Annotated in this window: 57 protein-coding genes, 1 pseudogene and 1 riboswitch (1 of these 59 only partly in view); of the genes and pseudogenes, 10 read left to right on the plus strand and 48 right to left on the minus strand. The window is 71.6% G+C overall.

The features are described from left to right. Position 1: 1 nt before the first annotated feature. On the minus strand, positions 2-1,168 hold the full coding sequence (gene argJ, locus Van01_RS16805) for a bifunctional glutamate N-acetyltransferase/amino-acid acetyltransferase ArgJ (RefSeq protein ID WP_204008037.1): 1,167 nt from the start codon (positions 1,166-1,168) through the stop codon (positions 2-4). After that, complete coding sequence (gene argC, locus Van01_RS16810) at positions 1,165-2,166, minus strand: N-acetyl-gamma-glutamyl-phosphate reductase (protein ID WP_204008039.1); 1,002 nt, start codon at positions 2,164-2,166, stop codon at positions 1,165-1,167. The genes argJ and argC overlap by 4 nt, the downstream gene beginning before the upstream one ends. Before the next feature lie 261 nt (positions 2,167-2,427). On the opposite strand from argC, the gene Van01_RS16815 reads away from it, so the two are divergent. The 4 genes and pseudogenes from Van01_RS16815 (at position 2,428) to Van01_RS16835 (ending at position 5,462) form a co-directional block, all read left to right on the plus strand. After that, positions 2,428-2,640, plus strand: coding sequence for a hypothetical protein (locus Van01_RS16815; protein ID WP_204008041.1), 213 nt, complete (start codon positions 2,428-2,430; stop codon positions 2,638-2,640). 663 nt (positions 2,641-3,303) lie between these two features. After that, positions 3,304-4,500 carry a helix-turn-helix domain-containing protein gene (locus Van01_RS16820; RefSeq protein ID WP_204008043.1) on the plus strand — a complete coding sequence of 399 codons (1,197 nt, stop codon included), beginning with the start codon at positions 3,304-3,306 and terminating at the stop codon, positions 4,498-4,500. 309 nt (positions 4,501-4,809) lie between these two features. Continuing rightward, a pseudogene (locus tag Van01_RS33650) lies at positions 4,810-5,169 on the plus strand (hypothetical protein); the annotation flags it as partial. Continuing rightward, entirely contained in the window at positions 5,166-5,462 is a 297-nt protein-coding gene (locus Van01_RS16835) for a hypothetical protein (RefSeq protein WP_204008048.1), read from the plus strand. The pseudogene Van01_RS33650 and the gene Van01_RS16835, both read left to right, overlap by 4 nt. A 44-nt stretch (positions 5,463-5,506) precedes the next feature. Here the strand turns inward: Van01_RS16835 and Van01_RS16840 are convergent, their stop codons facing one another. From Van01_RS16840 to Van01_RS16900, 13 genes are all read right to left on the minus strand, one after another. Next, complete coding sequence (locus Van01_RS16840) at positions 5,507-6,532, minus strand: NAD-dependent epimerase/dehydratase family protein (protein ID WP_204008050.1); 1,026 nt, start codon at positions 6,530-6,532, stop codon at positions 5,507-5,509. Between the two features lie 8 nt (positions 6,533-6,540). After that, positions 6,541-7,320 (minus strand): glycosyltransferase family 2 protein, encoded by a 780-nt coding sequence (locus tag Van01_RS16845; protein ID WP_204008053.1) that lies wholly within the window; start codon positions 7,318-7,320, stop codon positions 6,541-6,543. Next, on the minus strand, positions 7,320-8,522 hold the full coding sequence (locus Van01_RS16850) for a nucleotide sugar dehydrogenase (protein ID WP_204008061.1): 1,203 nt from the start codon (positions 8,520-8,522) through the stop codon (positions 7,320-7,322). The genes Van01_RS16845 and Van01_RS16850 overlap by 1 nt, the downstream gene beginning before the upstream one ends. A gap of 243 nt (positions 8,523-8,765) precedes the next feature. Then, positions 8,766-11,342, minus strand: a complete 2,577-nt coding sequence (gene pheT, locus Van01_RS16855) for a phenylalanine--tRNA ligase subunit beta (protein WP_204008064.1) — start codon at positions 11,340-11,342, stop codon at positions 8,766-8,768. 36 nt (positions 11,343-11,378) lie between these two features. Continuing rightward, positions 11,379-12,446, minus strand: coding sequence for a phenylalanine--tRNA ligase subunit alpha (pheS, locus tag Van01_RS16860; protein ID WP_204008066.1), 1,068 nt, complete (start codon positions 12,444-12,446; stop codon positions 11,379-11,381). 213 nt (positions 12,447-12,659) lie between these two features. Beyond that, positions 12,660-13,457 (minus strand): TrmH family RNA methyltransferase, encoded by a 798-nt coding sequence (locus tag Van01_RS16865; protein WP_204008068.1) that lies wholly within the window; start codon positions 13,455-13,457, stop codon positions 12,660-12,662. 68 nt (positions 13,458-13,525) lie between these two features. Continuing rightward, on the minus strand, positions 13,526-13,918 hold the full coding sequence (gene rplT, locus Van01_RS16870) for a 50S ribosomal protein L20 (RefSeq protein WP_093404272.1): 393 nt from the start codon (positions 13,916-13,918) through the stop codon (positions 13,526-13,528). A gap of 32 nt (positions 13,919-13,950) precedes the next feature. Further along, on the minus strand, positions 13,951-14,145 hold the full coding sequence (gene rpmI, locus Van01_RS16875; RefSeq protein WP_013732809.1) for a 50S ribosomal protein L35: 195 nt from the start codon (positions 14,143-14,145) through the stop codon (positions 13,951-13,953). Between the two features lie 20 nt (positions 14,146-14,165). Continuing rightward, positions 14,166-14,816 carry a translation initiation factor IF-3 gene (gene infC, locus Van01_RS16880; protein ID WP_204008070.1) on the minus strand — a complete coding sequence of 217 codons (651 nt, stop codon included), beginning with the start codon at positions 14,814-14,816 and terminating at the stop codon, positions 14,166-14,168. A 328-nt stretch (positions 14,817-15,144) separates the two neighbouring features. After that, on the minus strand, positions 15,145-15,672 hold the full coding sequence (locus Van01_RS16885) for a PH domain-containing protein (protein ID WP_204008072.1): 528 nt from the start codon (positions 15,670-15,672) through the stop codon (positions 15,145-15,147). After that, positions 15,669-16,655, minus strand: coding sequence for a DMT family transporter (locus Van01_RS16890; protein ID WP_204008075.1), 987 nt, complete (start codon positions 16,653-16,655; stop codon positions 15,669-15,671). The genes Van01_RS16885 and Van01_RS16890 overlap by 4 nt, the downstream gene beginning before the upstream one ends. Then, positions 16,652-17,497 carry an ATP phosphoribosyltransferase gene (gene hisG, locus Van01_RS16895; protein ID WP_204008077.1) on the minus strand — a complete coding sequence of 282 codons (846 nt, stop codon included), beginning with the start codon at positions 17,495-17,497 and terminating at the stop codon, positions 16,652-16,654. Before hisG ends, Van01_RS16890 begins: the two co-directional genes overlap by 4 nt. 45 nt (positions 17,498-17,542) lie before the next feature. Then, complete coding sequence (locus tag Van01_RS16900) at positions 17,543-17,806, minus strand: phosphoribosyl-ATP diphosphatase (protein WP_088947482.1); 264 nt, start codon at positions 17,804-17,806, stop codon at positions 17,543-17,545. A 138-nt stretch (positions 17,807-17,944) separates the two neighbouring features. Between Van01_RS16900 and Van01_RS16905 the strand changes: the two genes are divergently transcribed. After that, positions 17,945-18,808: an ABC transporter substrate-binding protein gene (locus Van01_RS16905; protein WP_204008079.1), complete on the plus strand. Its 864-nt coding sequence runs from the start codon at positions 17,945-17,947 to the stop codon at positions 18,806-18,808. Between the two features lie 46 nt (positions 18,809-18,854). Here Van01_RS16905 and ribH read toward each other — a convergent pair whose 3' ends face one another. The 6 genes from ribH to rpe form a co-directional block, all read right to left on the minus strand. After that, entirely contained in the window at positions 18,855-19,355 is a 501-nt protein-coding gene (ribH, locus tag Van01_RS16910; protein ID WP_204008081.1) for a 6,7-dimethyl-8-ribityllumazine synthase, read from the minus strand. Between the two features lie 5 nt (positions 19,356-19,360). Beyond that, positions 19,361-20,623, minus strand: coding sequence for a bifunctional 3,4-dihydroxy-2-butanone-4-phosphate synthase/GTP cyclohydrolase II (locus tag Van01_RS16915; RefSeq protein WP_204008083.1), 1,263 nt, complete (start codon positions 20,621-20,623; stop codon positions 19,361-19,363). After that, the gene (locus Van01_RS16920; protein WP_204008085.1) at positions 20,620-21,240 is read right to left on the minus strand and encodes a riboflavin synthase; all 621 of its coding nucleotides are present in this window, start codon (positions 21,238-21,240) and stop codon (positions 20,620-20,622) included. The genes Van01_RS16915 and Van01_RS16920 overlap by 4 nt, the downstream gene beginning before the upstream one ends. 2 nt (positions 21,241-21,242) lie before the next feature. Next, on the minus strand, positions 21,243-22,304 hold the full coding sequence (gene ribD, locus Van01_RS16925) for a bifunctional diaminohydroxyphosphoribosylaminopyrimidine deaminase/5-amino-6-(5-phosphoribosylamino)uracil reductase RibD (RefSeq protein WP_204008087.1): 1,062 nt from the start codon (positions 22,302-22,304) through the stop codon (positions 21,243-21,245). 151 nt (positions 22,305-22,455) lie between these two features. Further along, positions 22,456-22,628, minus strand: a riboswitch (FMN riboswitch). A gap of 57 nt (positions 22,629-22,685) precedes the next feature. After that, positions 22,686-23,666, minus strand: a complete 981-nt coding sequence (locus Van01_RS16930) for a response regulator (RefSeq protein WP_239099123.1) — start codon at positions 23,664-23,666, stop codon at positions 22,686-22,688. 1 nt (position 23,667) lies between these two features. Beyond that, entirely contained in the window at positions 23,668-24,348 is a 681-nt protein-coding gene (gene rpe / locus Van01_RS16935) for a ribulose-phosphate 3-epimerase (RefSeq protein WP_204008089.1), read from the minus strand. 246 nt (positions 24,349-24,594) lie between these two features. Between rpe and Van01_RS16940 the strand changes: the two genes are divergently transcribed. Further along, entirely contained in the window at positions 24,595-25,482 is an 888-nt protein-coding gene (locus tag Van01_RS16940) for a septum formation family protein (RefSeq protein WP_204008091.1), read from the plus strand. An 86-nt stretch (positions 25,483-25,568) separates the two neighbouring features. After that, complete coding sequence (locus Van01_RS16945) at positions 25,569-26,453, plus strand: septum formation family protein (protein WP_204008093.1); 885 nt, start codon at positions 25,569-25,571, stop codon at positions 26,451-26,453. 67 nt (positions 26,454-26,520) lie between these two features. On the opposite strand, the gene Van01_RS16950 is transcribed toward Van01_RS16945, so the two are convergent. Both Van01_RS16950 and Van01_RS16955 read right to left on the minus strand, forming a co-directional pair. Continuing rightward, positions 26,521-26,715 (minus strand): DUF397 domain-containing protein, encoded by a 195-nt coding sequence (locus Van01_RS16950; protein WP_204008095.1) that lies wholly within the window; start codon positions 26,713-26,715, stop codon positions 26,521-26,523. Further along, positions 26,703-27,449 (minus strand): DUF5753 domain-containing protein, encoded by a 747-nt coding sequence (locus Van01_RS16955; protein WP_204008097.1) that lies wholly within the window; start codon positions 27,447-27,449, stop codon positions 26,703-26,705. The genes Van01_RS16950 and Van01_RS16955 overlap by 13 nt, the downstream gene beginning before the upstream one ends. 226 nt (positions 27,450-27,675) lie before the next feature. Between Van01_RS16955 and Van01_RS16960 the strand changes: the two genes are divergently transcribed. Then, on the plus strand, positions 27,676-27,975 hold the full coding sequence (locus Van01_RS16960) for a hypothetical protein (RefSeq protein ID WP_204008099.1): 300 nt from the start codon (positions 27,676-27,678) through the stop codon (positions 27,973-27,975). Continuing rightward, positions 27,972-28,229, plus strand: coding sequence for a flavin reductase (locus Van01_RS16965; protein WP_204008101.1), 258 nt, complete (start codon positions 27,972-27,974; stop codon positions 28,227-28,229). Before Van01_RS16960 ends, Van01_RS16965 begins: the two co-directional genes overlap by 4 nt. Positions 28,230-28,330: 101 nt before the next feature. Here Van01_RS16965 and Van01_RS16970 read toward each other — a convergent pair whose 3' ends face one another. The 19 genes from Van01_RS16970 to pyrR form a co-directional block, all read right to left on the minus strand. Then, complete coding sequence (locus Van01_RS16970; protein ID WP_204008103.1) at positions 28,331-29,746, minus strand: RsmB/NOP family class I SAM-dependent RNA methyltransferase; 1,416 nt, start codon at positions 29,744-29,746, stop codon at positions 28,331-28,333. Continuing rightward, on the minus strand, positions 29,743-30,669 hold the full coding sequence (gene fmt / locus Van01_RS16975) for a methionyl-tRNA formyltransferase (RefSeq protein ID WP_204008105.1): 927 nt from the start codon (positions 30,667-30,669) through the stop codon (positions 29,743-29,745). Before fmt ends, Van01_RS16970 begins: the two co-directional genes overlap by 4 nt. Before the next feature lie 4 nt (positions 30,670-30,673). Further along, on the minus strand, positions 30,674-31,234 hold the full coding sequence (gene def / locus Van01_RS16980; RefSeq protein ID WP_204008107.1) for a peptide deformylase: 561 nt from the start codon (positions 31,232-31,234) through the stop codon (positions 30,674-30,676). A 43-nt stretch (positions 31,235-31,277) separates the two neighbouring features. Beyond that, on the minus strand, positions 31,278-32,546 hold the full coding sequence (locus Van01_RS16985) for a cytochrome P450 (protein ID WP_204008109.1): 1,269 nt from the start codon (positions 32,544-32,546) through the stop codon (positions 31,278-31,280). An 87-nt stretch (positions 32,547-32,633) separates the two neighbouring features. Then, positions 32,634-33,614, minus strand: a complete 981-nt coding sequence (locus Van01_RS16990) for an AAA family ATPase (RefSeq protein WP_204008111.1) — start codon at positions 33,612-33,614, stop codon at positions 32,634-32,636. Positions 33,615-33,882: 268 nt separating this feature from the next. Further along, on the minus strand, positions 33,883-35,835 hold the full coding sequence (locus tag Van01_RS16995) for a primosomal protein N' (RefSeq protein ID WP_239099124.1): 1,953 nt from the start codon (positions 35,833-35,835) through the stop codon (positions 33,883-33,885). 65 nt (positions 35,836-35,900) lie between these two features. After that, on the minus strand, positions 35,901-37,094 hold the full coding sequence (gene metK, locus Van01_RS17000; protein ID WP_099846489.1) for a methionine adenosyltransferase: 1,194 nt from the start codon (positions 37,092-37,094) through the stop codon (positions 35,901-35,903). A gap of 88 nt (positions 37,095-37,182) precedes the next feature. Next, complete coding sequence (coaBC, locus tag Van01_RS17005) at positions 37,183-38,394, minus strand: bifunctional phosphopantothenoylcysteine decarboxylase/phosphopantothenate--cysteine ligase CoaBC (RefSeq protein WP_204008113.1); 1,212 nt, start codon at positions 38,392-38,394, stop codon at positions 37,183-37,185. A 14-nt stretch (positions 38,395-38,408) separates the two neighbouring features. Next, the gene (rpoZ, locus tag Van01_RS17010) at positions 38,409-38,672 is read right to left on the minus strand and encodes a DNA-directed RNA polymerase subunit omega (RefSeq protein ID WP_007075826.1); all 264 of its coding nucleotides are present in this window, start codon (positions 38,670-38,672) and stop codon (positions 38,409-38,411) included. Between the two features lie 53 nt (positions 38,673-38,725). Further along, positions 38,726-39,259: a nucleoside/nucleotide kinase family protein gene (locus tag Van01_RS17015; protein WP_204008115.1), complete on the minus strand. Its 534-nt coding sequence runs from the start codon at positions 39,257-39,259 to the stop codon at positions 38,726-38,728. 25 nt (positions 39,260-39,284) lie between these two features. Continuing rightward, on the minus strand, positions 39,285-39,602 hold the full coding sequence (gene mihF / locus Van01_RS17020) for an integration host factor, actinobacterial type (protein ID WP_007458370.1): 318 nt from the start codon (positions 39,600-39,602) through the stop codon (positions 39,285-39,287). Positions 39,603-39,773: 171 nt separating this feature from the next. After that, a complete protein-coding gene (gene pyrF / locus Van01_RS17025; protein ID WP_204008117.1) occupies positions 39,774-40,610 on the minus strand; it encodes an orotidine-5'-phosphate decarboxylase in 837 nt (278 codons plus the stop codon). 157 nt (positions 40,611-40,767) lie between these two features. Continuing rightward, on the minus strand, positions 40,768-42,042 hold the full coding sequence (locus tag Van01_RS17030; protein WP_204008119.1) for an adenosylmethionine--8-amino-7-oxononanoate transaminase: 1,275 nt from the start codon (positions 42,040-42,042) through the stop codon (positions 40,768-40,770). A gap of 106 nt (positions 42,043-42,148) precedes the next feature. After that, positions 42,149-43,165, minus strand: coding sequence for a quinone-dependent dihydroorotate dehydrogenase (locus Van01_RS17035; RefSeq protein WP_204008121.1), 1,017 nt, complete (start codon positions 43,163-43,165; stop codon positions 42,149-42,151). A 124-nt stretch (positions 43,166-43,289) separates the two neighbouring features. Beyond that, on the minus strand, positions 43,290-46,634 hold the full coding sequence (carB, locus tag Van01_RS17040) for a carbamoyl-phosphate synthase large subunit (protein WP_204008131.1): 3,345 nt from the start codon (positions 46,632-46,634) through the stop codon (positions 43,290-43,292). Then, complete coding sequence (carA, locus tag Van01_RS17045; RefSeq protein WP_204008141.1) at positions 46,627-47,790, minus strand: glutamine-hydrolyzing carbamoyl-phosphate synthase small subunit; 1,164 nt, start codon at positions 47,788-47,790, stop codon at positions 46,627-46,629. Before carA ends, carB begins: the two co-directional genes overlap by 8 nt. A gap of 55 nt (positions 47,791-47,845) precedes the next feature. Next, the gene (locus Van01_RS17050) at positions 47,846-49,177 is read right to left on the minus strand and encodes a dihydroorotase (protein WP_204008143.1); all 1,332 of its coding nucleotides are present in this window, start codon (positions 49,175-49,177) and stop codon (positions 47,846-47,848) included. Then, complete coding sequence (locus tag Van01_RS17055) at positions 49,174-50,100, minus strand: aspartate carbamoyltransferase catalytic subunit (protein WP_204008145.1); 927 nt, start codon at positions 50,098-50,100, stop codon at positions 49,174-49,176. The genes Van01_RS17050 and Van01_RS17055 overlap by 4 nt, the downstream gene beginning before the upstream one ends. Before the next feature lie 58 nt (positions 50,101-50,158). After that, a complete protein-coding gene (gene pyrR / locus Van01_RS17060) occupies positions 50,159-50,743 on the minus strand; it encodes a bifunctional pyr operon transcriptional regulator/uracil phosphoribosyltransferase PyrR (RefSeq protein ID WP_204008147.1) in 585 nt (194 codons plus the stop codon). A 316-nt stretch (positions 50,744-51,059) separates the two neighbouring features. Between pyrR and bldD the strand changes: the two genes are divergently transcribed. Next, positions 51,060-51,548: a transcriptional regulator BldD gene (gene bldD, locus Van01_RS17065; protein WP_007458348.1), complete on the plus strand. Its 489-nt coding sequence runs from the start codon at positions 51,060-51,062 to the stop codon at positions 51,546-51,548. An 86-nt stretch (positions 51,549-51,634) separates the two neighbouring features. Here the strand turns inward: bldD and nusB are convergent, their stop codons facing one another. The 6 genes from nusB to aroC form a co-directional block, all read right to left on the minus strand. Then, positions 51,635-52,045, minus strand: coding sequence for a transcription antitermination factor NusB (gene nusB, locus Van01_RS17070; RefSeq protein ID WP_170863437.1), 411 nt, complete (start codon positions 52,043-52,045; stop codon positions 51,635-51,637). Between the two features lie 23 nt (positions 52,046-52,068). Next, complete coding sequence (gene efp, locus Van01_RS17075) at positions 52,069-52,626, minus strand: elongation factor P (RefSeq protein ID WP_204008149.1); 558 nt, start codon at positions 52,624-52,626, stop codon at positions 52,069-52,071. Positions 52,627-53,135: 509 nt separating this feature from the next. Next, positions 53,136-53,576 (minus strand): type II 3-dehydroquinate dehydratase, encoded by a 441-nt coding sequence (aroQ, locus tag Van01_RS17080; protein WP_204008310.1) that lies wholly within the window; start codon positions 53,574-53,576, stop codon positions 53,136-53,138. Positions 53,577-53,625: 49 nt separating this feature from the next. Continuing rightward, complete coding sequence (gene aroB, locus Van01_RS17085; protein ID WP_204008151.1) at positions 53,626-54,714, minus strand: 3-dehydroquinate synthase; 1,089 nt, start codon at positions 54,712-54,714, stop codon at positions 53,626-53,628. Positions 54,715-54,830: 116 nt separating this feature from the next. Beyond that, positions 54,831-55,325, minus strand: a complete 495-nt coding sequence (locus Van01_RS17090; RefSeq protein WP_204008312.1) for a shikimate kinase — start codon at positions 55,323-55,325, stop codon at positions 54,831-54,833. A gap of 17 nt (positions 55,326-55,342) precedes the next feature. Further along, a protein-coding gene (gene aroC / locus Van01_RS17095; RefSeq protein WP_204008160.1) for a chorismate synthase crosses the window boundary here: on the minus strand, positions 55,343-55,557 show its 3' portion. It continues 964 nt past the right edge of the window; only the last 215 of its 1,179 coding nucleotides appear in the window; its start codon lies beyond the right edge, outside the window; the stop codon is at positions 55,343-55,345.

The following is a 55,557-nucleotide window of genomic DNA, read 5'->3' on the forward strand; positions in this document are numbered from 1 at the left end:
CTCACGTCGAGTAGGCCGAGTTCTCGTGCACGTAGGCGTGCGACAGATCGTTCGTCCACACCGTCGCCTCGGCGGCACCTGCATGCAGGTCGATCCGGATGGTGACGTCCCGGCCGGAGAGGTCGACCTTCGAACGGTCCTCGGCCGCCGCACCGGCCCGGCAGACCCAGATGCCGTTGACCGCCACGTCCACGGCGTCCGGCTCGAACGCGGCGCTCGTGGTGCCGACGGCGGCGAGGATCCGACCCCAGTTCGGGTCGTTGCCGAACAGTGCCGTTTTGACCAGGTTGTTGCGGGCCACCGCCCGCCCCACCTCGACCCCGTCGTCCTCGTCGGCGGCGCCGACGACCTCGATGGCGACCTGCTTGGTGGCGCCCTCGGCGTCGGCGAGCAACTGCTGGGCCAGGTCGTGGCAGGCGGCGGTGACCGCCGCAGCGAGTTCCGCTTCGCTCGGCGTGGCCCCCGAGGCGCCGCTGGCCAGCAGCAGCACCGTGTCGTTCGTCGACATGCAGCCGTCGGAGTCCACCCGGTCGAAGGTGACCCGGGTGGCCGCTCGCAACGCCGCGTCGAGCGTCGCCGACCCGGCCACCGCGTCGGTGGTGAGGACGCAGAGCATCGTCGCCATCGCCGGGGCCAGCATGCCGGCGCCCTTGGCCATGCCGCCGACGGTCCAGCCGTCGCCGGAGACAACAGTGGTCTTCGGCCGGGTGTCCGTCGTCATGATCGCCTCGGCGGCGTCAGCACCGTTGTCGCCCAGGCTCCCGACGGCGGCGTCGACCCCGGGCAGGAGCCGGTCCATGGGCAGCCGCTCGCCAATCAGCCCCGTGGAGCAGACCGCCACCTCACCCGCGCCGACCTCCTGCGGGTTGGCCGAGGTCAACGCGGCGGCGGTGTGCTCGGCGGTGGCATGGGTGTCCTGGAAGCCGGCCGGCCCGGTGCAGGCGTTCGCACCGCCGGAGTTGAGCACCACCGCCCGTACGCTGCCGCCACCGACCACCTCCTGGGTCCAGAGCACCGGCGCGGCCTTGACCCGGTTGGCGGTGAAGACCCCGGCGACACCGGTGTCGGGGCCGTCGTTGACCACCAGCGCCACATCCGGCCCGCCGCTGGTCTTCAGGCCGGCGGCCACCCCGGCCGCCCGGAATCCTCGGGGTGTGGTCACGGTCATGGCGCGGTCCCCCAGACGGACAGGCCCGTGGTCTCGGGCAGACCGAACATCAGGTTGGCGTTCTGCACCGCCTGGCCCGCGGCACCCTTGCCGAGGTTGTCCAACGCGGCGACCACGATCAGCCGGCCGGAGTCGACATCGACGGTGGCCTGTAGGTGACAGGAGTTGCCGCCCAGCGTGGCCGCCGTGTGCGGCCACCGCCCCTCGGGCAGCAGGTGCACGAATGGCGCGTCCGCGTACGCCTGCGCCAGCACCGTGCGCGGGTCGACCTCGCCTGTCGGCAACGCGGTGACGGTGGCCAGGATGCCGCGCGGCATCGGTGCCAGCACCGGCGTGAACGACAGGCCGGTCACCCCGGTGGCCTGCTTGATCTCGGGTACGTGCTGGTGCGCGCCCACCTTGTAGGGCGACAGGTCGCCCATCACCTCGCTGGCCAGCAGGTGGGCCTTGGCGGCCCGGCCCGCACCCGAGGTGCCGGACGCGGCGACGACCACCACGTCGTCCGGTCGGGCGGCACCGGCGGCGATCAGCGGGGCCAGCGCGAGGGTGATCGTCGCCGCGTAACAGCCGGTGTTGGCCACCCGGTCGGCGGCGGCGATCCGCTCCCGCTGGCCGGGCAGTTCGGGCAGGCCGTACGTCCACGTACCCGCGTGCGGTCCGCCGTAGTAACGGGCCCAGGCGTCCGCGTCGACGAGCCGGTGGTCGGCGCCGAGGTCGACGATCCGGACGCCGGCGGGCAGGTGCGCCGCGAGGGCGGCAGACTCGCCGTGCGGCAGGGCGAGGAAGACCAGATCCGCCTCGGCCAGCACCTCCGGCGTGGTCGCGCCGAGGGTCACGTCCAGCCCGGTCAGCTGCGGGTGAACGGCGTCCAGCCGCTGCCCGGCCTGGCTGTGCGCGGTGGCGGCGACCACCTCGAACTCGGGGTGCCCGGCGAGCAGGCGGAGCAGTTCACCACCGGCGTACCCACTCGCCCCGGCCACCGCAGCCCGAATTCCCATACCCACCTCCGCATGACTATGCAGCGAGGCTAACAGCAGCGGCGCGCGCGTTGCAAGTTCATACAGTAAGCCGCATGAGAATGAAGTCGGGGGCCGGACGGGGCTCGCCAGCAACCGATCCGACCGACCGCACCCATTCGTCGAGGCAGTTCGACAAAGTCAGCCGTAGCTCACATCGATCACGGCACCTTCCAAACTGACGGTAGCCAGGGCGACATGGCTAGGCTGACCCAGCTCGGGTGACGGTTGGAAGGAGGAGCGTTGAGGCACGGCCGGCGCGACCGTAAGCGTTGGGAACAGGTCGTGGAACTCCTGGCCGTCATCATGCTGGCGATACCGACAAGCCTGATTCTGTTCTCCGGTGACCTGTTGTGGCGGGACGGCCTGGCGGCAGGCGTCCTGCTGCTGGCTACGTTAACGGTTCCACCGGGTCTGGCGCTCTGGGTGATCGAGCGTCGGGGTCGCCAGCGATGAGTGACAAGCTGGGTGACGACGGGTGCGGACATTACTGGACGAGCCCGGCCGATGACGGACTGTTTCAGCAGGTCAGCCATGCCGTCAGCGCAGGTCACAAACGCACGCTGGTTCTTTCGGGACGAAGGCATCAGATCCCCACTGCGCCACGACTCGGGGTCTTGACCGGCGAGGACGCTGAGCTGCGTTCGTCGGGAACCTGACTCTGTCGCACTGCTGGGGCAACGGCGGTGGTCAACCGCGACTACCGTCGCGGCCATGGGAGCACTCAAGCCGTGGCACCTGGTCGTTCTCGCCCTGTGCTGTCTCCTGCCAACGGCAGTAGCCATCGTTGGGGGAGTCTGGGCGGTCCGGCGAAGCCGCAACCGTCGCTGATCCGCGTGCCCTGGGTCTATCCGATTTCCAAACTGGCAGTCCGCGAAACTTAACGCTGGTGGCCCTGTCACTGTCGACAGCAACGGTGACAGCAACAGGGTCGAATACGGCGAGCCGAAGCCAGCCGACGAAGGATCAGCGCTCGACGTCAGCGACGTGCATGGACCACCCCGGACGGAGCGCCCAGAACTTACAAGCGAGGGGTCAACGGCGTGCGACGTTGAGGGTACGGTCGATGGGGTGGCGGCTGGGCAGGTTCGCCTGGCCTGTTGAGCTTGGAGCGGCGTTATGGCCTCGTCCGTCGATCCGCGCTTCGGCGTAGCTCTGCGTGAGTTTCGGGAGCGGCGTGCTCTGTCGCTTCGTTCCCTCGGGCGGCTCGCTCATCGGAGTAAAAGTCATCTGCACGAGTTAGAGACAGGGCTGAAGGCTCCGACAGCGGACACGGCGCGCCACTTGGACCAGATTCTCGACGCGGGAGGCGTGCTTGCTGGCCTGGTCGATGCGCCGATCGACCACGCCGCCGAGGCCGTCGAGCTGCTTGCGAGAGCCGCCGCCAGTGACGTGAGCAGAGACGTGCTCGATCGGATCGAGCAGGGCGTTGACGACCTTGCCAGTTCCTATCCGACGATGGCTCCGGCGGATCTCTTGCCGTTGGTGCGGCGGCACCTCGCCTATGTGGGGCGGTTGCTGGATGGACGGGTCACGCTTGCTCAACGGCGTCGGCTGTTGATTGCCGGTGGCTGGCTGGCGGTGCTGCGGGCGACCGTCCACATCGATTTGCGGCAGCGGAGTGCTGCGGCTGCTCACTTGCGAGCTGCTCGTGATCTTGCCGAGCATGCGGAGCATGGCGAGATCCAGGCATGGTGTCTCGAAACCCGGGCCTGGGATGTATTGACTCAAGGTGACTACCGGACGGCACTCGATCTTTCCGATCAGGCTCAGCGGGTCGCCCCGAAGGGTAGCTCCGCCCGCATTCAGGCGACTGCTCAGGAGGCTCGTGCGTGGGCGCGGATCGGGGACGTGGGTGCGACTCGGCGCGCGTTGGACCGGGTTGAGCGGCTGACGGCGAATCTGGCTGTTCCCGAGCGCGCCGAGCACCACTATCGGTACGACCCAGCTAAGGCCGCCGCGTATACGGCGACGACGTTGGCGTGGGCGGGTGACCCTGGTGCCGAGCAGGTGGCGCGGGCGGTGTTGACGGATCTGGATCCGCACGGTGATGTGGGAGCGCGGCCCCGCCGGTCCGCGTCGGCTCGTCTCGACCTTGGCCTTGCCCTGGTCGCTGCCGGTCAGCCGGATGAGGCGGTGGCACTGGGGGCGCAGGCGGTGGCGTCCGGGCGGGTGGTGCCGTCGAACTGGTGGCGGGCTGCGGAGTTGCTGGCGAAGGTGGAGCAGTCGGGGGTACCCGAGGCCGCGACATTGCGTGATCTGTGCATCGAGTACGCCCCGGGACGTCGACCACCAGCGGACAGCACACCTGGTTAGCGGACAGTCACCTTCTGGATCGACAACGCGCGCAGCGTGAGGCTTGACCTCTGCAATCGGGCGCGGATCGAGGCACATCAGCAGATTGCCCTCCGTGTCCTCAGGAGGGAGGGCCGGACCGGTGGCGGTGGCTATTGGACTCCTGCGGCGAATAGTCAGCCGGTACTTCCCGTCGTCACCGGCGGTGTCGGGGTTCGGCCAGCGCATCCAGACGATGGAGCAGGACGCCGCCCGGCGGCGGCTGTTGGACCAGGCGCGAGGCGTACAACAGCATCCGGCAGCGGGCAGGGATACGTCGATGTCGCGGGAGCGGCGCGTCTCGTACGACGAGTACCTGTCGGCCACCGCGTTGACCTTCGCGCGGCGGCATCGCCCGGTGTGGTCGTGGCAACCGTGGCGGCGTGTCTGCCGGTGCGGAGCCGACCTGCCGTGCCGTGCTCGGCACCGTATCCCGATCAACCGGGGCCACTGGCCGCAGGAGAACGAGCAGTGACCGGCGGCCCGGAGCAGGCGATCCTCGTGGTGCACGTCCGAGGGCTCGACGGCATGTGCGCCGGATGCCGGGCGTGGTGGTCACGGCTCGCCCCGTACCCCTGCTGGCAGGTGGACTGGGCGACCAGCCGGCAGGCTCGCGCGAGCGTCGCCCGGTTCCTGGAGGGGGTGCGGTGACCACCCACGGCCCGGTGCTGCCGACCTGGAGCTGCGGCGGCTGCGACTTGCCCTGGCCGTGCCCGACCCGACGGCGGGAGCTACGCGCGGAGTACGCCGACGCGCCGGTGTCGCTGGCGCTGTACCTCGGCGGCTATCTCGTTCAGGCGGCCGAGGACATGCCCTGGGCACCGGCCGGCGCACTGCACCGCCGCTTCATCGGCTGGACCCGACAGCCGCTAGCAGTACAGCAGCGAAGTACAGCAACCGTGCCAGCCGAACCGGGCCGGAACGGGCGTCACCAGGCCGGATGACCTCGGACGACAGCCGCTCCGGCCGGCTTGCCGAGAGTGCACACCTAGAGGCGGCCCTCGTCGACCGCGTGGGTGACCCAGGGGATGACCTCGTCGAGCATCTCATCCAGGGACGTGGTCGCGGTGAAACCGAGCACCTCGCGGGCCTTCGTGGTGTCCGGTACGCGCTTCTGCACGTCGTACTGGAAGGGGTCGTCGCTTACGTGCCGGAACGGAACGTCAGCGCCCTTGATCTTGTGCCAGATCAGCTCGGCCAGTTCCAGGACCGTTGTCGACTCGGCGGTGGAGAGGTTGAAGTCCTCGTTCCGGGCCGCCGGGTGCTCGATCGCGAGCGCGATCCCCCGGGCCAGGTCGCCGCCGTAGGTGTAGTGCCGCACCTGGTCGCCCGCGCCGAGAATGTGCAGCGGATCCTGCCCCTTGACGATCTTCTGCACCAGGTCGGGTACGACGTGCGACATGGCCAGCTTGACGTTGCCGGAGAGCACCTCGGCCTGGCCCAGCGCCCGCCCCTCCCCCACGCCTACGCAGTTGAACGGTCGCACGATCGTGTAGGGCAGTTGGTACTGGTCCCAGGCCGCCCGGGCGTAGTACTCCACGGCCAGCTTCTGGAAGCCGTACGAGGACAGCGGCGGCGGGATGCGCCGTTCGTCGCCCTCCCGGCTGGGCCAGTGCTCGGTGGACTCGAACACCATCGAGGAGGAGAGGTAGGTGACCTTGGACAGGCGACCGGCGCGGTGCGCCTGGATCGCCGCGTCGCAGGTGGCCGCCATGATCCGCTCGTTGGTGGCGAGCAGGTCGTAGGCGTACGCGTGGAAGTAGGAGATCCCACCGATCATGGCGGCACCGGCGACCAGGTGGTCGCAGCCGTCGAGCAGCCCGGTCAGCAGATCGGTGTCGCGGGCGTCCCCCTCGACGAACCGGAACCGCGGGTGCCCCTCGTGGCTCTGGGCGACCGGGCCGTACTTCGAGAAGTTGTCGACACCCACCACCTCGTGGCCACGGTCGAGCAGCTCCGCGACGAGATAGCCACCGATGAAGCCGGCCGAACCAGTTACCAGGACCTTCGCCACGTACGCTCCTATGCCGTCTTCTCGAACTCGGTGCCGCGCGGACTCGGCACGGCCGCCGTCCGCACCCGGGCGGTCAGCTTCTCCCGGCTCAGCCGTCGACCGTAGGCGAACAGGTACCAGCGCAGGTAGCCGGGGAGGAAGCGGCCCAGGTCGAAGTGGGACTCGCCGAGTGGCCGGTCCAGCCAGATGGTCGGGATCTCGGCCACCGGCAGGCGCAGCCGGGTGGCCTTCGCGGTCAGTTCCAGCCCGATCTCGAAGCCGGTCCGCGACTCGATGCCGACCTCCCGGACGAACGCCGTGTCGTACGCCTTGAAGCTGTTCGTGGCGTCCCGGGTGCCCGCCCGCGCGAAGGTGTAGAGGCTGCGCCCGGCCCAGCGGGACATCATCCGCTTCAGCCTCGGCCCGCCGACCTGCTGGCCACCCGGCATGTACCGGGAGGCGGCGGCGACCACCACGCCCCGGTCGACCAACCGGGCCAGTTCGTCGATCTGGCGGGGATCGTCACACCCGTCGGCCATCGTGACCACCGCGACCGGCGCCAGGGCGGCGTCGATGCCGAACCGGATGGCGTTGGCCGGGCCCCGACCGTAGGTGTTGAGCACCGCCCGGACCCTCGGGTCGGTACGCGCGATCCGCTCGACGTACGGGACCGTGGTGTCCTCCGGCATGTCGTGCACGATCAGCACCTCGGCGGGCAGCATCAGCTCGCGCAGCATCCGCTCCAGGCAGCGGACGATCGCCTCACCCTCGTTGTAGACCGGCACGATCACCGACACCCGGGGATTCATCACACCCGCACCCCCTGCCCGGTCAGACCCCACATGTCGATCACCGGTTTGTCGGTGTCGAGACGGGCGTACTGCTCGTGCGGCGCGGCGATGACCAACAGGTCCGCCCGGCGCAGCACCTCGTCGAGGTCGACGAAGCGCTCGTCGGCCACGTACGGGTCGGTGCAGAGCGTCTCCCGCGTCTTCAACGCCAGGATCTTGCGCAGCTTGTACGCCAGGCTCTCCCGGGGGTCGTCGCTGCCGCCCTTGAACGCCATGCCGAGGATGCCCACCGTCGAGCTGGCCAGGTCGAAGCGGTCCTCCAGGCGGGACACCAGGTACAGCGGCAGCCCTTCGTTGATCAGCATCGCCGAGTGACCGAGGACGAAGTTGTTCCGGTTGAACGCGGCCAGTTGCATGGTGTCCTTGAACAGGCACGGTCCGGCGGCGAAGCCGGGCATCGGCAGGTCCGCGGCGCGCGGGTAGTCGTACGCCACCGCGTGCCGGATCCGGGCGAAGTCCAGCCCGAAGTCGTTGGCCATCATCCAGAACTGGTTGGCGGTGGCGAACTTGATGTACCGCCAGGTGTTGGTGAACAGCTTCGCCAGCTCGGCCTCCTCGGGTTCGAGCGGGACGATCTGGTCGGTCAGGTGCCGGAACAGCTTCTCCGCCCGGGTCAGCGCCTCCGGGGTCCGCGCGGCCACGATCTGCGGCAGCGTGAACAGCTCGGTCATCGCCCGGCCCTCGGCGATCCGCTCCGGGCAGAACGCCACGTCCGCGCGCAGGCCCTTGCCGGCCAGCAGTTTCTCGGTGAGCGCGGTGACCCCGGGGTAGACGGTGCTGCGCAGCACGATCAGTTGACCGTCCCGCAGGTGCTCGGCGCAGCGTTCCAGCGCCCGGGGCACGGCACCGAGATCCGGGTTGAGGTGCTCGTCGACGGGCGTGCCCACCACGACGATCAGGTGCTCGGAGAGCCCGACGGCAGCCGGGTCGGTGGTGGCGCGCAGCCGCCCGGCGGCCACCGCCTCGGCCAGCGGAGCCGCCGCGCCGGGCTCGGCGAAGGGCAGGGTGGCCGCGTTGACGCCCGCGACCGCCTCGGCGTTGATGTCGTACAGCACGACGGACAGCCCACGGGCGGCGAAGGCGATGCCCAGTGGCAGGCCCACCCGGCCACAACCACCGACTATGCAGACGTCGACCGAGGCGGGTGGATCATCGGACATGAGGGGGACTCCCGTGGGGGTGGCGGGGTGGTGACGGTGGCGGCACTCGGAATCCAAGCAGGCTAACCGCTCGGACATGACTCGCGGGTAACCAAACAGCTATCGGTGTTGACCTTTCGGTCGACCTGTCACCCACCGCACCATCGCCATCACCCAGCGCATGTCACCGGAGCGTCCCACGGCGACGGTAAGGGCTCCTCTCCCCGACGCGAGGCGTCGGGGAGAGGAGCCCTTACCCGCCCGTCAGGCGCCCCGGAGGGTGGCCCCGAAACGTTCGGCCACCCGGGCGACGGCGGCGTCCCGCGCGGCCACCGCCTCCTCCACCGTCAGCGTCCGGTCCGGCGCGCGGAAGGTGAGCTTGTAGGCAAGCGACTTGCGTCCGGCGCCGAGCTGCTCCGAGGCGTACACGTCGAAGAGACGCACCGACTCCAGCAGCTCACCGGCGCCCTCGGCGAGCGCCTGCCGCACCTGTGCCGCCGGCACCGACTCGTCCACCACCAGCGCCACGTCGATGAGCGCCGGTGGGAACGTCGACACCGCCGGCGCGCCGACCGGCGGGGCCGACGGCAGGGCGTCCAGGTTCAGCTCCATGGCGCAGGTGCGCTTCGGCAGCTCCAGCGTCGCCACGACCTGCGGGTGCAGCTCACCGGCGTGGCCCACCACCGTGCCGTCGACGAGCAGTTCCGCGCAGCGGCCCGGGTGCCAGGGGGCGTACTCGGCGGAGCGCACCTCGACCCGCTGGTCGGGCACCCCGGCGGCGGCGAGCACCGCCCGACCCGCCTCGACGGCGTCCGCCCAGCCGGCTGCCCGGCCACCACCCCACCAGCCGGCCGGCTCGATGTCGCCGGTCAGTACGACAGCGACGTGCCGGGGCTGATCCGGCACCACCGCGTCGGCGGCGGCGAACTCCGCGTCGGTGGGCCGCCGGTCGACGCCCATCGCCGGTGGGCTGCCGGCGTCCGGCCGGGGGTGGAAGACCGTGCCGATCTCGTAGAGGGACAGGTCCCGCAGGCCACGGCCGAGGTTGCGGCGGACGATACCGAGCAGCGGGCCGAGCAGCGTGGTGCGCAGCAGCGGCTCCTCCTCCGACAGCGGGTTGGCCAACCGCACCGTCCGGCGGCGCCTGTCGTCGGCGGGCAGGCCGAGCTGGTCGGCCAGTTCGGTGGCGACGAACGGGTGCGCCAGCACCTCGACGTGGCCCCGCTCGGCAAGGGCCCGGGACACCGCCCGGTTGCGTCGCTGCTGCCAGGTCAGACCCCGGCCGGGTGGCGCGGTCGGCAGCACCGACGGCACCTTGTCGTACCCGTCGAGGCGGACCACCTCCTCGACCAGGTCCGCCGGGTCGGTCAGGTCGGGCCGCCAGGTCGGCGGGGTGACGCTCAGCGTCTCACCGCCACCGGCGGTCACCGCCACCTCGCCCGGGTCCTCGGCCAGCCGGTCGGTGCCGCGCGCCACGGTGCAGCCGACCTGCTCCAGCAGGGCGACCACCCGGGCCGGCGGGTAGTCCACACCGACCCGCCGGCTGGGCAGGTCGGCCGGCAGGGTGACCGGGGTACGCGGCCGGACGTGGTCGATGTCCAGCACCTGCTCGCTCGCGGTGCCGCCCGCGTACGAGGTGAGCAGCCCGACCGCCCGGTCCAGGGCGACAAGCGGCAGCGCCGGATCCACCCCCCGCTCCCAGCGCTTCGCCGCCTCGCTGAACAGCTTGTGCCGGCGTGCGGTGCGGCCGACCATCGCCGGGTCCCAGTGCGCGGCCTCGAAGAGCACGTTGACGGTGCCCGGCAGGACCTCGCTCGTCTCTCCGCCCATCACGGCGGCGAGCGAGATCGGCGTGCCGTCGCCCTCGGCGGCGAGCGGGTTCGGCAGCCCGGCGTCGCAGATGACCATGTCCTCGGGGGCGAGGGCGCGGGTCACCCCGTCGAGCGTGGTCAGCTTCTCCCCCGGTACCGCCCGGCGCACCACGAGTGGACCGGCGATCCGGTCGGCGTCGAAGGCGTGCATCGGCTGGCCGAGTTCGAGCATCACGTAGTTGGTGATGTCGACAGGCAGCGAGATGCTGCGGATGCCGGCGACGGTGAGGCGCTGCCGCATCCAGTCCGGGGTCTGCGCCGTCGGGTCGACGCCGCGCACCATCCGGGCCGCGAACCTGTCACAACCGACCGGGTCGCGCACCTCGACCGGGTACGCCGGCTCGGGCGTGCCGGGCGTCGCGGGCATCCGGCCCCGGTCCGAGTAGTCCAGACCGAGGGCGTGCGCCAGCTCACGGGCCAGCCCGCGCAGGGACATCTGGTAGCCCCGGTCCGGGGTGATCTCCACCTCGACGATGATGTCGTTGAGGCCGACCACCGGCCGGGCGTCGTCGCCGGGCTCGGCCACCACGTGCTCGGGCAGCACCAGGATGCCGGAGTGGTCGTCGCCCAGGCCCAGTTCCTTGACCGAGCAGATCATCCCGTTGGAGTTGCGCCCGTACGTCCGGCGGGCACCGATGGCGAAACCACCCGGCAGCACCCCGCCGGGCAGGATCACCACGACCCGGTCGCCCGGGGCGAAGTTGCGGGCACCGCAGACGATCTCCTGCGGCTCGCCGGTGCCGTTGGCGGCACCCACGTTGACCCGGCAGAACCGGATCGGCTTCTTGAAGCCGGTCAGCTCCTCGATCTCCAGAACCTCACCGACCACCAACTGCCCGGTGACCGTACCGGACAGGTCCACGATGGACTCGACCTCGATGCCGAGGTCGACAAGGGCCCGCTCCAGCTCGTCGACGGACAGGTCGGGAAGGTCGACGTACTCGCGCAGCCAACTCAGAGAAACTCGCATGACTTGTAACCACCGTCTCCGTAACTCGCGCCCGCACTAAGCCCCGTGGCCGAACGCCCGGGTGAACCGGACGTCGCCCTCGACCAGGTCCCGCATGTCGCCCACCCCGTGCCGGAACATCACAGTGCGGTCGATGCCCATGCCGAAGGCGAATCCGGAGTAGACCTCCGGGTCGATGCCGCAGGCCCGCAGCACCCGCGGGTTGACCATGCCGCAGCCGCCCCACTCGACCCACTGCGGGCCCTTGCGGTGCTCCGGGAACCACACGTCGAACTCTGCCGACGGCTCGGTGAACGGGAAGTAGTGCGGCCGGAACCGGGTCTTCGCTCCCTCGCCGAACATGGCCCGGGCGAAGTGGTCGAGGGTGCCGCGCAGGTGCGCCATGGTGATGCCCTTGTCCACCACCAGGCCCTCCACCTGGTAGAAGACCGGGGAGTGGGTGGCGTCCAACTCGTCGGTGCGGTAGACCCGGCCGGGCACGACCACGTAGATCGGTGGGGTCCGGGTGAGCATGGTGCGCGCCTGCACCGGCGAGGTGTGGGTACGCAACACCAGGCCGGAACCCTCAGGTGCGATGTGGAAGGTGTCCATCAGGCCGCGGGCAGGATGGTCGGCGGGGATGTTCAGCGCGTCGAAGTTCGTCCACTCCAGCTCGACCTCGGGCCCCTCGGCCACCTCGTAGCCCATCCCGATGAACAGGTCGCTGATCTGCTCCATCAGCAGGGTGATCGGGTGTCGGGAGCCACGCGGACGCCTGTCGTACGGCAGCGTCACGTCGACTCGTTCGGCGACCAGGACCCGCTCGGCCTGCTCCCGATCCAGCACCTCGGCGCGGGCGGCGTACGCCTGCTCGATGTTCCGGCGGGCCTCGTTGACCCGCTTGCCGGCGTCGGCCTTGGCGGCCGGTGGCAGCGCGCCGATCTCCCGGCGGGCCAGCGACACCGGGGACCGGTCCCCCAGGTGCGCCGGGCGGATCGCGGTGAGCGCGTCGGGATCACCGGCGGCGGCGAACGCCTTCTCGGCCTCGGTCACGGCCTCGGCCAGGGCAGCCGGGTCGAGCAGGGCCACCTGCTTCGGGTCGTACGGATCGTTGCGGTAAGTCATGGCGTACGGGCACTCCCTCACGACGGCGCCAGCCCTCGCGGGCGGCTAGGCGAGTCTACGGACGCGCGGCTGTGCCGCAGCCCGCCGGTGGGAGTCGCGTGGAGAGCAGGTCAGGCCCGCCGCCCGCCGACACCGGCGGGCTGGCTAAACGAACGCCGTGGTGCGTTCACCATCGGGGCCGCATCTCCTCCGTCATGTGCGCGTGACCTCGGGTCAGCGCTGTGCTCTCGCTGAAGCGTACAGGCAGACAGCCGCCGCCGCAGCCAGGTTCAGGCTCTCGGCCCGCCCGTGCAGCGGCACCCGGACCCGGGCGTCGGCCGCCTCGGCGAGTTCGGCGGGCAGGCCGTGCGCCTCGGAGCCGAACAGCCAGGCCGTCGGTGCGGCCAGCCGGCCGGCGTCGGCAAGCGCGTCCAGGTCGTCGTCGCCGTGGCCGGTGGCGGCGAGCACGGTCAGCCCGGCGGCCCGTGCCGCGGTGAGCGTCGCGGCCGGGTCGCGTTCCCGGACCACATCGACGTGGAACAGGCTGCCTGCCGACGCCCTGACGCACTTGCCGTTGTACGGGTCGACGGCGTCGCCGGTGAAGATCACCGCTGTGGCACCGGCCGCGTCGGCGGTACGCAACACCGTCCCGGCGTTGCCCGGGTCACGGATGTCGGCCAGCACGGCCACCAGCCGGGGGCTCCGGGACAGCGCGACGGTCAGGGCCACGTCGAGGTGTTGGCAGACGGCGACCAGCCCCTGCGGGGCGACGGTCTCGGCGAGCGCGGCGACGGCGTCGTCGGTCACCTCGGAGACGGGTACGTCGTCGCGGGCGGCGGTCGCCGCCAGGTCGGCGTACCGATCGAGGGCGGCCGGGGTGCCGAACAGCTCCAGCACGGTGCCGGGGCGCCCCAGGGCCTCCCGGACCGCCTGTGGTCCCTCGGCCAGGAACCGGCCGGTGGTGTCGCGCTCGCGGCGACGCTGAAGTCGGCGTGCGGCCACCACCCGGGGCGTACGCGGTGTGAAAAGCATGATCGTCTCGGCCACGCGCGCGAGGCGCCCCCCGTCGCCGAGGGGCGCCTCGCTGCGCTGCGTGGGACTCAGGCGGCCTGGGCCGGCGCGCCGCCGGTGCCCTCGGCCTGCACGGCGGCCCGGGCCAGCTCGACGATCGCCGCGAACGCGGCGGCGTCGTTGACGGCCAGGTCGGCCAGGATCTTGCGGTCGACCTCGATGCCGGCCAGGCGCAGGCCCTGGATCAGCCGGTTGTAGGTCATCCCGTTGGCGCGGGCACCCGCGTTGATCCGCTGGATCCACAGCTGCCGGAAGTCGCCCTTGCGGTCGCGACGGTCCCGGTAGGCGTACTGCATCGAGTGCAGCACCTGCTCCTTGGCCTTGCGGTACAGCCGGGAGCGCTGACCGCGGTAACCGCTCGCGGTCTCCAGCAGGGTACGGCGCTTCTTCTGGGCGTTCACAGCCCGCTTGACGCGTGCCATCTCAACTCCTTCTTGGATTCAGGTGGCGCGCGTCAGCGGCCGAGCAGCTTCTTGAGGCGCTTGACGTCGGACTTGGCGGCCTCGACCACGCCGGTCAGCCGGCGGGTACGGGTGGAGGGCTTCTTCTCCAGGTTGTGCCGCAGACCGGCCTGCTGCTTCATGATCTTGCCCTTGCCGGTCACGCGGACGCGCTTACCCGTCCCCGTGTGGCTCTTCATCTTCGGCATGTGGAACGTCTTCTCCCCTGTTACTGACCGCTGGTGTCAGCGGTCGTGCCGGTCTCACCGGCTGCTGCGCTCTCACTTGTCACCGCAGGTTCGGTGGCCACCGCGGTGGCAGGCTCCTCCGCGGTCCGCTCCCGGGGCCCACCACGGGACGCCGTGGCGGCGACCGCGGATGCCTTCACGGCCCGGTGCGGAGCGAGAACCATGATCATGTTTCGGCCGTCCTGCTTAGGAGCGGACTCCACGTATCCCAGTTCCGTGATCTCGGACTCGAGCCGGCGCAGGAGCCGGTAGCCCAGCTCCGGGCGGCTCTGCTCGCGACCGCGGAACATGATCGTCACCTTGACCTTGTCGCCGGCCTTGAGGAACCGCACCACGTGACCCTTCTTGGTCTCGTAGTCGTGCGGATCGATCTTCGGCCGGAGCTTCATTTCCTTGATGACGGTCTGCTGCTGGTTACGCCGCGCTTCGCGCGCCTTCAGTGCGCTCTCGTACTTGAACTTGCCGAAGTCCATGAGCTTGCACACCGGCGGGCGCGCCATCGGCGCAACCTCGACCAGGTCCAGATCGACGTCCGCGGCCAGCTGAAGGGCGCGCTCCAGCGGGACGATGCCCACCTGCTCACCCTCGGGGCCGACCAGTCGGACCTCACGTGCCCGGATCTGCTCGTTCACGCGTGGTTCGACGCTGATGGGGCCTCCTCGAGTCGGATCTTCATGCGTGGCCGACCCGGTGGCTCCCGGTGGGAGCCGGCCCGGAAAGTAGAAGGCCCCGGCATATGCCAGGGCCCGCTCGACCGGTCGGCACGATCACAGGATCGCGCATCCGGGACCGGGACATGCCCGGAACCGGTGACCGGACCCGGACGCCACAGGCGGCGACTCGGGTGGGAGCAGGCGCTCCGCTTTCACGGCCACCCGCCGGAGCGGACAGCCTGGTCGACTCGACAACACTACACCCTCGGTAACGGGCACCTCAAACCGACCCGCCCGGCGGGACGGATCAGCGAGCCGCGCGCTCGGTGACGGCAGTCAGGTGCGCCTGGTGCAGGCGGCGCAGCGCCCGGACGCCGTCCACGGCCAGTTGCTTGTCGGCTGCCTGGAGGGCGACGACCGGGAGCAGATCGTCGTCGTACAGCTCCAGCGCCGCCCACGGGGCGCCCCTGTCGAACCGGACTCCCCGGACGACCTCCCAGGGCAGTTCGTACGAGCCGATGATGTTGCGGACCCGGACACCCCGCATGTCCGCCTCGACCCGAGGTCGGGTGAACAGCAGCGCGCCCAGGGCGAACACGATCCCGAGCCCGATCATGGCGAACTGGTCACCCCGCTGGAAGGTGCCGTAGCCGTTACCTGTCGGTCCGGTAAGCGTGGTGGCGACCAGCGCGAAGACCACGACCAGCAGGATGGCCGACACCCAGCAGACCAGCCGGATCCGTCGCGGTCGCAGCTTGATCGGCTCGGTGCCGGTCGCCCGCTCGCGCTCGCCCGTGCCGGCACTTGGCTGCGTCGCGTCCCGCCGCTCGCTCATGGCACAAGTCTGCCATCCGGTTCCGGCGGGCCCTCCGCCGCCACACTGATGTCGACCTCGGGTGCGGTGGCGCGGGTGCGTGGGCCGCGCCCGGCGACAAGCACCGCGAGCAGGGTGAGCAGCGCGCCGGCCAGCACCGGCAACCGGGCACCCGGCCCCTGCGGCAGCAGCACGTCCAACAGCAGGGCACCGGCGAGTTGTCCGCCGACCAGGGCCAGACCGGTCCGCAGCACCCCCGCCGCGCGTACCCCGACGACCAGGCTGGCCACGATGCCGACCCCGAGCAGTCCACCGGTGTACAGGTGCCAGCCGTCGGGCCAGCGGATCGACGGGCCGGTGAACGCGCCGGCCAACGCCGCCACGAGCAGCACCACAGGCGTACTGACGACGAAGTTGACAGCGACCCCGGCGGCGGCCGACCCGGCCGCGGAGATCCGGCCGTTGAGCGCGGCCTGCAAGGCCACGGCGACGCCGCCGGCCACCGCGAGCAGCAGCAGACCGACGGCCAGGTCACCGACGGGTTGGCCGGCCTGCGCGAGGGCCACCGCGGCCACCCCGAGCAGCGCCCCGGCGAGCCGGGGCACGGTGAGCGGCAGCCGGCCCACCGGGGCCAGGCCGGCCCGGTCCGAGGCCAGCCCGCCGAGGCTGCCACCGGCGACCTGGGCGATGGTGAACACCGCGACCCCGAGCACCGGAACGGCGTACGCGGCGAACACCACGATGGCCGCCCCGCCCAGCCCACCCAGGTACGTCCACCAGGGCAGGCGGGACCGCCGCAGGGCGACCAGCCCGGTCCGCATCGACGGCAGCGCCAGCAGGCCGACCAGGACCAGCAGGCAGCCGCCGAGGTTGTTGACCACCGCGCCCAGGGAGGCGTTGCCGACCCGCTGCCCCAGCTCCGCGTTCACCGCGCCCTGGGCCGCCGAGGCGATCCCCCCGAGGGCGACGAGCGTGAGTGCGAGCGCTACCGGCGGCCGACTCACAGCCGGCAGGCGTGGATGTTCGTGACCAGGATCGCCCGGGCGCCGAGTTCGTAGAGTTCGTCCATGATCCGGTGCACGTCGTCGCGGAGCACCATGGCCTGCACGGCCACCCAGCCCTCCCGGTGCAGCGGGGAGACCGTCGGCGACTCGATGCCCGGGGTGAGCGAGCTGGCCCGGTCCAGCAGCCCGGCCGGCACGTCGTAGGCGAGCATCACGTAGCGGCGGGCCACCAGCACCCCGTGCAGCCGGCGCAGCAGCTGTTCGGCCTGCGGGTGCGAGGCCGCGCCGGTGCGGCGGACGAGCACCGCCGAGGACCGCAGCAGCGGCTCACCGAAGACCACCAGGCCGGCCTGGCGCAGCGTAGCCCCGGTCTCGACCACGTCGGCGACCACGTCGGCGACGCCCAGCCGGATGGCGTTCTCCACGGCCCCGTCGAGGCGGATCACGTCGGCCTTGACGCCCAGCTCGGTGAGGTGCCGCTCGACCAGGCCCGGGTACGCGGTGGCGATCCGGTGCCCGCCCAGCTCCCGTACGTCGTCGACGTCGTCGGGCCGGGCAGCGAACCGGAAGGTGGCCCGGCCGAAGTTCAGGTCGACGATCTCCTCGGCCGGCGCGCCGGAGTCGATGAGCAGGTCGCGGCCGGTGATGCCGACGTCCAGGTCACCGGAGCCGACGTAGGTGGCGATGTCCTTCGGCCGCAGGTAGAAGAATTCGATGTCGTTGGCCTGGTCGCGGCAGACCAGGTCCTTGGTGTCGGTGCGCTGGCGGTAGCCCGCCTCACGCAGCATCTGGGCGGCCGAGTCGGCCAGGGCGCCCTTGTTGGGTACGGCGACACGCAGCATGACGGAGTGCTCCTTCGATCGGTTCCGGGTCGACGGTGGGGGCACTCACAGATGTCGGTAGACGTCCTTCAGGTCGAGACCGCTGGCGAGCATCAGCACCTGGACCTGGTAGAGCAGCTGGGAGATCTCCTCGGCGGTGCGCTCGGGCCCCTCGTGCTCGGCGGCCATCCACGACTCGGCGGCCTCCTCGACGACCTTCTTGCCGATGAAGTGCACGCCCTTCTCCAGTGCGGCGACCGTGCCCGAGCCGGGGGTGCCGGCCGCTGCCTTGGCCTGCAACTCCGCGAACAACTCCTCGAACGTCTTCACGGAGACGGATTCTCGCAGTCGCCCTCGGTCGCCACGCGCACCGGGTGGGTGCTGACCGGTGGACGGGACCGGAATTCCCTACCTGGGCGATGGGACTACCCTTCGATCCCCGCCTATGTTGGTCGTACGCTGTCCGCCATGGTCACCACCCCGCGTACCCTCGCCTTCGCCACCGCAGCGGCCGTTCTGCTCGCGGCCAGCGCCTGCACGTCGCAGGCCCAGCCCGCACCCATGCCCACCGTGTCGACAGTGGCGTGCACCAAGGACAGCCTGCCCACCGAGACTGCCGGCAAGCTCACCATCGCCACCGGCGAGCCGGCCGAGCAGCCGTGGTTCGTCGACGACGAACCGGACAACGGTCAGGGCTTCGAGGCCGCCGTGGCCTACACGGTGGCGGAGCAGCTCGGTTACGCCCGCGACGACGTCACCTGGACACGGGTGGCGTCCGACGCCGCCGTCGCGCCCGGGCCGAAGAACTTCGACTTCGGCATCGACAGGTTCTCGATCACGGACGAGCGCAAGCAGGCTGTCGACTTCTCCGCGCCGTACCACCTGGTCCGGCAGGCGGTGATCACGCTGAAGTCCTCCAAGATCGCCGGACGGACCGCGCTCGCCGAGCTGCGCGACGCCCGGCTCGGTGCCCAGGCCGGCACGACCGGCCACCAGGCCATCACCGACGTGGTGAAGCCGAAGTCCGAGCCACGGACCTACGACAGCAGTGACGACGCCAAGAAGGCCCTGCGGGACGGGCGGATCGACGGCCTGGTGGTGGACCTGCCCACCGCTTTCGACATCACCGGCGCGGAGATCGACGACGCGTTGGTCGTCGGGCAGTTGCCCCAGGTGGGCAGCCCGGAGGCGTTCGGCCTGCTGCTGGGTAAGGACTCCCCGCTCACCGGCTGCGTCAGCGCGACGGTCGGGCAGCTCATGGGAAACGGCGTCCTCAAGCAACTCGAAACGCAATGGCTCACCGAGGCCGCAAAAGCCCCCAACCTCACCTGACCCCCACCCCACCCCACCCACCACCCTGGGGCGGGTGGGGTGGGGGTCAGGTGCCGAAGCCGACGCGCTGGTTGGCGGAGGTGGCGACCTGGCGGACGGCCAGGGCGGCGTCGAGGGCGGCGACCGTCGACGCCCAGCCCTTGTCCTCGGCGGAGTCGGGCAGGCCGGCCCGGTCGCGGGCCTGTTCGATGGTGTCGACTGTCAGCACGCCGTGGGCGACCGGCTTGCCCTCGTCGAGGGCGACGCGGGTCAGGCCGTCGGTGACCGAACGGCAGACGTAGTCGAAGTGGGCGGTGGCACCGCGTACCACCACGCCGAGGGCGACCACCACGTCACAGCGTCGGGCCAGCGCCTGCGCCACCACGGGCAGCTCCACCGAGCCGGCCACCCGGGCCACCACCGCCCGTGCGCCGCACGCCTGCGCGGCGGCCACCGCCCGGTCGAGCATGTGGTCGGTCAGGTCACCGTGCCAGCGCGCGGCGACCACACCTACGGTCAGCCCGGCCGCGTCGACCGGAGCCGAACCCGGCTCCCCGAAACCCGCCATCTGTCCTACGCTCCGATCTCTCTGCCGGGCACCGGACGCCCCATCGGCGCCTCGGACACCTCGTCAAGCTGGTCGAGCAGGTGCCCCATCCGGTCCCGCTTGGTCCGCAGGTAACGTACGTTCTCCGGGTGCGGGCGCACCGGCAGCCCCTCCCGGCCGGTGATGGTCAGGCCGTAGCCCTCAAGCCCCGCCCGCTTGGCCGGGTTGTTGGTCAACAGCCGCATCGAGCGGACCCCGAGGTCGTAGAGGATCTGCGCGCCGGTGCCGTAGTCACGCGCGTCGGCCGGCAGGCCGAGGTCGAGGTTCGCGTCCACCGTGTCGCGGCCCTGGTCCTGCAACTGGTACGCCTGGAGCTTGTGCAGCAGCCCGATGCCACGCCCCTCGTGACCGCGCACGTAGAGGACCACGCCCCGCCCCTCGCGGGCCACCCGGTCCAGGGCGGCGTTGAGCTGCGGCCCGCAGTCACAGCGCACCGACGAGAAGACGTCACCGGTCAGGCACTCCGAGTGCACCCGCACCAGCACGTCCCGGCCGTCACCGATCTCGCCCATCACCAACGCCACGTGCTCGGCCGAGTCGTACTCGCTGCGGTAGCCCAGGGCCCGGAACACCCCGTGCTCGGTGGGCATCCGGGCGTCGGCGACCTGCTCGACCTGCTTCTCGTTACGCCGCCGGTACGCGATCAGGTCCGCGATGGTGATCAGGGCCAGCGAGTGCTCGGCGCAGAACTTCTCCAGGTCCGGCAGCCGCATCATGGTGCCGTCGTCGTTCACCAGCTCGCAGAGCACGCCGGCCGGGCGCAGACCGGCCAGCCGGGTCAGGTCCACGGCCGCCTCGGTGTGCCCGGGACGGCGCAGCACCCCGCCCTGACGAGCCCGCAGCGGCACCACGTGCCCCGGCCGAGCCAGGTCAGTCGGGCCGGTGGCCGGGTCGGCGAGCAGCCGGATGGTGTGCGCCCGATCGGCCGCCGAGATGCCTGTGGTCACCCCTTCCCGGGCGTCGACGGTCACCGTGTAGGCGGTCTGCCGCCGGTCCTGGTTGGTGTGGTGCATGGGCGGCAGGTCGAGCCTGTCGCACTCACTCTCGACAAGCGGTACGCAGATGAAGCCCGAGGTGTGCCGCACCATGAAGGCCAGCAGCTCCGGGGTGGCCAGCTCGGCAGCGAAGATCAGGTCACCCTCGTTCTCCCGGTCGGCGTCGTCCACCACCACGACCGGCCGGCCGGCGGCGATCTCCGCCACGGCCTGCTCGATGTCGGCGAAGGTCATGCCGACACCTCCGCCCCGTCGACGGTGCGACCGGCCAGCAGCCGTTCGACGTACTTGGCCAGCACGTCCATTTCCAGGTTGACCGGGTCACCCACGGACCGGGTGCCGAGCGTGGTCGCCGACAGGGTGGTGGGGATCAGGCCGACGGCGAACCAGTCGTCGCCCACCTCGGCCACGGTCAGCGAGACCCCGTCGACGGTGATCGAGCCCTTCTCCACCACGTACCGGGACAGCGCGGCGGGCAACCGGAACCGGACCGTCTCCCACCTCGGTGCCGGTTCCCGGGAGAGCACCTCGCCCACGCCGTCGACGTGCCCCTGCACCAGGTGACCGCCGAGGCGGCTGCCCAGCGCGGCGGCGCGTTCCAGGTTCACCCGGTCGCCGGTCCGCAGTGCGCCCAGCGCCGAACGGCGCAGCGTCTCGCCCATCACGTCGGCGGTGAACACCCCGCCGTCGACGTCGACGACCGTCAGGCAGACCCCGTTGACCGCTATCGAGTCGCCATGTCGTGCGTCGGAGGTGACACGTGGGCCACGGACCGATACCACTGTCGAGTCCTCCGCCGTCGGGGTGACCCCGACGACCTCGCCCAGTTCCTCGACGATGCCGGTGAACATGCCTAGCCCTCCCTCTTCCGGGGCAGCGCGGTGATCCGCAGGTCGGGACCGACCTGCGTAACGTCTGTCAGTTCCAGGTCGATTGCCTCGGCGATGGTGGTCACACCCGCGTCGACGAGCGCGGCGGGCCCGGCGCCGAGCAGCCTGGGCGCGAGGTAGCCGACCACCCGGTCGACCAGGCCGGCCGCGAGGAACGCCCCGGCGAGCCGGGGGCCACCCTCCAGCAGCACGGCCCGGACCCCTCGGGCGTGCAGGGCGGCGAGCAGCGCCGGCAGGTCGACGCCGCCGTCCGGGCCGGTGCCCACCTCGGCGGCGGTGGCCACCCAGGTGCCGGCGGCGCCGTCGCGGACCCGGGCGTCAGCCGGGGTACGCCCCGCCGAGTCGACCACCACCCGCAGCGGCTGCCGGATGGCGAGGCTGCCGTCGCGCAGGTTGCGCACGGTGAGCCGGGGATCGTCGGCGAGCACCGTGCCCACGCCGACGACCACCGCGTCGACAGTGGCGCGCAGCGCGTGCACGTCCATCCGGGCCGCCTCGGACGTGATCCACATGCTGGTGCCGTCGGCCGCCGCGGAACGCCCGTCCAGGGTCGCCGCGTACTTCCAGATCACGTACGGCCAGCCCCGGCGCATGGCGGTCAGCCAGGCCACGTTGCCGCTCTCCGCCTCGGCGCCGCGTACCCCCAGGTCGACGCGGACGCCGGCGGCCCGCAACGTGGCGGCGCCACCGGTGGCGACCGGGTTCGGGTCCGGTACCGCGATGACGACCCGGGCCACCCCCGCCTGGACCAGCGCCGTGCTACAGGGGCTGGTGCGGCCGATGTGGTCACAGGGTTCCAGGGTGACCACCGCCGTGCCGCCCTTGGCCCGCTGGCCGGCCTGGGCCAGCGCCACGATCTCGGCGTGCGGTCCCCCCGCGTACGCGTGGAAACCCTCGCCGACCACCTCGCCGTCGACGTCGAGCAGCACGCAGCCGACGACGGGATTGGGACTTGTGGTGCCGAGCCCGCGCGCCGCGAGTTCGATCGCACGACGCATCGCCTCGTCCACGGACACGCTCGCCATCGCCTGCCGTCGCCCTCTCGCTCGTACGCGCGGGCAGGGAGCTGGGCCGGGTGGCCACGGGCAGGCAGCGGAATCCGGGTACGGCACAGCCGCCCCGGCCGGGACGCGCGCACGCCGGAGCCCGGCGAGGCACACGGCCCCTTTCCGTCCCGCGCGCTGTCTCCCATCCGGACTGTCTGGGCGCGGACGAGCCGCCCCCAACCGTCGGCCCCGGATTCTCACCAGGTCCACCGGGCGGACGAACCGCTCCCGGGTCGCGGGCTTACCACGGTCGGGCCGTGGATCACCGCCGGTTCGGAATTACACCGAGTCCCGCCAGCGCGTGGTGGGTACTGAGCAAAGTCTTACACGTCCGGCGGGGCGCCGGGCCACCCGGGCGAGCTACTTCACATGACGGTGACCGGGGTCGGCGACGCCACGCCGGCGATCTACAGCCACGTACGAGCCGGGTTGGCTCTTCGCCACGGTCTTCATCTCGGAGGCGACGGTCATCGCCTCCAGCGGGTCCGTGATCCGCTTGTCGGCGTCGGAGATCGCGACGCCGATGGAGAGGGTGACGAGCGCGGCCCGGCGGATGTTGCCTCGCCGGTCCTTCAACTCCACGTAGCCGCGTTCCCGGTCGGTGGGATCGTAGAGGGCGTCCGCGGCCTTCTCGAAGTCCGACGACACCCGCAGGGTGAGCGGTCGTACCTGATCGGGCGTGCACACGAAGACGAAGTCGTCACCGCCGACATGGCCGAGGAAGGCCGGGGGCAGCGCCACCGCGACCACCGCCCGGTGCAGGCTGCGGGCCAGCGCGGTGATGAAGCCGTCACCCCGGACGAACCCGTACCTGTCGTTGACGCTCTTGAACCGGTCGATGTCGATGTAGCCGACGGCGTAGTCCGCGCCGCCCCGCACCCGGTCGGCGATCTCCCGGCGGATCCGGCTGTTGCCCGGCAGGCCGGTCAGCGGGGAGACCTCCCGGAACTCCTTGTTGCGCCGCAGCGTGGAGCTGACCCGGGCGACCAGCTCGGCGTTGTCGAAGGGTTTGACCAGGTAGTCGTCGGCACCGGCGTTGAGCCCGTTGACCTTGTCCTGGGTCATCCCCTTCGCGGTCAGCATGATCACCGGCAGGGCCGCAGTCATCGGGTCGGCGCGCAGCCGCCGGGTCAGTTCCAGCCCGTCCACCCGCGGCATCATCAGGTCGACAACGGCCAGGTCGGGCCGCTCCCGCTCGATCAGCTCCAGCGCCTCCTGGCCGTCCGCGGCGAGGATCACCTCGAAGCCCTGCAACCGCAGGTTGAACTCGACGAAGCGGGCGATGTCCTCGTCGTCGTCGACAACGAGGATCACGTCCTTGCGATCGTCGGAGGTCTCCACGTCAGGCCCGGGCCGCCGCGCGCTCGGCCAGGCCGCGCAGCCGGTGAATCGCCTCGGCCGGGTCGTCGGCGCCGTAGACGGCGGTGCCGGCCACGAAGGCGTCGGCGCCCGCCGCAGCCGCCTGCTCGATGGTGTCGGCCGCGATCCCGCCGTCGACCTCGATGCGCAGCTCAAGGTGGCCGGCGTTGACGTGGCGACGCGCGGTGCGGACCTTGTCCAGCAGCTGCGGCAGGAAGCGCTGCCCGCCGAACCCGGCCTTGATGGTCATCACCAGCAGCGTGTCGAAGCTGGGCAGCAGGTCGAGGTACGGCTCGATCGGGGTGTCCCGGTCGATCGCCAGCCCCGCCTTCGCGCCGGCCGCCCGCAGGTCCCTGGCCAGGGCCACCGGATCGTCGCAGGCCTCGGCGTGGAAGGTGACGTTGTACGCTCCCGCGTCGGCGTAGCCGGGCGCCCAACGGTGCGGATCGGTGATCATCAGGTGGACGTCGAAGGGCAGCTTCGTGGCGGCCCGCAGGCTCTGCACCACGGGCAGTCCGATGGTCAGGTTCGGCACGAAGTGGTTGTCCATCACGTCGACGTGCAGCCAGTCCGCGGCGTCCTCGACGGCACGGACCTCCTCGGCGAGACGGGAGAAATCGGCGGCGAGGATGCTGGGCGCGACGATCGGCGGCGGTACGGTCACAGGGCCAGTGTACGAACGCGGCCAGCAGCCACGACATCGTGCCAGCAACCGGGACACCCCGTGACCCGGAGGTGACCAATGGTGCAGAATGACCCCCTTCGGACCGGTGAAACGGAATGAAGCTCAGCTTCCACTGGCCAGACGACCGATTCGCGGCAACACTCCATCGGGGACGGTGACGGTATCGTGCAGGCCGGTGGGCGCGGGAGCCGGCAACCGGGCGGCAGCTCCCGGAAAGGGCGGACGATGCGACGGTGGCTCGCGGCACTGGCGCTGGCCAGTGTGGCTGCGATGGTGCTCAGCGGCTGCGTGCAGCCGGGCGGAACCGACGGCGATCTCACCGACGACTGGCAGACACTGCGGGCACCGACCATGTTCGTGCCGGCCACCGACGCCTGCCTGCCCCGGATCACCGCCGTCGTCCAGGCGAGCACCTACGAGACCGTGGACTGCGCCCGTAACCACCTCGCCGAGACAGTCCACGTCGGCACGTTCACCGACGCCGACGCGGAGGGCAGACGCCCGGAGCCGGGTTCGGCGGCGCTGCGTACCGCCCGGGCGGAGTGCGACCAGCGGGCCCGGTTGGTGCTCGGCGGTGACTGGCACACGGCTCGGCTGACCCTGAACATCTCGCTGCCGTCGGCGCCGGCGTGGGACGGCGGCGCCCGCTGGTTCCGCTGCGACCTGAGCGAGACCGACAGCATCGACAACACCCGGCCGGTCAACCGGACCGGGAGCCTGCGCGGGGCCCTCATCGGCGACTCACCGCTCGTGCACCGCTGCTTCGACCCGAAGCTGATCGGCGACAGCCTGAACTACATGGCCCCGGTGCTCTGCACCGAGCCGCACGGCGCCGAGTTCGTAGGCGTCTACGTCGAGCGGGACATGAGCTGGGAGCAGTTCGTCGGTTCGGCCGGTCAGGCCCACAAGCGGTGCATGGAGCTGATCGCCGCCTTCGCGGACGTACCCAACAACGCCGACCTGCCCTACCGCGCCGGTTCGATCTTCTACCCGCCGTCGCAGCGGGAGTGGGAGGAGGGCGACCGGGGGGTGCGGTGCATCCTGTGGAGCGACGACCGCAAGCTGACCGGCTCGATGCGCGGCGTAGGCCCGCAGGGACTGCCCGTCACCTGAGCACGGTGCGCAAACGGCCCGGACGGTCGCTGAGCCCGGTGCCGTATGCTGCCGCTTCGACAGCGGGGAGCGGGAGGTCGACGGGGATGCGACGATGGCTGACCGGAGTCGTCCTGGTGACCGTGGTGGCACTGGCGGCGACCGGCTGCACCAGACCGGCCGGCACCGACGGTGACCTGGTCGACGACTGGGCGTCCATCGGTGCTCCGGCGGTGTTCACACCCGACTCCGGTAACTGCCACGGGCAGCCGCAGGAGGTCGGCTACCTCAGCGCGTACGCACCTGTGGACTGTGCGCAGCCGCACCGGGCCGAGACCCTGCACGTCGGGGCCCTCACCGGCGCGACCGAATCGAGCCCGCCCGCCGTCGGCAGCAAGGGGATGCGCGCCGCGTTCGGCGAGTGCGACCGCGAGGTCCGCCGGACGTTGGGCGGCGACTGGCGCGGTGCCCGGATCGGGCTCACCGTCGTCCTGCCCTCGCCGCAGGCGTGGACCGGCGGTGCCCGGTGGTTCCGCTGCGACGTCCACGAGCTGCGCGGCCTCGACACCCCGGTGCCGGTACGGCGCACCGCCAGCCTGGCCGGCGCGCTGGACGGGTCGTCCCCGCTGCGGCACGGTTGCTTCAACGCCCGGATCGATGGCGACGAGGTGACCGAGATGGTCGCCGTCGCGTGCACCGCGCGGCACCGGGCCGAGTTCGTGGGCCTCTGGCGAGCGCCGGACAGCAGTTTCTCGGCGTTCGTGGCCAAGCCCGAGCGGATCCACACTGGTTGCCGCAGCGCCGTCGCCCGCTTCGCCAAGGTGCCGGACGACGGCAACCTCCAGTTCCGGGTCGGGACCATCTTCTACCACCCCTCGGAAAGCGAGTGGCGCAGCGGCAACCGGTCGGTCCAGTGCTTCCTCTGGATCAGCGACCGCACCCTCACCCGCTCGGTGAAGGGCGCCGGCACCCGGGCCCTTCCGATCACCTGACCTGCCCGCGCCGCCTACGACGAAGCGCCCGCCCCGCTCGGGGACGGGCGCTTGCGCGCGGCTCGGATCAGCCCCGAGCGGCGACCCCGGCGACGAACGCCTGCCAGGCCGCCGGGGCGAAGACCAACGCCGGACCGGCCTGGTCCTTCGAGTCGCGGACACCGACGACGCCGGGAAGGTTGTCGGCGACCTCGACACAGTCGCCACCGTTCGAGCTGCTACGGGTGCTTGTGCGCCACACGGCGCCGGTCAGGTCAGCCATGATCGTGCCTCAAGGAAGTCGATGGTCTGGCGGCGCGGCAGCGCCACCGAGCGCAGCGTATCCCAAATGGACCAGAGCGCGGCGGTGTCGTTGGTCAGCCGGCCGGCGGCCTGGTCGTCCAGGTACGCGACGTCGCCGTCCTCGGTGGTCGCGATGACGAACGGCCCGGCCTGCCCGGGGTGCAGGCCGGCGTCGAGCGGCAGCACGTGCAGGAGGATGTTGGGCCGCCGCGCCATCGTCACCAGGTGGTCCAGTTGCGGATGCATGATGTCCGGGGCGCCTCGACGCAGCGCGAACTCGTCGATGACCGCGACGAAGAGCGGCGGTTTGCGCCGTTCGAGGACCGACGACTGCCGGCGCATCCGGGTCTCGACGTAGCCGGCCACCTCGTCCGGGGCGAGCAGCCCGCTGCTGAGCACCGCCGAGGCGTACTCGGGGGTCTGCAACAGGCCCGGGATGACCGCGACTTGAAAGGACCGCAGCGCGGTGGCCTGGAGTTCCGTCTCCACCCAGGGCCGCAGCCACGGCGGCTCGCGCCGCTTCAAAATGTCCGGCCAGATGTCCTCGATGTCGCGCCCGAGCGCTGCAGCCGCCGCCGCGCGGTGCCGAGGATGCGGTACCCGCCCCGGCGTCACCCATCGCCCGACCGTCTTGGGATCCACGCCTACCTGTTCGGCGAGGCTCTCGGCGGTCTCACCCGCGTCCACCATGGCCGCTCTCAGCGCCTGATTCATGCCGCCTCCCGCATGACGTCCTTGACGTCTACAGAACCTATGCCTACGGGGTGTAGCCGTCCACATTCGCTGCGCGATTGTTTTCGTGGCGGCGCGCACGGGCCTTGGGACGGCAATCCCGCTCGCCGGGTCGCCGGGGGTCGCCCCTGGGCGAGCAGACCGGGGCGGCCCCCGCCAACCACGACGAAGGAGGCACCATGTCCACGCAAGAGCCGGCGCGTGACTGATGACCGGGCGGGAGGGCGGCACACCCCCGGTCCGCCCCGGCGTGTACCTCCTGACCCGGGAGGCGTCCCCGCAGTTCCACGAACCGATCCTGGTCCGGGTGATCCGGCAGCTGGAGCGCACCACGTACGACGGGTGGGTCTGGGTCGACGTCTACCAGCTCGACCGGCACGGGGACGCGACGCAGCGGCGAGCGCTGTTCCTGCGCCCGGCGGGAATGCGGCAGGTGAACGTCCCACCGGTCCCGTACGCCGAGCGTCGCTCCCGGCCCCGCTCCGCCGTCGCGAGCGTGACCGGATGAACGGCCGGATCGAGGCGCACGTCCCGTCCCGCCCGACGTGGCGTTGCCAGGCGTGCGGGGCCGCCTGGCCGTGCTCTCCGGCGAAGCTACGCCTGCTCGCGGTGTACCGCGACGACAAGCCGGCGCTCATGGTGCACCTGATCGAGCTGCGCGAGGAGGCCGCCGGTCAGCTCGCCGAGTCGGGCTCCGACGAGGACGCCGCAGGGCTGCACCGGCGGTTCACGGACTGGATTCCCGTCGGGTCCGCCGAATAGCCACCCGCCCCGGTCGTCGCGGCCATTCCCCCCGTCCGCCGCGACCGGGGCGGGTCTCCGCCGCGAACCCGGAGGCGGTCGGTGGCGGCGGGTTCGGGATTTCAGGTACGGCGCAGCAGGGCGAGGAACATGGCGTCGGTGCCGTGCCGGTGCGGCCACAACTGCACAGTCGGTCCGTCGCCCAGCCCCGGCATCCCGGCCGGCAGCACCGTACGCGCGTCGACGAAGTCGACAGGCACGCCGCTGCGGCGGGCCGCCTCGGTCACCGTCACATGGGTCTCCACCGTGTGCGGTGAACAGGTCACGTAGGCCACCACCCCACCCGGGCGGGCCGCCCGCAGCCCGGCGGCGAGCAGCTCGCGCTGCAACCGGGTCAGGGCCGACAGGTCGGACGGTTGACGCCGCCAGCGTGATTCCGGCCGGCGGCGCAGCGAACCGAGTCCGGTGCACGGCGCGTCGACGAGCACCCGGTCGAAATGTTCCTCCGGCAGCTTCGGCTCGCTGCCCACCAGCCGACCGTCGGTGTTCAGCACTGTCACCGGCAGACCTCGGGTGGCGCCGGCGACCAGCCGGGCCCGGTGTTCGGCCACCTCGACGGCGGTCAACCGGGCGTCCCGCTGCGCGGCGAGGGCCCCGAGCAGCCCCGACTTGCCGCCAGGCCCGGCGCACAGGTCGAGCCACCGGCCGTCCGGACCGTCCACAGGCGCCAGCGCGAGCGCGTTGGCGACCAGTTGGGAACCCTCGTCCTGGACGTGGGCGCGACCGTCCGCCACCGCCGCCAGCTCGCCCGGCGCGCCACCGGCCAGATAGACCGCGTACGGCGAGAAGGCACCGGGCGCGCCGCCCACCTCGTCGGCGAGCTCGACCGGGTCGATCAGGCCGGGCCGGGCGCACAGGTGCACCGGAGGGCGCTCATTGTCCTCGATCAGCAGGCGGGTGGTCTCGCCGAGGTCACCACCGAGCGCCTCGTTGAACGCCCGCACGATCCACTGTGGATGGCTGTAAGCCACCGACAGGTGACCGATCGGGTCCGCCTCGATCGACGGCGCCAGTTGGGACACCCACTCGTCGGCATCGCGGGTGGCGACCTCGCGCAGCACCGCGTTGGCGAACCCGGTGGCTCCCTGACCCACCACCCGGACCAGGTCGACGGTGGAGGAGACCGCCGCGTGCGGGGGCACCCGGGTGTGCAGCAGCTGGTACGCGCCGATGCGCAGCGCGTCGCGCACCGGCGGGTCGATCCGCTGCACGTCGCGCCCGGCCGCAGCGGTCAGGATCGTGTCGAGGGTGCCCAGATGGCGCAGGGTGCCGTAGGTCAGTTCGGTGGCGAAGGCGGCGTCCCGGCCGAACAGCCCCGCGTCGGTGAGGATCGCCGGCAACACCAGATTGGCGTACGCGTCATCCCGGTGCACCGCCGCGACCGCCTCGTACGCCGCGTAGCGCGCCCGGTCGACGACCGGCCGGCTGGGACGGGATCCGCGTCGCTCCGCGCCGCCACGAGCGGCGGTCTCCCTCATGCGAACACCTCCCCGGCGCCGACCCGGGCGCCGCGCGCCCAGTCGGTCGCCGGCATGGCCCGCTTGCCGGCCGCGCGCACCTCGCCGAGACGGACCGGGACGGTCGCCGTGCCGGCCAGTACCCGCGCCTTCTCCACGAGCAGCTCACCGGGCTTGAGATCGGGCGCGTCCGGTGCCGGGGTGACCGGGCCGAGCTTCACCCGCTCGTCCCGGAAGGTCGTCCACGGGCCGGGAGCCGGGGTGCAGGCGCGGATGCGCCGGTCCACCGCGAAGGCGGGGTCGCCCCAGCGCACCCGGGCGTCCTCGACTGTCAGCTTCGGGGCCAGCGAGACGCCGTCGGCGGGCTGCGGCTCGGCCCTCGCGGTGCCGTCCTCCAGCGCGTCCAGCACCGCCACCAGCAGCCCGGCGCCGCTGTGCGCCAACCGCTCCAGCAGGTCACCGGAGGTGTCCGCCGGCCTGATCTCGTCGGTGAGCGTGCCGTAGACCGGGCCGGTGTCCAGCCCCTCCTCCAGGTGGAAGACGCTCGCCCCGGTCAGCTCGTCGCCGTGCAGCACGGCGTGCTGCACCGGCGCGGCGCCCCGCCAGGCCGGCAGCAGCGAGAAGTGCAGATTGACCCAGCCGTGCCGGGGAATCTCCAGCGCCACCGGCGGCACCAGCGCGCCGTAGGCGACCACCGGCACGCAGTCGGGAGCCAACTCGCGCAGCCGGTCCAGGAACTCCGGCTCACGCGGGCGCGCCGGGGTCAGCACCTCGACACCGTGCTCGTCGGCCCACGCCCCGACCGGGGAGCGGACCAGCCCCCGGCCGCGTCCCGCAGGGGCGTCCGGGCGGGTCACCACGGCGAGCACCTCGTGCCGGGAGGCGGCCACGGCGGCTAGGGCCGGAACAGCGACAGCCGGCGTACCGGCAAAGATCACCCGCACCCGGTCACCGCCCCAGACCGAAAGGGCTGTCGGCGACGTGCGGGCTCACCTTGACAGTCGGCGGGGCGGCGGCGTCGTACCAGTCGGCCTGACGGATCGCCTTCATCGCCTCCTTGCGGCCGGCCGGATCCAGCCGGTCGAGGAAGAGCACCCCGTCGAGGTGGTCGGTCTCGTGCTGCACGCAGCGGGCCATCAACCCGGTGCCGACGATCTGCACCGGGTCGCCGTAGCCGTTGAAGCCCTTGGCGATGACGTTCTGGCGGCGCTTGGTGTCGAAGTAGAGGCCGGGGATGGACAGGCAGCCCTCCGGGCCGTCCTGCTCCTCCTCGTCGGGAAACTCCAGCACCGGGTTGACCAGGTGGCCGAGCACGTCGTCGACGTCGAAGGTGAACACCCGCAGGCCCACACCGAGTTGCGGCGCGGCGAGGCCGGCACCGCTCTGCTCACGCATGGTGTCGGTCAGATCCTCGATGAGCTTTCGCAGCTCGACGTCGAAGTCGACAACCGGATCGGCCGGCGTGCGCAGCACCGGATCCCCGAACAGACGGATGGGCTGGACGGTCACGCGGGTTGGCTCCTTCACGGCGGGACGGGAGTGCCGTACCAGTCTACGGACTGCCGACAGCCGTGCCGGCCGGCGCACCACCCTGCGCCGCCGGCAGCGGTTCACCCACGGTGACCGGCAGGTGGTCGTACCCGCGCAGGGTCAACCGGATCCGCCGCCGGGGCGGCCCGGCCGGCGCCAGCCCGGGCAGCCGGCGCAGCAGCGCCGGGAAGGCGACCTGAGCCTCCAGCCGGGCCAGCCCCGCGCCCAGGCAGTAGTGCGGCCCGGCGCCGAAGGAGAGCGGGTTCAGCTGGGCCCGCCACGGGTCGAACCGCTCCGGCCGTGGGTATCGCCGGGGGTCGCGGTTGGCCGCGCCGAGCAGCAGCAGGATCCAACTGCCGGCGGGCACCTCGACCCCGTCGAGCCGCACGGCCTCGCCTGTGGTGCGGGTGGTCAGCTGCACCGGCGAGTCGAAGCGGAGCAGTTCGTCCACGTACGCCGGGGCGTGCTGCGGGTGGTGCCGCAGCACGTCGGCGGCGCGGCTGTGGGCCAGCAGCACGGCCAGCCCGTTGCCGAGCAGGTTGGTGGTGGTCTCGAAGCCCGCGACGAGCAGGATCACCAGGTTCGCCAGCAGTTCCTCGCCGGAGAGCCGGTCACCGGCGTCGTGCGCCTGCACCAGGGCGGTGGTCAGGTCGTCGGCCGGTCGCCGACGACGGGCGGCCACCAGGTCGGTGAAGTAGTCGCGCAGCTCGGCGGCGCCGGCATCGGCCACGGCCAGCTCCGCCGGGGTGATCTCGGGCTCCAGCACCCCGGTCAGGTCGGCCGTCCAGCGCCGGAACAGCGGCCGGTCGGTGGCGGGGACGCCGAGCAGTTCGCAGATCACCCCGACCGGCAACGGGTAGGCGAACTCGGCCATGAAGTCCACCGGAGCGTCGCCCCGGCCGGTCGCCGCCATCGCGTCGATCAGCTCGTCGGTCTGCGCCGTGACCACGTCGCGCATGGCGCCGATCCGTTTTGGGGTGAAGGCTCCGGCGGCGAGCCGGCGCATCCGGCTGTGGTCGGGCGGGTTGGTCCGCAGCATGGACCGGGCGATCGAGGACACCGCCGGGCTCTCCCGCCAGGTCGGCAGGAGTCCGTCGCGCAGATGGTCGTCGAGCACCCGGACCCGGGCGTCGCGGAGCAGTTCGTCGGCCTCGGCGTGGCCGGTGACCGCGTACAGACCCGGACCGGCCGGCACGATCGGCCCGTGGGCCCGTAACCGCTCGTACGCCGGATACGGGTCGACCCGTCCTTCGGGTGACATGAGCGACGCGAGCGCCTCAGCGGCGTCCATCTGACCTCCTGGGTGTCCGGGAGGCTCCATCATGCCCGGGCAGCGCCATCGCGGGCGGCACCCGCCGCCGCCCATCCGGCAGCGGGCTCAGCCGGCGGGGCTCTCCCCGGCCAGCACCGCGTCGCCGGCGAGCAGGGCATGCTCGGGCAGCGGCAGGTGGATGTCGTGGGCTGCCGCCCAGTCGTGGACCAGGCTGGGGTGGGTCTGCGCGACGAAGTAGTCCATCGCGCTCACCCCGCCGACCACCGGCTCCTCGACCTCGGCGACCAGCCGGCCCGGCACCAGCCGGAAGCCGTTGCGCAGCGCGGCGCTGAGCCGTCGGTGCCCGTTGACCACGAAGAAGTACTCGCCGGTGTACCCGATCTCCAGTGGCTCCAGGCCGGTCTCACCGGCCGCGGCGACCTCGGCGGTGAAGGTCGAGTCCCACAGGCCGCGCAGGCCGGCGACGTCCTCGGTCGGGTAGACGCGACCGGGATCGAGCAGCAGCAACGGCGGGGCGCCGCGCAGCACCTCCGGCGCGAGCCGTCCCTCGTACGCGTCGACGATGCGCTCGATCACCTCGTCGGCGGGTGCCCGGGTGGTGTCGCAGATCAGGTCGTAGTTGCGCAACCTGGCCTTGTCCACGCCGTAGCGGATCAGGAACCGGCCGCGCTCGCTCTCGCTGCGTTCCCGGAGCTTGGCCTTCGCCTCCTCCAGCGAGGTGTAGCTCTCGGCCGGCCCGGAGGGACGCAGCAGGACGCGGCGGGCCGCCTCACCCGGCTCGGTGATCATGTGCACCTTTAGCGCGTCGGTGAAGAAGTGCCAGGCCAGCCGGGAGTCCATGACCAGGCTCTCACCGGAGGCGGCGATGTCCCGCTGGAGCTGGTCGACATAGCCGTCGACGGCCTGGTCCAGCTCAGCGTGCAGGTTCAGCTGGAGCGCTGTCATCTGCCGCTCCTGGGCCATCTGCCGGTAGAGGTCGCCGACGCTGACCCGGCGCAGGCCGAGCCGTTTGGCGATCTCGACCGAAACGGTGCTCTTGCCGCTGCCGAGGTCACCGTTGAAGACGATCGACTGACGAACGGTCACGACTGGTCCACCCCTGATCACCGGCTGGTTGAGGTCATCGATTTCCGCGCCGGGCCGACGCGGTTCCGCAGTCGTCGCGCCGCCCTCGGACACCTCCAGCTCGACCTGGAGTCGCCGTACGCACCGGCATGACGGGCGATGCTACCACCTCTCACGGGCCGGACCCGACTACGCGGCCCCGAGCGGGCGCGCCGACACACAGAGTCATGATCAGATGACATTTCGCATCGATTGGGACATCGGTCGGTACCCACCGTCACCGGGCCGGTCAGAACAAGGCGAGCGGATCGACCTGGAGGCGTACCGGGTCGGCCGCCTTACGGGCGCTGCGGACCCCGGCCGCTGCGTGCAGCGCGTCGGCCATCGCGGCGGCGCGGGCCCTCGGCACCCGCACCAGCATCCGTTCCCGCTCTCCGTCGGCCGGTACCGGACCGAGCAGTTCCGTCCCGTCGGGCAGGCGCGCCTGCGCCAACAGGTCGGCGACCGCGTCCGGCAGGCCGGTCACGCTGGCCATCCGCATCGCCGGGGGGAAACCCAGCTCCCGCCGTTCGGCCAGTTCCCGGGCGGCGAACCAGCCGGCGTCCCAGCGCAGCAGCGCCTGCACCGGCGCGAGCGCACCGTCGGCGACCACCACCACCCGGCCCCCCTCGGCCGCCGGCCGGGCCAGTGCCGCAGCCGCCGTCCAGCGGCGCAGCGCCTCCTCACCGGCCCGCAGGTCGGCCCGGGTGAGCAGGGCCCAGGAGTCCAGCAGCAGCACCGCGCCGTAGCCGCCGGCCGCCAGCGGCTCGGCGCCCGGGGTGGCGATCACCAGGCCCGGCCCGTCGGGCACGTCGGCGAGCACCTCCTCCCGGCCGGAGGTGCGCACCGGCACCCCCGGAAAGGCCCTACCGAGTTCCTCGGCGGTCCGCCGGGCACCGGTGACCGAGGCCCGCAGCCGCCGCCCGCCACACTGCGGGCAGGCGTACGCGGCGGCGATCCGGGCGCACCAGCGGCAGGCCGGCGACCCACCCGCCGACGGCAGCGCGAGCGGGCCGGCGCAGTGCGGGCAGCGGGCCGGGGTCCGACATTCGGCGCAGGCCACCGAGGGCAGGTAGCCGCGCCGGGGCACCTGGACCAGGACCGGCAGTTCCGCGCGCAGCGCCTCCCGGGCGGCCGTCCAGGCCAGGCTCGGCAGCCGGGCGGTCGCCGCGCCGGGATCGCGGGCCAGTTGCGGGTCGTCGCCGGTCGGCACGATCGCGGGGGTACGCGCCCGCAGCACCGCCCGGTCGGCGATCACCTCACGGGCCCAGCCGGTCTCCACAAGCAGTTGCGCCTCGGCGGTACGGGCGTAGCCGCCGACGAGTGCGCCCGCCTCCGCCAACTGGGCGCGGGTGAGCAGCACCTCACGGGCGTGCGGGTAGGGGGCCCGCGGCTCGGCGTGCAGATCGTCACCGTCGTCCCAGATCGCCACCAGCCCCAGCCTGTCGACCGGGGCGAACATGGCGGCCCGGGTGCCGATCACCACCGGAGCTTCGGCACGCCGGGCGGTCAGGAAGGCGCGGTAACGCCGCGCCGGGCCGAGCGCGGCCGACAGGCAGACGTGCCGGCCCGGCCCGAGCCGGGCGGTGAGCGCGGCATCGAGCCGGTCGAGATCCCGCCCGTCGGCAACCACCACAAGCGCACCCCGGCCGGCGGCCACCGTGGCGGCGACGGCTGTGGCGTAGCGGGCCGCCCAGTCCTCCCCCGGCAGTGCCGACCAGACCGCCCGGGGGGAACGCCCGTCGGCAAGGGCCCGCAGCAACGCCGGCCCGGCCGGGTAGTCGCGCCAACCTTCCGGCTCCGGCTCCGGCTCCGGCTGCGGCTCCGGCTGCGGCTGCGGCTGCGGCTGCGGCTCAAGTTCCGGCGACCCGGCGGGCGGGGCCGCGGTCATGATCTCCTTTTCCACCCGGGCGTGCCGGGGTGGCACCGCCAGCCGCAGCACGTCGGCCAGGCTGCCGGCGTACCTGTCGGCGACGACCCGGGCCAGCCGGGCCACCTCCGGGGCGAGCACCGGCACCGGAGAGACCACCTTGTCCAGGTAGGCGAGCCGGGGATGCTCGGAGCGTTCGGCCCGTTCCAGCAGCCAACCGTCGACGAGCTGGCCGGCGAAGCGCACCTTCACCCGTACGCCGGGCACGGCGTCGGCGGAGAGCGCCTGGGGAACCAGGTAGTCGAAGGGGCGGTCCAGATGGGCCAGCGGCACGTCGACGCAGACCCGGGCGACCGGCGACCTGTCAGCGGGCCGCCGGTCGTCACGCCGGGTGGTTGTCAGGCTCCCGCGGCCGACTTGAGGTCGGCGGCACGGTCGGTGGACTCCCAGGTCAGGTCGGGCAGTTCGCGGCCGAAGTGGCCGTAGGCGGCGGTCTGCGCGTAGATCGGCCGCAGCAGGTGCAGGTCCCGGATGATCGCGGCCGGACGCAGGTCGAAGATCTCGGTGACCGCCTTCTCGATCGAGGCCACCGGCACCGTCTCGGTACCGAAGGTCTCGATGAACAGGCTCACCGGGTGTGCCTTGCCGATCGCGTACGCGACCTGCACCTCGCACCGCTCCGCGAGCCCGGCGGCCACCACGTTCTTGGCCACCCACCGCATCGCGTACGCGGCCGACCTGTCGACCTTCGACGGGTCCTTGCCGGAGAACGCCCCACCGCCGTGGCGGGCGTACCCGCCGTAGGTGTCCACGATGATCTTCCGCCCGGTCAGGCCCGCGTCGCCCATCGGACCACCGATCTCGAACCGGCCGGTCGGATTGACCAGGAGCCGGTAGCCCTCGGTGTCCAGGCCGAGGCTCTCCAGCTCGGGAGCGATGACGTGGTCCCGCACGTCCGGGGTGAGCAGCGACTCCAGCGAGATGTCGGCGGCGTGCTGGCTGGAGACCACCACCGTGTTGAGGCGTACCGGCCGCAGCCCGTCGTACTCGATGGTGACCTGCGTCTTGCCGTCCGGGCGCAGGTAGGGCACCGTGCCGTCCTTGCGTACCGCGGAGAGCCGGCGGGCCAGCCGGTGCGCGAGCGCGATCGGCAGCGGCATCAGCTCGGGCGTCTCGGAGCAGGCGAACCCGAACATCATGCCCTGGTCACCGGCGCCCTGCGCGTCCAACGCGCTCTCCGACGCCCCGGTACGCAGCTCGAACGCGTTGTCCACGCCCTGCGCGATGTCCGGCGACTGGGAACCGATCGAGACGCTCACCCCGCACGACGCCCCGTCGAAACCCTTCTTCGACGAGTCGTACCCGATGCCCAGGATCGTCTCCCGCACGATCGTCGGGATGTCGGCGTACGCCTTTGTCGTCACCTCACCGGCGACGTGCACCTGGCCGGTGGTGATCAGGGTCTCCACAGCCACCCGGCTGTGCGGATCCTGCGTCAGAAGGGCATCGAGGATGCCGTCGCTGATCTGATCGGCGATCTTGTCCGGGTGGCCTTCCGTGACCGATTCGGACGTGAAGAGGCGGCGTGTCACGGTACTCCTAAGTTCTTGGACGTCGTTCCGCGGCAGTGTAGTCACCAACCGTCCACGACACCGTCGACGGTCGTCTTGGGTCCAGCCGTCAGGAGGAGTCACCGGCCCACCGGGCGACCACCAGGTCCCATACCCCGTCGGCGAGATCCTCCTTGGACCGCTCGGGTATCCGGGTGACCGAGCCGTCCACGCTGATGACGGTGGCCGCGTTGGTCTCGGCGCCGAAGACCTTGTCCGGCCCCACCTCGTTGATGACGATGAGGTCGGCCCGCTTTCGGGCCAGCTTGGCCCGTCCGTTGGCCTCGGCGTCGCCGGTCTCGGCGGCGAACACCACCAGCACCTGCTCCGGCCGACGACGCTGACCCAGCTCGGCGGCGATGTCCGGGTTGGTCACGAGTTCGATTGTGGGCGCCGTGCCGTCGTCCGATTTCTTGATTTTGCCAGGCGCGTACGTCGCCGGTCGGAAATCGGCAGGAGCCGCCGCCATCACCACCACGTCGGCGTCCACAGCCGCCTTCAGGGTGGCCTCCCGCAGGTCAGCGGTGGTGCCCACCCGGACCAGGTCCGCACCGGCCGGATCGGGCAGTGTGACGTTCGCCGAGATCAGCGTGACCTGGGCGCCACGGGCGAGGGCGGCCCGGGCGAACGCGTAACCCTGCTTGCCCGAGGACCTGTTGCCCAGGAAGCGCACCGGGTCCAGCGGTTCCCGGGTACCACCTGCGGTGACCACCACCCGGCGGCCGGCCAGGTCGGCCGGCGCGGCGGCGCCACGGGCCAGGATGCGGCGGGCCACGGCGAAGATCTCCGCCGGCTCCGGCAACCGGCCCTTGCCGGTGTCGACCCCGGTGAGTCGCCCGACAGCCGGCTCGACGACCCGGACCCCCCGGGCCCGCAGCGTCGCGACGTTGGCGACGGTCGCCGGGTGCTCCCACATCTCGGTGTGCATCGCCGGCGCCAGCAGCACCGGACAGCGAGCGGTGAGCAGGGTGTTGCTGAGTAGATCATCGGCAAGGCCGTGGGCGGCCCGGGCCAGCAGGTCGGCGGTGGTCGGCGCGACCACCACCAGGTCGGCCTGCTGACCGAGTCGCACGTGCGGCACCTCGTGCACGTCGGACCAGACGTCCTCGGCGACGGGTTGCCCGGACAGCGCCGCCCAGGTCGGCGCGCCGACGAAACGCAACGCGGCAGCGGTCGGCACCACCCGGACCTGGTGGCCCGACTCGGTGAACAGGCGCAGCAACTCGCACGCCTTGTACGCGGCGATCCCGCCGCCGACGCCGAGGATGATCCGGGCGCTCATCGACGCGCGGGGGGTTACGGCTGGTCGGTCGGCTCAGCGGTGAGCAGGCCCGCGTTGATCTCGCGCATCGCGATGGAGAGCGGCTTCTCCTGGGGAGTGGTCTCGACGAGCGGGCCGACGTACTCCAGCAGACCCTCACCGAGCTGGCTGTAGTAGGCGTTGACCTGGCGGGCGCGCTTGGCCGCGAAAATGACAAGCGCGTACTTCGACGTCGTCTTCTCCAGGAGCTCGTCGATCGGCGGGTTGGTGATGCCTTCGGGGTTGGCGATGGATCCCACGGATGAACCTCTGCGTCTTTCGCACGGACCGCGCCTGAGCGCGGTGCCGGCGCTCAACCGCGCGGACGCGGTCGGGCCGGAGCCAGGAAGGAAGAACCGATGAATCCTACCAGTTCGTCCACGACACGCTCGATGCGGTCGTGCGACACGCTGAGGTCGAAGGCGGCCACGACCGGCGGACCCGGCAGTCGACCGGGCGGATGGAGTAGGACGAGTCGCGCTCGCGGCCACCCGGCCCGGACCAGCAACGCCCCGTCGAGGTCCAGCGCGAGCAGGACCGGCTGCCCGGCGGCGAGCCGGCGGCGCAGCGGGCTGATCTCCGTACCGCGCCGGTGAGTACCGAGCCGACTCCACTCCAGCAGCTCGCCGGCGGCGAGCCGGCGGTCGAACTCCTCGGGCGTGACGAAGTGCCGGTGGACGCCGTCCAGTTCGCCGCCCCGGCGAGGCCGGGTGGTGACCGTGACGGGCGTCCACACTGACGGAGAACGCGCCCGGACCAGCTCGACGACACTCTCCCTGCCGGCGCCGGATGGGCCAGCCAGGACAGTGAGCCGAGCCGCCGGGCGCGCCTCGTCATCCAAGCTCACTGCTTGTTTCTACACGCAGTCGTGCTCAGTTGGCGGCGAACTCCCCAAGCAGGGCCTTGCGCTGCTGCTCGCCGAGGCCACGCAGGCGACGGCTGTCGGCGATCTTGAGCTTCTCCATGATCTGAGTAGCCCGGATCTTGCCGATGCCCGGCATGGCCTGCAGCACGGCCGACACCTTGAGCTTGCCGACGACATCGTCGGACTCGGCCCGCTCAAGAACGGCTCCGAGGGTGGTCTTGCCCTGCTTGAGCTGCTCCTTCAGCTCGGCACGGGCTTTGCGGATCTCCGCAGCCTTCTCCAGCGCGGCTGCGCGCTGCTCGGGGGTCAGTGACGGGAGCGGCACCAGTTCTCCTCAGGTCCCTATCGCGACGGGCGGGACGCACCGCCGCATCTGTGAAACGTGGTGTCGCTGTGAACCAAGGGGTTCCCAGCGCGGGGAAAACTAGCGGTCAACGGAGCTTTCGGCAACGTGGGCGCGCAGTGATCACCACAAAGTGACCGAGCCATCAGTCAGTCATGACAGCGCCAGAACCGCCCGACACTCAGCCACAGCCCGCTCGGCGGCGGCCCGCAACGCCGCCGGATCGGGCCCGGCGGTCAGCACCTCACGGGAGTACGCGGGCAGCACGGCGGGCACCGCGGAACCGAAGACGACGCGCAGATCCGCGGCCGTGGCGCCCTGCGCCCCGAGCCCCGGGGCGAGCAGCGGGCCGTTCACCGCCGACAGGTCGCAGCCGGTGTCACCGACCGTCGCGCCGATCACGGCGCCGATGCTGCCGAGCGGCTCCGCACCCGCGTTGAGCTGGGAAATCTCGTCGAGGACGGTCTGCGCGACGGTACGTCCGTCGGCGCCGCGAGCGCGCTGCACCGAGGCGCCCTCGGGGTTGGAGGTGAGCGCCAGGACGAAGACGCCGCCGCCGTGCTCGGCGGCCAGCTCGAACATCGGGGCCAGCGAGCCGACGCCCAGGAAGGGGCTCGCCGTCACCGCGTCGACATACATGGAGCTGGATGGATCAAGGTAGGCCGACGCGTACGCGCGAACCGTCGAACCGATGTCCCCACGCTTGGCGTCGAGCAGAACGAGCGAGCCGAGATTTCGTAACTGTCGGATAGTTGACTCAAGCACCGCCATCCCTTGAGAACCGAATCGCTCGAAGAACGCCGACTGAGGCTTGACCACCGCAACCCGGTCACCGAGGGCGTCCACGACGGTCCGGGCGAAGCGGTCGAGACCGTCCACGTCGTCGGCAAGGCCCCACCGGGCCAGCAACTCCGGATGCGGGTCGATCCCCACGCAGAGCGGGCCGCGTTCGTCCATGGCCCGGTGCAGCCGGGCGCCGAAGCTCTCCATAACGGCAGTGCCTTCCTCTCGTCCTCCGCCGGTCCGGGATCGCGCCGGCCGTCGCCTACTCAGCAGGTTCGGGCAGGGGCGTCACCCGGCTACTCCAATTCGCGCAACCTGTCGATCACGCCTACTCAAATCGAATCGAGCGTCATAACTCGCCTACTCAGCCCGCCGCTACCGCCGCTGCGATAGCCGAGACCACGACCGCCAGGTCGGCGTCCGTGGTGACGTACGGCGGCATCGTGTAGACCAGATCCCGGAACGGACGCAGCCACACCCCCTGCGCCACCGCGGCGGCGGTGGCCGCGCCGATATCCACCTCGTGGTCCACCTGGACCACTCCGATGCCGCCAAGCACCCGCACGTCGGTCACGCCCGGCGCACCGCGCAGCGGCTCCAGCCCGGACCGCAGGCCCCGCTGAAGTCGCGCCACCTGCCCGGCCCAGTCCCCGGCCCGCAGCAGGCCCAGCGACGCGTTGGCGACCGCGCAGGCCAGCGGGTTGCCCATGAACGTCGGGCCGTGCGCGAGCACACCGCCGGTCCGGATGCCCCGCGCGACCTCCGCCGTGCAGAGCGCCGCGGCCAGGGTGAGGTACCCGCCGGTGAGCGCCTTGCCGACACACATCACGTCCGGCGTCACCCCGGCGTGCTCGGCGGCGAACATGGTGCCGGTACGCCCGAATCCGGTAGCGATCTCGTCGAAGATCAGCAACACCCCGTGCGCGCTCGTCACCTCGCGCAGCACCCGCAGATAGTGCGGATTGTGGAAGCGCATTCCGCCGGCACCCTGCACCACCGGTTCCACGATCACCGCCGCCAGCTCGTGGGCGTGCCGCTCGACCGCGTCGACAAGCGCCGCCTCGTACGCCGGGTCCGGTGGGCTGTCGAAGCCGCCGGGTGGTGCCGGGGCGAACACCTGTCGCGGCAGCACGTCCCCCCAGAGGTGGTGCATGCCGCCCTCGGGGTCGCAGACGCTCATCGGATGGAACGTGTCGCCGTGGTAGCCGCCCCGCCAGGTGCCCAACCGGCGTCGCTGCGGCCGGCCGGTGGCCCGCTGGTACTGCAGGCACATCTTCACCGCGACCTCGACACTCACCGAACCGGAGTCGGCGAGGAACACGTGCTCCAGCCCGTCGGGGGTCACCTCGACCAGGGTGCGGGCCAGCTCCACGGCCGGTGCGTGGGTGAGCCCGCCGAACATGACGTGGCTCATCCGCCGCAACTGGTCGGTGACCGCCGCGTCCAGCACCGGATGCCGGTACCCGTGGATCGCCGCCCACCAGGAAGACATCCCGTCGACAAGCTCACGACCGTCGGCCAGCCGCAACCGCACCCCGGCCGCACTCTCCACCACATACGGCGCCACCACCGGCGGCACCACCGAGTACGGATGCCACACGTGCGCCGCGTCAGCCGCGAGAACCTCCTCCGGCGTCACCCCTCCCCCACCTCCCCGCGATCGTGCACTTTCGGTCGCCGTTGCGCCCCATCCGCCCCATCCGCCCCGACAGAAAGTGCAAGATCGCGGGGAGGGTGGGCGGGCGTCATCGGGATGGGGCGGCGCGGGCGACGGCGCGGGGCAGCGCCGGGCCGCGGTAGATGAAGCCGGTGTAGAGCTGCACCAGGCTCGCGCCGGCGTCGAACATCCGGGCGGCGTCGTCGGGATCGACGATGCCGCCGACGCCGATGACCGGCAGTTGCCCGCCCGTCTCGGCGTGCACGAAGGCGACCACCTGCCGCGCCCGGTCGGCCAGGGGACGGCCGGACAGTCCGCCGGCCTCGCCGGAACGCCTCCGGTCGGCCGGGGCCAGGCCGTCCCGCCCGAGGGTCGTGTTCGTGGCGATCACCCCGGCCGCGCCACGGGCCAGGCACACCTCAAGCAACTCGGCGATGGCCGGCTCGGTCAGGTCAGGGGCGATCTTCACCAGCACCGGCTTCTCCCCCACCAGCGCCGCCAGCAGCGCGTCCAGGTGCCCACGGTCCTGCAACTCGCGCAGCCCGGGGGTGTTCGGCGAGGAGACGTTGACCGCGAAGTAGTCCCCGTGGTCGCGCAGCGCGCGGTACGACTCGCGGTAATCCTCCACCGCGTCCGCCAGGGCCGTCACCTTCGACTTGCCCAGCGAGATGCCAAGCGGTACGCCGAGCGGTCGCGGCAACGCCGACAGCCGGTCCGCCAGCGCCTGCGCACCGGCGTTGTTGAAGCCCATCCTGTTGATCACGGCCTCGCTGTCGGGCAGCCGGAACAGCCGGGGCCGGGGATTGCCCGGCTGCGGGCGCGCCGTAACGGTGCCGACCTCGACGAAACCGAAGCCGAGCGCCGGCCACGCCGGCAGCGCCACCCCGTCCTTGTCCATGCCGGCAGCGAGCCCCACCGGGTTCGGAAACCGCACCCCGAACACCGTGCGCGGCGCCGCCACGGCGTACCGGGCCCGCACCGCCGCCAGCGCCACGGGCATCCGGGACAGCGCGGCCAACCGTCGCAGGGTGAACTCGTGCGCCGCCTCCGCGTCCCCACCCCCGACCCGGAACAACCCCCGCCGCACGGTCCGCTCGAAGATCACGCCGTCCCTCCCCCACCACACGGCACGTCCCCAAGCCCTCGCACCACCTGGTTGATCATGAGGTTGGCGGCGATGTCGATCTTCTCTACTGCCGCTAACCTCATGATCAACGAGAGCTGGGGGGTCACTGGGCGGGCCGGAGGGCGGCGTGGAGGGCCTGGAGGGGGCGGACCTGCATATCGCCACGGATCCGGGCCTCGATGCCCATGACCGCGGCGGCGGCGCCGGGGACCGTGGTGATGCAGGGGATGTCGGCGGTGACCGCCGCGCTGCGGATCTCGTAACCGTCGGAGCGGGCGCTGGCACCGGAACCCTGTGGGGTATTGACCACCAGGGCGACGTGGCCATTGAGGATCAGTGACACCGCGTCCTCCTCGGAACCGGCCTCGTAGTGCTTCGGTACCTCCTCGCAGGCGATGCCGTGGCGGCGCAGCACCTCGGCCGTACCGCTCGTCGCCACGATGTCGAAGCCGAGATCGGCCAGCCGCTTGATCGGGAAGATCATGCCGCGCTTGTCCCGGTTGGCCACCGAGACGAAGATCCTGCCCTCGGTCGGCAGCGACCCGTACGCCGCAGACTGCGACTTGGCGAAGGCGTGCCCGAAGGCGGTGTCGATCCCCATCACCTCGCCCGTCGACTTCATCTCCGGGCCGAGCAGCGAATCCACGCCCTTACCGGCCGGGGTACGGAACCGCTTGAACGGCAGCACCGCCTCCTTGACCGCGATCGGGGCGTCCGGCGGCAACGAACCGCCGTCCCCGGTGGCCGGCAACATGCCCTCGGCGCGCAGCTCGGCCAATGTCGCGCCGAGAGCGATGCGGGCCGCCGCCTTCGCCAGCGGCACCGCCGTGGCCTTCGAGACGAACGGCACGGTACGCGAGGCGCGCGGGTTGGCCTCCAGCACGTACAGCGCGTCGTCCTTCAGCGCGTACTGCACGTTCAGCAGTCCGCGTACGCCGATGCTCCGGGCGATCGCCTCGGTGTACCGGCGGACCTGGGCCACGTGCGAGCTGGCCAGGGTGATCGGGGGCAGGGCGCAGGAGGAGTCGCCGGAGTGGATGCCCGCCTCCTCGATGTGCTCCATGATCCCGCCGAGGTAGACCTCGCCGTCGGCGTCGCAGAGCGCGTCCACGTCGATCTCGATGGCGTCGTCGAGGAACCTGTCGACGAGCACCGGGTGGTCCGGCGAGATGTCGGTGGCCCGACCGATGTAGTCACGCAGCGTGGCGTCGTCGTAGACGATCTCCATGCCGCGCCCGCCCAGCACGTACGACGGCCGGACCAGCACCGGGTAGCCGATCTCGTCGGCGATCTCCTTCGCCTCGTCGTACGAGGTGGCGGTGCCGTGCGCCGGGGCGCGCAGGCCGGCCCGGGCCAACAGCGACCCGAAGGCGCCCCGCTCCTCGGCGAGGTGGATCGACTCCGGTGAGGTACCCACCACCGGCACGCCGGCGTCCTTGAGCCGTTGGGCCAGCCCGAGCGGGGTCTGCCCGCCCAACTGCACGATCACGCCGACCACGCCCGGCCCGCCGGCCGCCCGGCCGGACGAGTCCTCCGCGTGCCAGACCTCCAGCACGTCCTCGAAGGTCAGCGGCTCGAAGTAGAGCCGGTCGGCGGTGTCGTAGTCGGTGGAGACCGTCTCCGGGTTGCAGTTGACCATGACGGTCTCGTAGGACCCCTTCAGCGCCATGACCGCGTGCACACAGGAGTAGTCGAACTCGATGCCCTGCCCGATCCGGTTCGGCCCGGAACCCAGGATCAGCACCTTCGGCCGCGCCGAGCCGGCCACCTCGGTCTCCGCGTCGTACGAGGAGTAGTGGTACGGGGTGGTGGCCTCGAACTCGGCGGCGCAGGTGTCCACCGTCTTGTAGACCGGCCGGATGTCGAGGCGGTGCCGCAGCGTACGCACCCCGTCCTCGGCGGCCAGTTCGGGGCGCAGCGCGGCCAACTGCCGGTCGGACAGGCCGGCCCGCTTCGCCTGGCGCAGCAACTCGGCGTCCAGCACCGGGGCCGCCACGATCTCGGCCCGCAACTCGACAAGGGCGGCGATCTGGTCCAGGAACCACGGGTCGATGCCACCGGAGGCGGCGCTGACCTCGGCGATCGAGGCACCCAGCCGCAGCGCCCGCTCCACCGTGTAGAGCCGCCCGTCGTGCGGCGTGCCCAGGGCGGCGAGGGTGTTCTCCTTCGTCGCCCCCACCGGGTCGGGGACCGTCCAGAAACCGGCGGCCTTGGTTTCCATCGAGCGCATCGCCTTGTTCAGCGCCTCGGTGAAGTTGCGCCCCAGGCTCATCGCCTCACCCACCGACTTCATGGTGGTGGTCAGCTCCGGGTCCGCGCCGGGGAACTTCTCGAACGCGAACCGGGGGATCTTCACCACCACGTAGTCGAGCGTCGGCTCGAACGCGGCAGGCGTCTTGAGGGTGATGTCGTTGGGGATCTCGTCGAGGGTGTAGCCGATGGCCAGCTTCGCGGCGATCTTCGCGATCGGGAAGCCTGTCGCCTTCGACGCCAGGGCCGAGGAGCGGGAGACCCGAGGGTTCATCTCGATCACGACGATGCGGCCGTCGGCCGGGTTCACCGCGAACTGGATGTTGCAGCCGCCGGTGTCCACCCCGACCTCGCGCAGCACCGCGATACCCAGGTCGCGCAGGTGCTGGTACTCCCGGTCGGTCAGGGTCATGGCCGGTGCCACGGTCACGCTGTCACCCGTGTGCACGCCCATCGGATCGAGGTTCTCGATCGAGCAGACCACCACCACGTTGTCGTGCCGGTCCCGCATGAGTTCGAGCTCGTACTCCTTCCAGCCGAGCACGCTCTCCTCGATGAGCACCTCGTGCACCGGGCTGGCGGCCAGCCCGGCGCCGGCGATGCGCTCCAGGTCGGCGTCGGTGTGCGCCATGCCCGAGCCGAGGCCGCCCATGGTGAACGACGGCCGGATCACCACCGGCAGACCCAGCTCGGCCACCGTCTCGCGGACCTCGTCCATCGAATGGCAGACCCGCGAACGTGGCACCAGGCTCGCCGGATCTTCTACGCCGAGGCGTACGCCGGCCTTCGCCACGATCTCCTTGAACAGCTGCCGGTCCTCGCCACGCCGGATCGCCTCGATGTCGGCGCCGATCAGCTCGACACCGTACTTCTCCAGCACCCCTGCCTCGTGCAACGCCACAGCGGTGTTCAGCGCGGTCTGCCCGCCCAGGGTGGGCAGCACCGCGTCGGGACGTTCCTTGGCGATGACCAGCTCCACGAACTCCGGGGTGATCGGCTCGACGTACGTCGCGTCGGCGAACTCCGGGTCGGTCATGATGGTGGCCGGGTTGGAGTTGACCAGGCTGACCCGGATCCCCTCGGCGCGCAGCACCCGGCACGCCTGGGTACCGGAGTAGTCGAACTCGCAGGCCTGCCCGATGACGATCGGCCCGGAGCCGATCACCAGGATGTGCTTGAGATCGGTGCGCTTAGGCATTGGTACGCCCCCCACTGAGAGCCCGGCCCTCGATCAGCTCGGCGAAGCGGTCGAACAGATAGTCCGCGTCGTGCGGGCCGGCCGCCGCCTCCGGGTGGTACTGGACGGTGAAGGCGGGCACCTCACGCGCCCGCAGCCCCTCGACCACGTTGTCGTTGAGGCAGACGTGCGACACCTGGACGCCGCCGAACTCGGTCTCGATCACCTGGTCCGGCACCACCGCGCCCGGCCGTACCCCGGGCACCTCCACCGCGAAGCCGTGGTTGTGGCTGGTCACCTCCACCTTGCCGGTGACCCGGTCGAGCACCGGCTGGTTGATGCCCCGGTGGCCGTAGCCGAGCTTGTAGGTGCCGAAGCCGAGCGCCCGACCGAGGATCTGACTGCCGAAGCAGATGCCGAACAGCGGCATCTCACGGCGCAGCACCTCCCGGGCCAACGCGACGGGCGCGTCGGCGGTCGCCGGATCACCGGGCCCGGGTGAGAAGAAGACCGCGTCGGCACCGGTGGCCAGCAGGTCCTCGATGCTCGACCCGGCCGGCAGCACGTGGGTGGTCACGCCACGCGCGGCGAGCCGGCGCGGCACGTTGCGCTTGATGCCCAGGTCCAGCGCGGCCACCGTGAACCGGTGCTCGCCCTCGGCCTCGACCACATACGGCGTCGCGGTGGTCACCTCGGCGGAGAGGTCCGCGCCGAGCATCTGCGGCGACTGACGAACCCGTTCGAGCAGCGCCCGGGGGTCGACCTCGACACTTGAGACACCCACCCGCATCGCGCCACGCTCACGCAGGTGCCGGGTCAGCGCCCGGGTGTCCACGCCACTGATGCCGACCACCCCCTCGGTGGCCAGCCGGTCCTCCAGGCCGCCGGTGGCCCGCCAGTTGGAGCTGACCCGGGCCGGGTCACGCACCACGTAGCCGGCCACCCAGATCCGGCGCGACTCGTCGTCCTCGGCGTTGACGCCTGTGTTGCCGATGTGCGGAGCGGTCTGCACCACCACCTGACGGTGGTACGACGGGTCGGTGAGCGTCTCCTGGTAACCGGTCATCCCGGTGTTGAAGACCGCCTCGCCGAAGGTCTCCCCGACGCTGCCGTACGCCTCGCCGTGGAAGGTACGCCCGTCCTCGAGGACGAGAATCGCCTGACGCCTACGACTCATGCCGTGCCTCCGATCCGGCCTGCGGTGCTCCGCTGCGCTGCGCTCCTCGCTCGGTTCACTTGACTGCCTTTCCGTCGAGCACCGTCGCCTCGCCACGCAGGAAGGTCGCCACGATGCGACCCGGCAGCGTCATCCGGGCGTACGGGGTGTTGCGGCTACGGCTGGCCTGCTCCGCCGGCTCGATCAACCGACGGGCCGCCGGGTCGACGACTGTGAGGTTGGCCGGCGCACCGGGGGCCGGGTCGTGGCCGTGTTCGGTCAGCCCGGCGATCCGGGCCGGGGTACGCGACATCCGCTCGGCGATCAGGTCCCACTCCGGTCCCAGCACGTCGAGCGCGATGGACAGCGCCGTCTCCAGCCCGAGCATGCCCGGCCGGGCGTACGCCCACTCGCACTCCTTGTCCTCCACGGCGTGCGGGGCGTGGTCGGTGGCGATGATGTCGATCACCCCGTCGGCGAGCGCGGCCCGCAACGCGGCGATGTCGGTGGCGGTACGCAGCGGCGGGTTGACCTTGAAGACGGGGTTGTAGGCGCCGTCCGGGCTCCAGTTGTTCGCGAGTGCCGGGCTCGCCAGCTCGCTCCTCCCGCTCACCAGCGCATCGGTGAGCAGCAGATGGTGCGGGGTCACCTCGGCGGTGACGCGTACCCCCCGGGCCTTGGCGTGGCGCAGCACCTCGACGCTGCCGGCGGTGGAGACGTGGCAGACGTGCAGTCGGCTGCCGACGTGCTCGGCCAGCAGCACGTCCCGCGCGATGATCGCCTCCTCGGCGACCGCCGGCCAACCGGTCAGGCCCAGCCGGGTGGAGACCTCACCCTCGTGCATCTGCGCACCCTCGGTGAGCCGAGGCTCCTCGGCGTGCTGGGCGATGATGCCGTCGAAGGCCTTCACGTACTCCAGCGCACGGCGCATCAGCCGGGGGTCGGCGACACAGTGCCCGTCGTCGGAGAAGATCCGTACCCGGGCCGCCGAGTCGGCCATCGCGCCCAGCTCGGCAAGGCGCTCACCGGCCAGCCCGACGGTGACCGCGCCGATCGGCTGCACGTCGACAAGCCCGGCCTCCCGACCGAGCCGCCACACCTGTTCGACCACCCCGGCGGTGTCCGCCACCGGCGAGGTGTTGGCCATCGCACAGACCGCGGTGTAGCCGCCGAGCGCGGCTGAGCGGGAACCGGTCTCGACGGTCTCGGCGTCCTCCCGGCCGGGCTCACGCAGGTGGGTGTGCAGGTCGACCAGGCCGGGCAGGGCGACCAGCCCGGCGGCGTCGATCAGCGTGGCGTCCGGCGCGGCGAGCCCCGCGCCGGTCTCGGCCACGACGCCGTCGCGGATCAGCAGGTCGGTAGGTGCGGCCCCGAGGACGCTGACGTTCCTGAGCAGGTACGAGTTCACCGGTTGTTCCCCCCGAGCAGCAGGTAGAGGACGGCCATCCGGACGGAGACACCGTTGGCGACCTGTTCGACGATTGTGGAGCGGGGTGAGTCCGCGACCTCCGGCGTGATCTCCATGCCCCGGTTCATCGGGCCGGGATGCATGACGATCGCGTGTTCCGGCAGTCGGCCCATGCGCGGACCGTCCAGGCCGTACCGGCGGGCGTACTCGCGGGCGGACGGGAAGTAGGAGTCGTTCATCCGCTCCCGCTGCACCCGCAGCATCATCACCACGTCGGACGAGGGCAGTACCGCGTCGAGGTCGTAGCAGACGTCGGTGCCCGGCGCGAGAGCGGCGGCGATGTCGACCGGGATCAGCGTGGGCGGCCCGACCAGGGTGACCTTCGCGCCGAGGGTGGACAGCAGCAGCACGTTGGAGCGGGCCACCCGGGAGTGCAGCACGTCGCCCACCACCGCCACCGACAGGCCGGCCAGCCGACCCAGCCGGGACCGCATCGTGTACGCGTCGAGCAGCGCCTGGGTGGGATGCTCATGGGTGCCGTCGCCGGCGTTGACCACGCAACCGTCGACCCAGTCGGCGAGGCGGTGCGGGGCGCCCGAGGCGGGATGGCGGACCACCACCGCGTCGGCGCCCATCGCCTGCAGGGTCAGCGCGGTGTCCTTCAGGCTCTCGCCCTTGGCGACGCTGGAACCCTTCGCCGAAAAGTTGATCACGTCGGCGCTGAGCCGTTTCGCCGCCGCCTCGAACGAGATCCGGGTCCGGGTCGAATCCTCGTAGAAGAGGTTGACGACGGTCCGACCGCGCAGCGCGGGCAGCTTCTTGACCTCGCGTCCGGCCACCGCGGCCATCTCGGCTGCGGTGTCCAGGATCTGGATGGCGGTGTCCGCGTCGAGGTCGGCGCCGGAGAGCAGGTGCCTGATCATGAGCAGCGCCGCCTTTCGTTCGCGACTGCGGGGCTCCGCTGCGCTGCACTCCTCGCGCTCACCGGGCCTCCTCGCCGTAGAGCCGGACCTCGTCCGCGCCGTCGGTCTCGGCGAGCGTCACCTTGACGCTCTCGGCCAGGGCGGTCGGGATGTTCTTGCCGACATAGTCGGCGCGGATCGGTAGCTGCCGGTGCCCCCTGTCGACAAGCACGGCGAGCTGCACCGAGGCGGGCCGGCCCAGGTCGCCGAGCGCGTCCAGGGCGGCCCGGACCGTCCGGCCGGAGAAGAGGACGTCGTCGACGAGGACCACGCGCCGGCCGTCGATGCCGCCGGCCGGCAGTTGCGTGGGGCCGACCGCCCGGGTGGCGTGTCGGCGCAGGTCATCGCGGTAGAGAGTGATGTCGAGCACGCCGACCGGCACGGAAATCCCCTCGAAGGCGCTGATCCGGGCAGCAAGGCGACGAGCGAGCGGGGCACCCCTGGTGGGAATGCCCAGCAGCACGGTGTCAGCCGCACCCTGGGTCTTCTCGAGGATCTGGTGAGCGATGCGATCGACGACCCGTTGCAGGTCGGCGCTTGTCAGAATCACCTTCACCGAGGGTTGTCGCGGCGGCGACGACTGGGCAGCCGGTGGGTAGGCCACGGCGGACCTCCTTCCCCGCCTCACGGGACGGGTCGTTAAAGGACGTCGGATCCTCCCGGCCGGCCGGGGACGGCCAGCGGAGGGGCTTCGGCAACGTTACCAGTGGTCGCCGCCGCCTCGACGCGCGGGCACCTGCGACGACGGCGTCACCCGCCGCCATTGACTGACTGGCCGGTCAGCCTGGCGAAACGGGACAACTCACCCGGGGTACACAACGGGAAGATCGCGACCACTTGACCACGTGTACGAATCCCCGTACCGTCACGCTCCGTAGCGAATCGCTGGGAGAACCCCGAGCAGCACTGGGAGTGTCCGAATGCCCTCTGAATACGCCAAGTCTCTGGGCGCCCGCCTGCGCTCCATCCGCCAGCAGCAGGGCCTGTCCCTGCAGGGGGTGGAGGAGAAGTCGAACGGGCGCTGGAAGGCGGTGGTGGTCGGCTCGTACGAGCGCGGCGACCGGGCCGTCACGGTGTCCCGTCTGGCCGAGCTGGCCGAGTTCTACCGCGTACCGGTCTCGGAGCTGCTGCCCGACGGCAGTGGGGTGCGGCACGAACCCACCAGCAAGATCGTTCTGGACCTGGAGCGTCTGTACGACGAGGCCAGCGAGGATCTCGCCTACGTGGCCCGGTACGCACGCGCCATCCAGCAGCAGCGCGGTGACTACAACGGCCGGGTGCTGTCGATCCGCGCCGACGACCTGCGCGCCCTCGCCATCGTCTACGACGCCTCGCCGTCCGGCCTGATCGAGCGGCTGACCGAGCACGGAGTGCTGGTCGCCGACCCGCGGGCGTTCTTCGCTTCCTGAGTCCGACCTCCGAAAGGGCCCGTGCCGTCCGGCACGGGCCCTTTTCGTCGCGGGTGCGTCGACCTTCCCGGTCGGGTACGCCCGATTCAGCGGGTGGCGTACTCGGCGATCCGGCCGAGCAGACCGTTGAGGAAGCGGGGCGAGTCGTCGGTCGACATCTGCCGGGCCAACTCCACAGCCTCGCTGATCGCCACCGCGTCGTCGATCTCGTCGAGATACAACAACTCGTAGACCGCGATCCGGGCCAGGTTGCGGTCGACCACAGGCATCCGGTCCAGCGTCCAGCCCTCGGCGTAGCTGGAGATCAGCTCGTCGATCCGGTCCAGGTGCCCAGCCACTCCCTCGACCAGGCCGACCGCGTACCCCAGGTGGTCGGGACGCGGTTTCTCGATCCGCTCGACGTAGCCCGCCAGCACCTCGACCGGCGGGCGATCACGCAGGTCGGCCTCGAAGAGCACGTCCAACGCCCGCTTGCGCGCCTTGCGACGCGCCGGCATCTGCTGCTTCGGACCCTCGGCCATCAGGCGCGGCCGAGGTAACGGCCGTCGCGGGTGTCGACCTTGATCTTCTCACCGGTGGTCACGAAGAGCGGGACCTGGACGGTCGCGCCCGTCTCCACAGTCGCCGGCTTGTTGCCGCCGGTCGAGCGGTCACCCTGCAGGCCCGGCTCGGTGTACGTGACCTCCAGCACCACGGAGGTCGGCAGCTCGATGTAGAGCGGCACACCCTCGTGGGTGGCCACGGTCGCCTCGGCCTCGGGCAGCAGGTAGTTCGCCGCCTCGCCGACCGTCCCGCCGAGCACCGTGATCTGGTCGAACGTCTCCATGTCCATGAAGACGTAGTCCTCGCCGTCGGCATAGAGATACTGCATGGTGCGCTTGTCGACGGTCGCGGTCTCAACCTTGGTGCCCGCGTTGAAGGTCTTGTCGACCACCTTGCCGGAGAGCACGTTCTTCAACGTGGTACGCACGAACGCACCACCCTTACCGGGCTTGACGTGCTGGAACTCAACGACGGCCCACAGCTCTCCGTCGAGGTTGAGTACCAGGCCGTTCTTCAGGTCGTTGGTGGTGGCCATTTCCTGCCTTGATCATCATTTGGCGGACAGACCTGGCAAGTCTACTAGCCGCTCCACGACCCGCCGACCGCCGGCGGTCGCCCACCCGGTCCAGCCCGGCCCGGCCCGGTGCGGCCCGGTGCGGCCCGGTGCGACAGCGCGCACCGCTCCGCCGCCGCCAAGCCCTACACGGTCAGTAATGCTCCACCCCGGCCCCTAACTCACCTGCTCTCCCTTTGCTCTGCTTCAACCCACGCAACAGTCACTTTCCGTGACGATTTCACCGCACATCGCCGCCCACCTTCGCCGCGAAGGCCCTGGTCGGCCGCTAGTGCGTGGGTTGAAGCAGAGCAAAGGATGGAAAGAGGTGTGGGGCAGGGCGGCCGATTCTTCACGGAGGGTAGGCGACACTGAACGTAATGGCAGCGGCTGGCACGCCGCCGAACGCCTGGCGAATCAGACGCCTGGCGAATCAGACGCGAGGCGGATCAGAGATCGGACGCCAGGCATCGGACGCGAGGCGGGCTGGTTCAGGCGGGCTGGTCGCGGCGGTTGGCCAGGTGGTGCAGGGCGAGGCGGTAGCCGTCCACGCCGAGCCCGCAGATCACGCCGGTCGCCACCGCCGAGACGACCGAGTGGTGACGGAACTCCTCCCGCGCGTGGATGTTGGAGATGTGCACCTCCACCAGCGGACCGCGCAGCATGGCGCAGGCGTCCCGTACCGCGATCGAGTAGTGCGACCACGCTGCCGGGTTGAGCACCACTGCGGCACCCTCGTCGGCGGCGGCGTGCAACCAGCCGAGCAGCTCGTGCTCGGCGTCGGTCTGCCGCACGATCACGTCCAGGCCCAGGTCCCGCCCGGTCGTCTCGCAGAGTTTCACCAGGTCGGCGTAGCTGGTCACCCCGTAGACGTCGACCTGGCGGGTGCCCAGCCGACCCAGGTTCGGCCCGTTGAGCACGTACACCCTCATGGTCACCGAGTCGTTCTCCGTTCGCGACTGCGGGGCTCGCAAACCCGGCTCACTCCTCGCGCTCACCGGACACCGCGGCGTAGGCGGCGTGCAGCAGGTCGTCGTCCGGACCCGCGAGGATCGCCGGTCTGGCCAACCCGTCGAGCACCACGAAACGCAGCAAGCTGCCCCGGGCCTTCTTGTCGACCCGCATGGTGGCCAGCAGGCGTGACCACGCGTCGGGTTCATACTCCGTCGGCAGGTCGAGCGCCGTCAGCACCGCCCGGTGCCGCGCCGTCGTGGCCGGGTCCAACCGGCCGGCGAGGCGGGCCAGTTCGGCGGCGTACACCAGGCCGACCGACACGGCGTGGCCGTGCCGCCAGCGGTAACCCTCGACCTTCTCGATCGCGTGGGCCAGGGTGTGCCCGTAGTTGAGCACCTCCCGTACGCCCGACTCACGCAGGTCTCCCGCGACCACATCGGCCTTGACCCGGATGGCCCGCTCGATCAGCTCCCGGGCGACCGGCCCGGCCGGGTCGACCGCGGCGGCCGGGTCGGCCTCGACCAGGTCGAGGATGACCGGATCGGCGATGAACCCGCACTTGACCACCTCGGCCATACCTGCGGCCAGGTCGGCGGCGGGGAGGCTGTCGAGCATGCCGAGGTCGGCCAGCACGCCAACCGGTGGGTGGAAGGCGCCGACGAGATTCTTGCCGGCGGCGGTGTTGATGCCGGTCTTGCCGCCCACCGCCGCGTCGACCATGCCGAGCAACGAGGTGGCCACCGGCACCCACCGCACCCCGCGCAGCCAGCACGCCGCCACGAACCCGGCCAGGTCGGTGACGGCACCGCCACCGAGACCGACCACCGCGTCGGTACGGGTGAACCCCGCCTCGCCGAGCCGGTCCCAGCACTGCGCCGCCACATCGACATGCTTGCCGGCCTCGGCGTCGGGCACCTCGATCGGCAGGGGTGTCACGCCGGCCGCCGACAGCGCGGCACCGACCGCGTCGGCCAACTCCTTCAGGGGCGGCGCGTGCAGCACCGCCGCCCGAGTGGCGTCGGGCAGCAGGCCGGGCAGCGCATCGAGCAGCTCGCGCCCGACCAGGACGTCGTACGGCCGCTCGCCGCCGACCGGGATCCGGGTCACCTCGTCCATCGCGGGGAGCCTAGCCCACCCACCGCCGATCCGACCCGCACCGCCACCGGCTGCCCGAGGGGTGGAACAACGTTTAGCGCTCGGTACAGCGGGCACGGGCAGCCGGGAGCCCAGCGCTACGGCTTGAGCAGGGCGACGATCTCGGCGACGATCTCGTCGGGAGTGCGCCCGTCGGTGACCACAGTGGCGGTGGCGACCTCGGCGTACAGCGGTCGGCGCTGGTCCATCAGGTGCTTGAGGGTGGCCCGGGGGTTGATCGCCAGCAGCGGCCGGCCGGCGCCGAGGCCGACCCGCTTGACCGCGTCCGGCAGCTCGACGGAAAGGTGCACCACCCGGTGACCGACAAGCGCGGCCCGGTTCTCCTCGGCCAGCACCGCGCCGCCGCCGAGGGCCAGCACCCCGGAGCAGGACGCCAGCGCCGCTGCCACGGCCGCCCGTTCGAGGGTACGGAAGTGCTCCTCCCCCTCGTCGACGAAGATCTCCGGGATCGGCTTGCCGGCCAGGCGTTCGATGTCCGCGTCGGTGTCCCGGAACTCGACGTCCAGCGCTTGCGCCAGGCTCTGCCCGATCGTGGTCTTGCCCGAGCCGGGCGCGCCGACAAGCACGCACATCGGCCGGGTCGGACCGGTCACCGGATCACCAGCGCGTCGAGGTAGCCGGCCAGGTTGCGGCGCATCTCGGCGACCGAGTCACCGCCGAACTTCTCCACCGCCGCCTCCGCCAGCACCAGCGCCACCATCGCCTCGGCGACCACGGCGGCGGCCGGTACCGCGCAGACGTCGGAACGCTGGTTGATGGCGGTGGCCGGCTCACCTGTCGTCACGTCCACCGTGGCCAGCGCCC

It is taken from the genome of Micromonospora andamanensis, from assembly GCF_016863495.1.
Taxonomy (GTDB): Bacteria; Actinomycetota; Actinomycetes; order Mycobacteriales; family Micromonosporaceae; genus Micromonospora; species Micromonospora andamanensis.

What these genes read in the sequence shown, in the direction of transcription:
- Van01_RS16965 (WP_204008101.1), top strand. Translation starts at nt 27,972, where the DNA reads ATGAACGGCCGGATCGAGGCGCACGTCCCGTCCCGCCCGACGTGGCGT.
- Van01_RS16865 (WP_204008068.1), bottom strand. Translation starts at nt 13,457, where the DNA reads ATGCTTTTCACACCGCGTACGCCCCGGGTGGTGGCCGCACGCCGACTT.
- argC (WP_204008039.1), bottom strand. Translation starts at nt 2,166, where the DNA reads ATGGGAATTCGGGCTGCGGTGGCCGGGGCGAGTGGGTACGCCGGTGGT.
- Van01_RS16985 (WP_204008109.1), bottom strand. Translation starts at nt 32,546, where the DNA reads ATGGACGCCGCTGAGGCGCTCGCGTCGCTCATGTCACCCGAAGGACGG.
- Van01_RS17090 (WP_204008312.1), bottom strand. Translation starts at nt 55,325, where the DNA reads ATGTGCGTGCTTGTCGGCGCGCCCGGCTCGGGCAAGACCACGATCGGG.
- Van01_RS16820 (WP_204008043.1), top strand. Translation starts at nt 3,304, where the DNA reads ATGGCCTCGTCCGTCGATCCGCGCTTCGGCGTAGCTCTGCGTGAGTTT.
- Van01_RS16945 (WP_204008093.1), top strand. Translation starts at nt 25,569, where the DNA reads ATGCGACGATGGCTGACCGGAGTCGTCCTGGTGACCGTGGTGGCACTG.
- Van01_RS16955 (WP_204008097.1), bottom strand. Translation starts at nt 27,449, where the DNA reads ATGAATCAGGCGCTGAGAGCGGCCATGGTGGACGCGGGTGAGACCGCC.
- rpmI (WP_013732809.1), bottom strand. Translation starts at nt 14,145, where the DNA reads ATGCCGAAGATGAAGAGCCACACGGGGACGGGTAAGCGCGTCCGCGTG.
- Van01_RS16915 (WP_204008083.1), bottom strand. Translation starts at nt 20,623, where the DNA reads ATGACCTTCGCCGACATCGAGCAGGCCGTGGCGGAGATCGCCGCCGGC.
- ribH (WP_204008081.1), bottom strand. Translation starts at nt 19,355, where the DNA reads ATGGCGGGTTTCGGGGAGCCGGGTTCGGCTCCGGTCGACGCGGCCGGG.
- efp (WP_204008149.1), bottom strand. Translation starts at nt 52,626, where the DNA reads ATGGCCACCACCAACGACCTGAAGAACGGCCTGGTACTCAACCTCGAC.
- hisG (WP_204008077.1), bottom strand. Translation starts at nt 17,497, where the DNA reads ATGCTGCGTGTCGCCGTACCCAACAAGGGCGCCCTGGCCGACTCGGCC.
- argJ (WP_204008037.1), bottom strand. Translation starts at nt 1,168, where the DNA reads ATGACCGTGACCACACCCCGAGGATTCCGGGCGGCCGGGGTGGCCGCC.
- Van01_RS16970 (WP_204008103.1), bottom strand. Translation starts at nt 29,746, where the DNA reads ATGAGGGAGACCGCCGCTCGTGGCGGCGCGGAGCGACGCGGATCCCGT.
- Van01_RS16950 (WP_204008095.1), bottom strand. Translation starts at nt 26,715, where the DNA reads ATGGCTGACCTGACCGGCGCCGTGTGGCGCACAAGCACCCGTAGCAGC.
- rplT (WP_093404272.1), bottom strand. Translation starts at nt 13,918, where the DNA reads ATGGCACGCGTCAAGCGGGCTGTGAACGCCCAGAAGAAGCGCCGTACC.
- Van01_RS16905 (WP_204008079.1), top strand. Translation starts at nt 17,945, where the DNA reads ATGGTCACCACCCCGCGTACCCTCGCCTTCGCCACCGCAGCGGCCGTT.
- Van01_RS16940 (WP_204008091.1), top strand. Translation starts at nt 24,595, where the DNA reads ATGCGACGGTGGCTCGCGGCACTGGCGCTGGCCAGTGTGGCTGCGATG.
- pyrF (WP_204008117.1), bottom strand. Translation starts at nt 40,610, where the DNA reads ATGGAGAGCTTCGGCGCCCGGCTGCACCGGGCCATGGACGAACGCGGC.
- nusB (WP_170863437.1), bottom strand. Translation starts at nt 52,045, where the DNA reads ATGCCGGCGCGTCGCAAGGCGCGCAAGCGGGCGTTGGACGTGCTCTTC.
- Van01_RS16920 (WP_204008085.1), bottom strand. Translation starts at nt 21,240, where the DNA reads ATGTTCACCGGCATCGTCGAGGAACTGGGCGAGGTCGTCGGGGTCACC.
- bldD (WP_007458348.1), top strand. Translation starts at nt 51,060, where the DNA reads ATGCCCTCTGAATACGCCAAGTCTCTGGGCGCCCGCCTGCGCTCCATC.
- coaBC (WP_204008113.1), bottom strand. Translation starts at nt 38,394, where the DNA reads ATGAGCGCCCGGATCATCCTCGGCGTCGGCGGCGGGATCGCCGCGTAC.
- carB (WP_204008131.1), bottom strand. Translation starts at nt 46,634, where the DNA reads ATGCCTAAGCGCACCGATCTCAAGCACATCCTGGTGATCGGCTCCGGG.
- aroB (WP_204008151.1), bottom strand. Translation starts at nt 54,714, where the DNA reads ATGGACGAGGTGACCCGGATCCCGGTCGGCGGCGAGCGGCCGTACGAC.
- Van01_RS17055 (WP_204008145.1), bottom strand. Translation starts at nt 50,100, where the DNA reads ATGATCAGGCACCTGCTCTCCGGCGCCGACCTCGACGCGGACACCGCC.
- Van01_RS16845 (WP_204008053.1), bottom strand. Translation starts at nt 7,320, where the DNA reads ATGAATCCCCGGGTGTCGGTGATCGTGCCGGTCTACAACGAGGGTGAG.
- Van01_RS16850 (WP_204008061.1), bottom strand. Translation starts at nt 8,522, where the DNA reads ATGTCCGATGATCCACCCGCCTCGGTCGACGTCTGCATAGTCGGTGGT.
- pheS (WP_204008066.1), bottom strand. Translation starts at nt 12,446, where the DNA reads ATGACTTACCGCAACGATCCGTACGACCCGAAGCAGGTGGCCCTGCTC.
- Van01_RS16960 (WP_204008099.1), top strand. Translation starts at nt 27,676, where the DNA reads ATGACCGGGCGGGAGGGCGGCACACCCCCGGTCCGCCCCGGCGTGTAC.
- Van01_RS16885 (WP_204008072.1), bottom strand. Translation starts at nt 15,672, where the DNA reads ATGAGCGAGCGGCGGGACGCGACGCAGCCAAGTGCCGGCACGGGCGAG.
- carA (WP_204008141.1), bottom strand. Translation starts at nt 47,790, where the DNA reads ATGAGTCGTAGGCGTCAGGCGATTCTCGTCCTCGAGGACGGGCGTACC.
- pheT (WP_204008064.1), bottom strand. Translation starts at nt 11,342, where the DNA reads ATGCGAGTTTCTCTGAGTTGGCTGCGCGAGTACGTCGACCTTCCCGAC.
- aroQ (WP_204008310.1), bottom strand. Translation starts at nt 53,576, where the DNA reads ATGAGGGTGTACGTGCTCAACGGGCCGAACCTGGGTCGGCTGGGCACC.
- ribD (WP_204008087.1), bottom strand. Translation starts at nt 22,304, where the DNA reads ATGGCGAGCGTGTCCGTGGACGAGGCGATGCGTCGTGCGATCGAACTC.